Genomic DNA, 54,783 nt, shown 5'->3' on the forward strand with positions numbered 1-54,783 from the left:
GCCTACCAGCGACCCCAGATAGACCTCGGACAGCTTTTCGCCCACGCCGATGATCAGGCCGCCCAGGATGGCGCCCGGCACCGAAGTCAGGCCGCCCAGGATCACCACCGGCAGCGCCCGCAGCGCCGCGGTGGACAGCGTGAACTGCACGCCGAATTTCGAGCCCCAGATGATCCCGGCCACCAGCGCCACCAGCCCCGCCACGCTCCAGACGATCACCCAGATGCGGTTCAACGGAATGCCGATGGACTGCGCGGCCTGGTGGTCGTCGGCCACCGCGCGCAGGGCGCGGCCGGTCGAGGTGTACTGGAAGAACAGGGCCAGCGCGGCCACCAGCAGGGCGGCGATCACCGCTGCCGTCAGGTCTTCCAGGTTGATCAGCAACCCTCCCTCGAAGACCGAGTCCAGGATCATCAGGGGATCCTTGGGCATGCCGACGTTGATGGAGTACACCGAGCTGCCGAAGGTGATCTGGCCCAGGCCGTCCAGGAAGTAGCTGATGCCCAGCGTGGCCATCAGCAAGGTGGTGGCCTCCTGGTTGACCAGGTGGCGCAGCACGAAGCGTTCGATGGCGACCGCCAGCAGGAACATCACGATGGCGCTGACGATGAAGGCCAGCACGTTGGCCAGGATCATGTTGTCAAAGCCGAACCAGCGCGGCAGCCACTCCGAGAAGCGGGCCATGGACAGCGCGGCGACCAGCACCATCGCGCCCTGCGCGAAGTTGAAGACGCCGGATGCCTTGAAGATCAGCACGAAGCCCAGGCCGATCAGCGCGTACAGCATGCCGCTCATCAGGCCGCCGAGTAAGGTCTCTAGAAAAAATCCCATGTCTGTCCGCCTTAGTGCGATACGCCGAGGTAGGCTCGGATCACGTCTTCGTTGGCACGGACCTCGTCCGGCTTGCCGTCGCCGATCTTCTTGCCGTAGTCCAGCACCACGACGCGGTCCGAGATGTCCATGACCACGCCCATGTCGTGCTCGATCAGCACGATGGTGGTGCCGAACTCGTCGTTCACATCCAGGATGAAGCGGCTCATGTCCTGCTTCTCTTCGATGTTCATGCCGGCCATGGGTTCGTCCAACAGCAGCAGGCGCGGCTCCATCGCCAGCGCGCGGCCCAGGTCCACGCGCTTTTGCAGGCCGTAGGGCAGGCGGCCCACGGGCGTCTTGCGGTAGGCCTGGATTTCCAGGAAGTCGACAATGTTCTCGACGAACTCGCGGTGCTTGATTTCTTCGCGCTCGGCCGGGCCCAGGCGGAAGGCCTGGGCCAGCAGTCCGCACTTCATGCGCAGGTTGCGGCCGGTCATGATGTTGTCCAGCACGCTCATGCCCTTGAACAGGGCCAGGTTCTGGAACGTGCGCGCGATGCCCATTTCAGCGGCGCGGCGCGGATTCATGCGCGAGAAGCGCTCGCCGCGGAATTCGATGCCGCCTTGCTGCGGTGTGTAGACGCCGTTGATGACGTTGAGCATCGAGCTCTTGCCGGCGCCGTTGGGGCCGATGATGGCGCGGATCTCGTGTTCGCGCACGTTGAACGAAATGTCCGTCAGCGCTTTCACGCCGCCGAAGGACAGCGAGATGTTCTGCATGTCCAGCATGACGTCGCCAATACGCTGGTCGCGGTCGTTGTTGCTCATGATCTCTACGCGGCCTTGGCGGTGATGGCGGGGAAGGTCTTGACCGGGCGGATCTTCAGGTCCGCCGAGATCTTGCCGGTGCGTCCGTCTTCGAATTTCACTTCGGTCTCGATGAACTGCGATTGCTTGCCGCCAAAGAGCGCGTCAATCAGCACGCCATACTTCTGCGCGATGAAGGCGCGGCGCACCTTGCGCGTGCGGGTCAGTTCGTCGTCGTCCGGATCCAGTTCCTTGTGCAGGATGAGGAAACGGCTGATCTGCGAGGCCGACAGCTTGGGATCGGTGGCCAGGTCGGCGTTGACCTGCTCCACGCATTCGGCGATCAGCTGGTAGACCTCGTCCTTGGAAGCCAGGTCGGTGTAGCCGGCATAGGGCATGCCGCGGCGCTCGGCCCAGTTGCCCACGGCTTCCAGGTCGATGTTGATGAAGGCGCACACATCGTCGCGGTTGGCGCCGAAGGCGACCGCTTCCTTGATGTGCTGGAAGAACTTGAGCTTGTTCTCGATGTACTTGGGCGCGAACAGGGCGCCATTGGCAAGCTTGCCCACGTCCTTGGCGCGGTCGATGATCTTCAGCTGGCCGTCAGTGTCCAGATAGCCCGCGTCGCCCGTATGGAACCAGCCGTCGGCGCTGCGCGCTTCAGCGGTGGCTTCGGGGTTGCGGTAGTACTCCTTGAAGAGCCCGGGGCTCTTGACCAGGATCTCGCCGTTGTCGGCCACGCGGATCTCCACGCCCTCGACGGGCGGGCCTACCGTGTCGTCGCGCACCTGGCCGTCGGGCTGCACGCAGACGAAGACCGAGGTTTCGGTGGAGCCGTAGAGCTGCTTGAGGTTGATGCCGATGGAGCGGTAGAACACGAACAGGTCGGGGCCGATGGCCTCGCCCGCGGTGTAGGCCACGCGCACGCGGCTCATGCCCAGCGCATTGCGCAGCGGACCGTAGATCATCATGTTGCCCAGCGCGTAGCGCAGACGGTCCCAGGCGCCGACCTGCTCGCCGTCCAGGATCTTGGCGCCCACGCGGCGGGCGAGCTTCATGCAGGCCGCGAACAGCTTGCGCTTGATCAGCCCCGCGTCTTCCATGCGGATCATCACATGCGTCAGCAGGCCTTCCAGCACGCGCGGCGGCGCGAAGTAATAGGTGGGGCCGATGTCGCGCATGTCGATTGACACGGTGTCGGGCGATTCAGGATGGTTCACGGTAAAGCCCGTGACCAGCAGTTGCGTGTACGAGAACATGTTCTGGCCGATCCAGGCGGGCGGCAGATAGGCCAGCACGTCTTCCTGGTCGGTCAGCTTTTCCATATCGGACACGGCGCGCGCACGGTCGATCAGCGCATGGTGCGTGAGCACCACGCCCTTGGGCTTGCCCGTGGTGCCGGAGGTATAGAACATGGCGGCCGGGTCATGCGGCTGCACGGCGGCGACGGCCTGCTCGAAGAAGCCGGGATGCTGCTTGGCGTATTCGCGGCCCAGCTCTTCCAGCTGTTCATACGAGCGCAGCATCGGGTCGGTGTAATGCCGCAGGCCGCGCGGATCGTCGTACACCACATGCTTGAGCGCGGGGCATTGCTCGTGGACTTCGAGCATCTTGTCGACCTGTTCCTGGTCTTCGACGATGGCCACGCTGATCTCGGCGTCCTGCAGCACGTAGACCATTTCCTGCGCCACGGCATCCTGGTAGAGCGGCACCGGTATCGCGCCCAGCGACTGCGCAGCCATCATGGCCATGTACAGGCGCGGACGGTTTTCACCGATCACGGCCACGTGCATGCCGGGTTTGATGCCCAATGCAGCCAAGCCATGCGCAACGTGCCGGACATGCTCCGCCACGTCGGACCACGTTAGGGTTTGCCAGATCCCCAGATCTTTTTCGCGTATGGCGGGCCGCGACCCGCGAACGCTGGCATGCGTGAACAGCAGCGCCGGAAAGGTATCCAGCGCCGCCGGCATCTGTGCAGATGCGGGCGGTGTATGTGCCACGATGTCTCCTCCGGTTTGGGCGCATCGGGCCGGGAGTCCGCGAGAGCGGTGGCGGCGATGAGGCGCTTGACCAGTTGGTTTTAGATTTACGGCAGGAGTTAAGGTATAAGGTTGGGTTGCTACCAACTGTCACCATCGCGACATTCAAGGAACTTTTAGGGTATTCCCGATGCAGCTATCCGACTCCCTGCAACTCGCCGCCGCCTGGTTTCGCGTGCTCAGCCGCGATCAGCAAGAGCGCGTCGAGAGGGACCTTACCGTGCAGCAGGTGGTTGCCGGGTCGATCATAGAGCGCAAAGGTGAACTCGCCCAGGCTTGGATAGGGGTGCTGGCGGGGCTGGTGAAGGTTTCGGTGGGCAACGCCGAAGGCAAGGTGGCGTCGCTGACCGGCGTGCCTGCCGGCGGCTGGATCGGCGAGGGCTCGCTGCTCAAGCGCGAGATCCGCAAGTACGACATCGTTGCACTGCGGGATTCGGTGGTGGCGCGCCTGCCGGCCGCTACCTTCGATTGGTTGCTGGATAACAGCATCCCGTTCAACCGCTATCTGCTCCACCAATTGAACGAGCGCGTGGCGCAGTTCATCGGCAAGGCGGAGTACGACCGTTTGCTGGATCCGGATGCGCGCGTGGCCCGCTGCCTGGCCGAACTCTTCAACCCTTTGCTGTATCCCGGCATGGGCATGCGCCTGGCGATTACCCAGGAAGAAGTCGGCTATCTGGCCCGGGTGTCGCGCCAGCGCGCCAACCAGGCGCTGCGCAAGCTGGAAGAGGCGGGCTTGCTGAATGTGGAATACGGCGCGGTCAGGGTGCTGGACCTGGACGGCTTGAAACAATACGGGTCGGACCGCGCCGCGGCCGAGGGCGAGCCGGCCTAGGCGCTGGCCGCTCTTGTTCAAAATAGTTGTTGACGATAGATCGCGCGCTATTTAATATTGCGCAATGAAATCCAGATCCAAAGCCAAGGCCGCATTCAACCCGCTGCTGCTGGACAGCCAGCTGTGCTTCGCCCTGTACTCGACCTCGCTGGCGATGAACAAGGTGTACCGCAAGCTGCTGCGCGGTCTGGACCTGACCTATCCGCAGTACCTGGTGATGCTGGTGCTGTGGGAAGGCGACGAGATTACAGTGACGGATATCGGCGAGCGCCTGTTCCTGGATTCGGCCACGCTGACGCCGCTGCTGAAGCGCCTGGAAGCGGCAGGCCTGGTAACGCGCAAGCGCGCCGTGGAAGACGAGCGCCAGGTGATCGTCGGACTGACCCGCCAGGGCCGCGAACTGCGCGCGCAAGCCGAGGCCGTGCCGCACTCGATCGCGGGCGCCGCGCAGTGTTCGCTGGAAGAGGCGCAAGGTATGATGAAAACGCTGCATGCGCTGCGGGAGAAGCTCAGCGCAAGTCTTTGAAGCGGCGGGCCAGGCCCGCTATCGTTAGATCAAATAAATAGTGCGCTATTTAATATTGCACTATTTAAATAGTAAGGGTCGCGGCGGGATGTTCCCGCCAGGCCTGGCAGTCCAACCTCCACTTCCCTACAAGGAAACGCATCATGTCTATCGAAAAAGTGCTGTACCGCGCCCATGCGCACGTCACCGGCGGCCGTGAAGGCACGGGCGCCACGGACGACGGCAACCTGAACGTCAAGCTGACCACGCCGAAGGAACTGGGCGGCGCGGGCGCGGCCGGCACCAATCCGGAACAACTGTTCGCCGTGGGCTACTCGGCCTGCTTCATGGGCGCCATGAAATTCGTCGCCGGCCGCGACAAGATCGCCATGCCGTCGAATGCGACGATCGACGGTGCTGTTGGGATTGGTCCTATTCCTACGGGGTTCGGGATCGAAGTCGAACTGAAGATTTCGTTGCCGGGGATGGAGCGGGCTGAGGCGGAGAAGCTGGTCGCTGCGGCGCATATCGTTTGCCCTTACTCGAATGCTACGCGGGGCAATATTGATGTGACGTTGACGATTGTTTGATCGTTGATGGGTTGTTGATGTTCTGTTGGCGGGCGGCCTTGTTCTTAGGCCGCCCGTCGTCGCGTGCGGCGTGGCGGCTCGCGCCCACGATTGCGGTCCGGAGCGAAGGCTCCGGGCCGCAATCGTTGCCCCGCGCAGCGCGAGGCCCCGACGTGGCAGGCGTCAAAAGAACGCCAACAACGCCATCCCTCTAATGCGACCCACCCAAGTAAGCCGCCACAACAGCCGGATCATGCTTCAACTTCTCCGCACTCCCATGCACCGAGATCCGCCCGTTCTCCAACACATACCCATAATCCGCCACATTCAATGCAGCAGCAGCAAACTGCTCCACCAGCAGCATCGTCACCCCTTCATCCTTGAGCCGCGCAATGATCCGGAACACTTCTTCCACCAGGATCGGCGCCAGCCCCATTGAAGGCTCGTCCAGCAACACCAGTTCCGGATTCAGCATCACCGCTCTAGCCATGGCCAGCATCTGCTGTTCGCCGCCCGACAAGGTGCCGGCCAGCTGATCGCGCCGTTCCTTCAGGCGCGGAAACAGATCCATGGCCCGGCCCAGGTCGGACTGCACGTCGCCCTTGGGACGGCTGCCTGTCAGGCGCGGGAAAGCGCCCAGCAGCAGGTTGTCGGTGACCGACAGCGTTGGAAATACTCGCCGGCCCTCGGGCGAATGCGCCAGGCCCAGCCGCGCGATGCGGTGAGACTCCAGGCCGTCGATGCGCTTGCCGCTCAGCGTGACCTCGCCCGCGGTGGGACGGATCATGCCGGACAGCGCCCGCATCGTGGTGGTCTTGCCGGCGCCGTTGGAGCCGATCAGCGTCACCACCTTGGCCTTAGGCACTTCCATGCTGATGCCGTGCAGCACCTTCACCTTGCCGTAGCCCGCTTCCAGATTCTTGATCGATAGCATCTTGTTGTCCCCTTGGCGTCAGGCGGGCGCGCCGCCCAGATACGCCTCGATGACCTTGGCGTTGCTTTGCACTTCGTTGGGCAGGCCCTCGGCGATCTTCTGGCCGAAGTCCAGCACCGACACGGTGTCGCACACCCCCATCACCACGTCCATGTGGTGTTCGATGAGGATCAGCGTGATGCCGTGGTCGCGCACCTTGCGGATGATGGCCAGCAGTTCGACGATGTCGGGCGCGGTCAGGCCGGCCGCGGGTTCGTCCAGCAGCAGGAGTTGCGGATCCAGGGCCAGCGCGCGGGCGATTTCCAGCAGGCGTTGCTTGCCGTAGGGCAGGTTGCGCGCTTCCTCGCTGGCCAGGGATTCCAGGCCCACGAATTCCAGCAGCGCCATGGCGCGGGCGCGGGCGCCCTGTTCCTCGCCTTTCCACTTGGACGTGCGCAGCGCGATGCCGGCCAGCCCAGTGGTGAAGGTGTGGTGCAGGCCGACCAGCACGTTTTCCAGCGCGGTCATTTCGCCGAAGAGCTGCACGTTCTGGAAGGTGCGCGCAATGCCGGTTTCGGCAATGTCGGCCGGTGTCATGCCAACCAGCGACTTGCCCGAGAACTCCACGGCGCCGGAAGTCGGCACGTAGATGCCCGTCAGCACGTTCATCATGGTGCTCTTGCCGGAGCCGTTGGGACCGATCAGGCCATGGATGGTGCCGCGCTTGACGGTCAGGTCGACCTGGTTCAGCGCCTTCAGGCCGCCGAACTGCATCAGCACGCCCTTGGCTGCCAGCAGCGTGTCGCCCTTGCCCTTGGCCGCATCGGGCACGGCGTCCTGGGCCTTCACCAGATCCGACTTGACCGAGAGCGCGGCGCGGCGGTTGGAGAAGAACAGGTTGCGCACGAAGCCCACGATGCCGTCGGGCAGGTAGTACACGACGAACAGGATCATGGCGCCGAAGATCGTCAGGCGCCAGTCGGTGACCGCTTCCAGCCAGTACGAGAACACCGCCAGCAGGATGGTGCCGACGACCGGCACGACGACGCGGCGCGGTTCGGTGCGGCCCTTGGATATTGCGATGGCGCTGCCGACGGTGACCAGGATGGCCACGGCCAGCGCGATCAGCCTGAAGGTCGAGATGTCATCCAGCATCTTGGGCAGCAGCACGATGATGGACGCGCCCAGCAGCGCGCCCGTGCGGCTCTTGCGCCCGCCCATGATGATGGCCAGCAGGAACAGGATGGTCAGTTCGAAGTTGTAGGTGTTGGGCGAGATGTACTGTTCGGAATACGAGTACAGCGCGCCGGCCAGGCCGGCGAAGCCGGCGCTGATGACGAAGGCGAACACCTTGTGCCGGTAGACCGACACGCCCATGCAGTCGGACGCGATGGGGCTGTCCCGCAGGGCCTCGAACGAGCGGCCCAGGTGAGACTTCAGGATGCGGTGCACCACGATCAGCGACAGCACCAGCAGCGCCGCGACCAGCCAGAAGTACTCGCTCTTGGTCAGCACATGTCCGGCGATGGCGGGCTTGGAGATCTTGATGCCCAGGGGGCCTTCGGTGAGGAAGGTCATTTCGTTGATCAGGATCTGGATGATGGTGCCAAACGCCAGCGTCACCATGGCCAGGTACGGCCCCGTGACGCGCAGCGCCGGCAGCGCCAGCACCGCGCCGAAGGCGGCCGCGATCAGGATGGCGGCGGGCAGGATCACCCAGATGGGCATCTGCAGATGGAAGAACAGCACGCCCGCCACATACGAGCCGATGCCGAACAGGCCGGCGTGGCCCAGCGACACCTGGCCGGTATAGCCCACCACGATATCGAGCCCGAACAGCAGGATCGAATAGATCATGATGGTTTCGATGAGGTGCAGGTAGTACGTGTTGGTCACGCCCAGCGGCACGGCGGCCAGGCAGGCCACGGCCACGATGGATAGCAAAAGGTGCAAGGGTTTCATCGCTTACACCTTCTTGATCGCGGTCTTGCCGAACAGGCCGGCGGGCTTGAAGGTCAGTACGAGCAGCAGCAACACCAATCCCGGCACGTCTTTGTACCCCGTCGAAAGATAGAAACCGGTGGTCGTTTCGGCGATCCCCAGGATCAGCCCGCCCACCACCACGCCCATGCCGCTGGACAGGCCGCCGATGATGGCGACGGCGAAGGCTTTGAGGCCCAGCACCGCGCCCATGGTGGCGCCGGTCAGGGTCAGGGGCGCGACCAGCACGCCCGCGAACGCGGCAGTCAGCGAGGACAGCGCGTAGGAAAAGGTGATCACCATGCCCGTGTTGATCCCCATCAGGCCAGCGGCGTCGCGGTCATTGGACGTGGCGACGAAGGCCTTGCCGTAGATGGATTTGCGGTTGAATATCTCCACCAGCAGCATCATCGCCAGGGCGCCGAACACCACCAGCAGCTCCATGGGCAGCACGTTGGCGCCCAGCACCTGGATGGGCGCTTCCGGCAGCGGCGAGGGGAAGCGCAGGTCGTCGCGGCCCCAGATGTTCTCGGCGACGTTCTTGAAGATGATGCCCAGCGCGATGGTGGCCATGATCCAGCCGAACTCCGAGCGGGTCTTGATGGCGGGCCTGACGCCCACGCGCTCGACCAGCGCGCCTTGCGCGAATCCGAAGATGCAGACGATGGGTATCATCACCCAGTAGTTCACGCCCAGGCCGACCAGTGTCAGGCCGACCAGCGCGCCCAGCATCAGGGCTTCGCCCTGGCCGAAGTTCAGGGTGCCCGACGTGGCGAACGTGAGCTGGTATCCGAACGCGATGACGGCATAGATCATGCCCAGCGCGATACCGCTATAGATGAGCTGTAGAAGAATCATGGTGTGTGTCGTGTAGCGCTGTGGTTCCGTCCCAACCCCCTTGGGCAGAACGCGGTTTTCAGGCGGCGGCAAGCCCGCGCCCTGGGCGACAGGGCGCGGCTGGCGGCGGCCGGGCAGCCGCCGCCGGGATGCGCTGCGGGACCTTAGTTGGCCTTGACGACGCGGCCGCCCTTGACCTCGCCGATGACCACTTCCTTGACGGTGATCGCGTCGTGGTTGTCTGCGCTGAAGGGCTTGTTGTAGGTCATGACCACGCCCTCGACGGGCGTCTGCAGGTTTTCGAGGGCCTCGCGGACCTTCGGGCCGTCGGTGGAGTTGGCCTGCTTGAAGGCCGCGGCCAGCAGATAGATGGAGTCATAGCCCTGGGCGGCCGACACCGGGGAATCGATGCGGTTGTTCTTGGGCTTGAACTTGGCCAGGTAGGCGTCGATGAAGGCCTTGCGCTTGGGCGTGTCCGGGTCCTGGATGAAGGTCTGCGGCATGCGCGCGCCTTCGCCGTTGGCGCCGGAGTTGTCGATGTAGTTGGCCATGGACAGGGTCCAGCTGCCGATGATCGGCACCTTCCAGCCCAGCTTGGTCATGCCGTTGGCGACCTGGGCCAGTTCGGGGCCGATGCCGTAGGTCAGCACGGCTTCGGCGCCGGCGGCCTTGGCCTTCAGCAGCTGGGCCGTCATGTCGACGTCCTTGATGTTGAACTTCTCCACGGCCACGGGCTTGATGCCCTTGGCGTCCAGGGCCTTTTCCAGGTCCTCGCGGCCGAGCTGGCCGTAGTTGGTGGAGTCGGCCAGGATCGCGACCTTCTTGAAGCCGCGGCGGGTCACCGCCTCTTCGACGATCATCGGGGCCTGGATGCTGTCATGCGCCGCGTTGCGGAACACGTAGTTGTTCGGGTATTCCGGCGCCTTGAACTGGTGCGTGATCACGCTGCCCGTGGCCACGTTGTTGAACACGGGGATCTTGGCGTCCTGGTAGAAGCGCTGGGAGGCCAGGGCCACGCCCGTGTTGATGTAGCCGACGGTGGCGGCGACCTGTTCCTTGTTGATCAGCTCTTGGGCGATCTGTACGCCGCGCTCGTTCTTGGCTTCGTCGTCGCGTTCGACGGCGACCAGCTGGCGTCCCATGACGCCGCCGTTCTTGTTGATTTCTTCAATGGCCAGGCGCACGCCGTCGCGCATGCTGACGCCCATGGAGGACGAGCCGCCGGTGTAGGGGCCGGCCACGCCGATCTTGATGGGGTCGGCGGCGTGGGACGCGGCCGTTGCGGCAAGTGCAAGGGTTCCTGCTAGCAGCTTCAAACGAAAATCCATTGATGTCTCCGTTGTAATTGGTAGAACTGCGTGGAAAACCGTGTGCCGGCGCCAGACGGCGAAAATCGTTGCTGCGGCGCTCTCCTGTGTGGCGTGTCGTGACTGTCTGCCTAATCACTTACGCGAAACTGACCCGGCGGGGTTTTTCCGCGTAAATACCTAGTACGGACGCACGAGGGTTCCTGTCATGCGCCATGGCGCTGCCTGCTGTGGGGAAGGGAATGGAAGGCGGCGTGCCGTGGCGGGCATGGGCGGGACATTGCATTGGCGGCATCCTAGCCAGCGCGGCGGCGGGCTGCGCGGAATTTCATTCCGCCCCGGCCTGGAAATTTATTCCTTACCGGCCCGCAGGCCTTGCGGCCATTGAGAAACCTGTTTGCACACGTCATCCAGCCATAGGGAAAACGCTTGGACCGCTCTGCCCGGCGGGCGCGAGGTTTCGGTGCACAGGTAATACTGGCATTCGCCGGGAATTTCGATGTCCAGGACGCGCACCAGCTTGCCCTCGTCCAGCCATTCGGCCGCCAGCGCGCGCCGCGTGAGCGCCAGGCCCTGGCCGGCGCGCGCGGCTGCCAACATGATGCCCAGGTCCACCAGCCACACCCCGCGCGCGGGCTCGGGCCAGTCCAGCCCGGCGGCGGCCAGCCAGGGCCGCCACGGTTCCATCGGGCAGCGCAGCAGTTGCGCCCGGGCCAGGTCGGCGGGCCGCTCGAAGGGGCCGTGCCGGTCGCGGTATTCGGGCGCGCAGACCGCGAACACCGGATCCGCCGTCAACTGGTGCGCGTTCAGGCCGGGATATTTTCCGCTGCCGAAGCGCACCCAGACGTCGGCATTGGGCGGCATGATGTCCAGGTAGGGGATGGACAGCATGATTTCCAGCTCCACCTCGGGATGCGCGGCGGTGAAGCCGGGCAGGGCGGGGATCAGCACCTGGCGGGCGAACGTGGGGGTGGAGACGACGCGCAGCGGTTCGAGCTTGGGTTCGCCGCGCTTGTGCAGGGAGGCGTCGGACAGCAGGTCCAGCGCGGTGCGGACCTGGTCCAGGTACTCGCGTCCGGCCGAGCTCAGCGTGGCGCCGCGGCTGCTGCGGATGAAGAGTGTGACGTCCAGCATGGCCTCGAGCGCGGCGATGCGCTTGCCGATGGCGCTGGCAGTGACGAAGAGTTCCTCGCTGGCGCGTTCGAAGGAGCCCAGGCGGGCGGCTGCCTCGAAGGCCTGGATGGCTGCCAGGGGGGGCAGGCGCACATCTTTGGAAGGGCTGGGACCGCGCATGATCGTCTGGCGGGCCGGTGTTGCGCCCGACGAAAGATTGGCTACCGGGCGATTATAAGGACGGCGGCGCCAGCCCTGCGCCGTAGCGCCGGAGCACCTGGGAGATTTCCACGCGATAGCCGTCCAGCCAGCGCGCTTGTGCGGCCTTGGCCTGCTGGTGCGCAGGGTGGCGGATGAGTTGTTCCAACGCTTCCAGCGATTCCCAGTAGTAGACGTTGGAGATCAGGCCGCGCGCGGCGTCTGCCCAGCTCTCTTCGCCCAGATAGCCCGGAATGGCGCGCGCGGCAGCGGCGATGGCTTGATCCAGGCGGTGAAAATCATCGTCGAACTGCTTGGTGGCGAAGATGAAGGTGGAGCTGTACATGTGGGACTCCGGACGCGGCGGGTGCGGCAAGCAGGAAAACCGGCCGCCGGGAGGTCCGGGCGGCCGATCGGGGGAACTGCTGGAAACGTAGCTTAAACGCGTCTACACGCCCTTCAGTGCCAGGCTGACCGCCAGCGCGGCCATGACCACGGCGATGATGCCGTCCAGCACGCGCCAGGCCGACGCGCTGGCGAAGAACGGGGCGAACAGGCGGGAGCCTATGCCGAGCACGGCGAGCCACAGCAGGCTGGCGGTGAAGGCGCCGGCGGCGAATGCCATGCGCGCTTCCTCGAAGCCGTGCGCCAGCGAGCCGACCACCACCATGTCGAGCCAGAAATGCGGATTCAGCAACGAAAAGCCCAGCGCGCCCAGCATGGCGGCGCGGCGCGATGGCACCACGTCGCGGGCGGCGGCCAGGCCGCCGGTGGCGGTCCAGGCGCGGCGCGCAGATTGCAGTGCGTACCAGGACAGGAAGGCCACGCCGAACCACAGCACGGCGGTTGTCAGCCAGGGGAACCAGGCGGTGAGCGCCTGCAGGCCGGACACGCTGGCGAAGATGAAGACGGCGTCTATCAGCGCGCAGATGGCGACCACGCTCAAGAGGTGGGCGCGCATCAGCCCCTGTCGCAGGATGAACGCGCTTTGCGCGCCCACGACCGCGAACAGGCCCAGCCCGGTGGCCGTACCGCTGGCCCAGGCAGTGAAGAAGAGGGGGGATGACAACGTGGCGAACATGACCTGCACCTGTGCTGCTACGCCTGTGGCGGCGTTTGGATGACAACGCCGGGCGCTATCGGCGCTCCGGTAATAAGGCATTTTCGCTTGCGGTGAATGTGAAATAAAGCTAATTTTCCTTCACTATCTTAAGTAAAACTAATCTTATGAAAATCGATCACGGCAACCTGCGCGCCCTGGCCGCGGTAGTGCGGGAAGGCAGTTTCGAGCGGGCGGCGCTGTCGCTCAGCGTCACGCCATCCGCGGTGTCGCAGCGGATCAAGGCGCTGGAGGACCGCATGGGCCGCCTGCTGGTCCAGCGCACCGTGCCGGCGGTAGCCACGGCGGACGGGCAGGTGCTGGTGCGGCTGGCCGAGCAGACGGCGTTGCTGGAGCATGACGCGCTCGACCGCCTGGGCGTGGCGGACGACGATGTGCCGTATGCCAGCATCCCCGTCGCGGTCAATCATGACAGCCTGGAGACCTGGTTCGTCGATGCGGCGGTGCAGTTCTCCGCGCGCACCCGCGCCACGCTGGACATGCAGTCCGAAGACCAGGACCACACCGCGGCGCTGCTGCGCAACGGTTCGGTGCTGGGCGCGGTGACCGCCCTGGCCGAGCCGGTCCAGGGCTGCCGCATCCATGCGCTGGGCAGCATGCGCTACGTGGCCACCTGCACGCCGGAATTCCACAAGCGCTACTTTTCGCAGGGCGTCAACGCCCAGACGCTGGCGCAGGCGCCAGTGCTGGTGTTCAACCGCAAGGACGCGCTGCAGGCGCGCTTCGCGCACAAGATCGCCGATCCCGCACCCTGGCAGCCGCCGGTCTGGTGGGTGCCGTCGACACGCGCGTTCGTGCAGGCCACGCTGGGCGGCCTGGGCTGGACCATGAATCCGCTGCCCTTGGTGCAGGAACACCTTGATGCAGGTCAGCTGATGCTGCTTCGAGGCCGCGCCTGGGAGGATGTACCGCTGTATTGGCAGCATTGGCGGGTAAACTCCGAAGCGATGGAAGCCCTGACGGATTCGGTCCTGTCAGCTGCCCGCAGCCTGGTCAGGCGGCGTTAACCCACTAGGAGAACAACCCATGAACATCCGCAAGTTCGCTGTCATTGCCGCACTGGGCCTGTGCACGGCCGGCTCGGCCTGGGCGAAGGACTACAAGGTTGGCCAGATCGAGGTCGACGACCTCTGGGTGCGTGCGTCGGCGCCTGGCCAGTCCAATGGCGCGGGGTATATGGACATCGATAACGACGCCAAGGCTGCTGACCGCCTGCTGTCGGTGTCGTCCGACGCGGCGGAACGCGTCGAACTGCACACGGTGCAAACCGAGAACGGCGTCTCGAAGATGCGTCAGGTGGAAGGCGGCATCGCGTTGCCGGCGGACACCGAGGTCAAGCTCAGCCCGGGCGGCTACCACGTCATGTTCATCAAGCTGAAGGCCCCGTTCGCCGAAGGCGGCACGGTCCCGGCCACGCTGAAGTTCGAAAAAGCCGGCGAAGTCGCCGTGCAATTCAAGGTCAAGCCGGCCTCGCACAACCCCGGCATGAACCACGGCAGCATGAACCACGGCACGATGAAGCATTAAGCGCCAGGCGCCGCCCGCGCCTGACGGCGCGGGTGTAGTCGCATGAAAGACTAAGCCGGCCCAGGGGCCGGCTCAGGCAGATCCTCGCTATTGGGGCAGGTCCGTCGTCAGACCAGAGGCAGACCCGCCCGCATCAAGCCGGTCTCCCCCAATCGGGGCCGCGCGGAGCCGGGCTCCGCCGGTCCGCAGCGGCGCCCCCCTGGGGGGGAAGCGCGCAGCGCTTCGGGGGGGGGATTAATACAAGCCTTGCTGACGCATCGCGTCAGCCACCTTCACGAAGCCGGCAATGTTGGCGCCATCCAGGTAGTTCACGTATTCGCGCTCGCTATGGCCGTGGCGCACGCAGTTCTCGTGGATGTCGCGCATGATGGCGTGCAGGCGCGCGTCGACTTCCTCGCGCGTCCAGGACAGGCGGGCCGAATTCTGGGCCATTTCCAGGCCGGACACGGCCACGCCGCCGGCGTTGCTGGCCTTGCCCGGGGCGTACAGCACGCGGGCGGCGATGAAGGCCTTGGCGGCTTCCAGCGTGGCCGGCATGTTGGCGCCTTCGGCGACGCACAGCACGCCGTTCTTGATCAGCGTTTGCGCATCGGCCAATTCCAGTTCGTTCTGGGTGGCGCAGGGCAGGGCCACGTCCACCGGCACGTGCCACGGACGCTTGCCGGACTCATAGGTCAGGCCGAATTGGCGGGCATAGGTGTCCAGGCGGCCGCGCAAGTCGTTCTTGATGTGCATCAGCGCCACCAGCTTCTCGTGCGTGAAGCCGGCTTCGTCCACCACGGTGCCGTTGGAGTCGGAAACGGTCACCACCTTGGCGCCGAGCGCCATGGCTTTTTCGATTGCGTACTGGGCGACGTTGCCCGAGCCCGACACGGACACGCGCAGGCCGTCGAAGGACTTGCCCACGCGCTTGAGCATTTCTTCAGCGAAGTACACGGTGCCGTAGCCGGTGGCTTCGGGGCGGATCAGGCTGCCGCCGAAGGTCAGGCCCTTGCCGGTGAACACGCTGGCGGTCGAGTTGGACAGCTTTTTCATCATGCCGGCCATGAAGCCGACTTCGCGCGCGCCCACGCCGATGTCGCCGGCCGGCACGTCAGTGTCCGGACCCAGGTGGCGGTACAGCTCGATCATCAGAGCCTGGCAGAAGCGCATGACTTCGGCGTCGGACTTGCCCTTGGGATCGAAGTCGGAGCCGCCCTTGCCGCCGCCCATGGGCAGCGTGGTGAGCGAGTTCTTCAGGGTCTGCTCGAAGGCCAGGAACTTCAGGATGGACAGGTTCACCGAGGGGTGAAAGCGCATGCCGCCCTTGAAGGGGCCGATGGCCGAGCTGTGCTGGATGCGGAAAGCGCGGTTGACCTGGGCCTGGCCGCGGTCATCGGTCCAGCACACGCGGAACTGGATCACGCGTTCCGGTTCCACCAGACGCTCGAGTACGGCATGCTCGGCGTAGTGGGGGTGCTTCTCGATGAAAGGCCAGAGACTCAGCATCACCTCCTGGACGGCTTGCATGAACTCAGGCTGCTGCGGGTCGCGCGCGGCGACGCCACGCAGGAAGTCGTCCAGACTCTGCACTTTCAACATGATCTCCTTGGGGGTGCTTCGAATAGGTGCGGACTGCGCCGGATTGGGGCGCGAAAATTCTTTTTGGTGCACGGCTGCACCTGTATGGTGCGGGAATTGTAGGGGCAAAATGTTGCCCTGCGCAAAGCCGAAAAATAGTGCCATCACCTTGATATCAAAGCACTTTTTCTTTTATTTTAATAGGGACGTATTGATGGCTGGATTCGGGTGGATGACGTGTTTGTGAGGGAGATTTGGGCAGAAATGCTTGAATTCCCTAGGGAAATAAATATGTCCCCGTTTATTTAACCCAAGAAGTATTGCGCCCTTGCGACTTCCGCAGAGGGAAGGAACGCTGGTCTGAGGCATGTTTGGGCTGGCACGAAGGGTGTTGCCTGCTTAATGCGTCCCCGTTATTTATTTGAGCGAAATCATTCCCCGGGGGCAGGATTACAACTGCGCGGCAGCCAGCCCCGCGCCCAAGGCCATCAAGACCGCTCCCACCACCCGATCGGCCGCAAGCTGATGATCCAGCAGCAGCCGCCGCAGGAAAGGCGAGGACACCGACCACGCCACCACGCCGAACCAGATCCAGTGCGCCAGCGACATGAACAGGCCATAGCCGAACTGCCACGACAACGGCGTGCCGGGCGACACGACCTGGGTATAGGTGCTGACCACGAACAGCGTGGTCTTGGGATTGAGCGCGTTGGTCAGAAAGCCGCTGTATAGCGCCTGCCAACTCGAGATCGGCGGGCGGGCCGACAAGTCGCGGCTGACCTGGGTGCGGTTGAAGAAAGTCTTCCAGCCCATGTAGACCAGGTAGCAGGCGCCCGCGAGTTTGATGCCCTGCAGCACGGGCTGCGCGTAATGCGCCAGCAGGCTGACACCGAACATCGTATAGAACACGTGCACTTGCACGCCCAGCGCGATGCCCAGCGCGCAGATCAGGCCGGTGCGGCGGCCGAACAGATAACTGTTGCGCGTGACCATGGCGAAGTCCGGCCCGGGGCTGATGACGGCAAGAATGGTGATGAGGGCGACGGCGATCAGTTCGGTCATGGCAATAGGGCGGCAGGTTGCGAAATGGAGCCGGCATTGTGGGACGCTGGCGCGCGCCGGAAAAACGATTTCTAATGCCGCTTATCCGTGAGAAAAAATCACCTTTCGCCATGAAACTGCCACCGCTCAATACGTTGCGGGTGTTCGATGCCGCGGCCCGTCATCAGGCTTTCGGCAAGGCGGCCGAAGCGTTGCACGTGACGCATGGCGCCGTCAGCCGGCAGATCCGGCTGCTCGAGGATGCGCTGGGCGTGGCGCTGTTCGAGCGCCGCAATCGAGCTGTTTTCCTGACCGATGCCGGCAGGCAGCTGTTCGAGGTGACGAGCGCGCTGTTCGAGCAGCTGACAACCGGCCTGGCCAAGCTGCGCCAGCCGGCGGCGGACGCGCCGCTGGTGCTGTCCTGCGAGCCCACCGTCGCCATGATGTGGTTGATCCCGCGGCTGCCGGACTTCCAGCACGCCCATCCCGGCGTGCAGGTGCATCTGTACGCTGCGGGCGGACCGGTCGATTTCGGCGTCCAGGGTGTGGACGTAGCCCTGCGCCGCAATGACTTCGATTGGGACCCGGCCCTGTATGCCGAGCATGTCTGCGAGGAGTGGACGGGACCGGTGTGCCGGCCGGGATTGGTCGGCGCCGCAGGCGCGGATCCGGCTGAAGCGGATTGGGGCGGGGCGCCAGCGCTCAGCAGCGCGACGCGTCCGCTAGCCTGGCGGCAATGGTCGCGGGCAGCGGGCATGAAACCCCCGCGCCGGACCGGGCCGGCCTACGAGCATTTCTATCTGAGTTTGCAGGCCGCCGCCGCCGGTTTGGGGGTGGCGATAGGTTCGGCGCTGATGGTGTGCGACGCCTTGCGCGACCGTCGGCTGCAGGCGCCTTGCGGCTTTGCCCGTGACGGCTCGGCCTATGTACTGCTGTCGCCGCGGCCTTGTACAGAAGATCCGCGGGCGGCAGCGTTTCTGGAATGGTTGCGCCGGGAAGCCGCCGCAACGCTAGGGGAAGCGGCGGGTCAGAGCGTGGCGTCGTAGTCGATCGTCAGGGGAGCGTGGTCCGAGAAACGCTCGTCCTTGTAGATGGCCACATTGCGGGCGCGGGCGGCGATGCCCGGCGTGGCGATCTGGTAGTCGATGCGCCACCCCACGTTCTTGGCCCAGGCCTGGCCGCGGTTGCTCCACCAGGTGTATTGGTCCGGGCGGTCATCGATGGTGCGGAACACGTCGACGAAGCCGCGCTTGTCGAACACGTCGGTCAGCCAGGCGCGCTCTTCGGGCAGGAAGCCCGAGTTCTTCATGTTGCCCTTCCAGTTCTTCAGGTCGATTTCCTTGTGCGCGATGTTCCAGTCGCCGCAGATGATGAACTCGCGGCCGGTGGTTTTGTGTTCGTGCATCAGGGCGTCGATCCAGGGGCCGAAGCGGTCCAGGAAGCGGTACTTGGCCTGCTGGCGCTCGTCGCCGCTGGAGCCCGAGGGCAGGTAGGCGCTGATGACCGACAGGTTCTTCCAGTCAGCGCGGATGATGCGGCCTTCGGGATCGAATTCCTCGCATTCCAGGCCGGCGTTCACCCGCTCGGCCGCGTCGCGCAGATAGATGCCCACGCCGCTATAGCCCTTCTTCACGGCATGGTGGAAGTGGCCGGTATAGCCGGGCGGGTGGCGCAGGTCGTCGGTCAGGTCTTCGTCGGATATCTTGATTTCCTGAAGGCACAGCACGTCGGCGGCGTGCTTTTCCATCCAGGGTTGCAGGCCCTTGCGGAAGGCGGACCGGATACCGTTGAGATTGATCGACGTGATGCGCAGCAAAGCGAAACTCCTGTTGAGCGGCCGCCAGGGCCGGGGCAATGGCAGCAATTTAACCGACTCCGCGCCGCCGCCCGGGAATAGCCCCGACAGCGGATAAAATGCTGGCGTTTGCCATCTACCGGACCTTTACGCATGCCCGCCGCCCAATCTTCCGCCACCGCCCTGGATTTCGTCCGCTTCGCCCTGAACGAGGGCGTGCTGCGTTTCGGCAGCTTCAAGGTCAAATCGGGTCGGATCAGTCCCTATTTCTTCAATGCGGGCCTGTTCAATAGCGGACGCTCGGTCGGCAAGCTGGCGCAGTTCTACGCCCAGGCGCTGCTGGATTCGGGCGTGGAATTCGACATGCTGTTCGGTCCGGCCTACAAGGGCATCCCGCTGTCCACGGCTACCGCCGTGGCGCTGGCCGGCCACCCGGACATGAAGGGCGGCGACGTGCCTTTCGCGTACAACCGCAAGGAAGCCAAGGACCACGGCGAGGGCGGCACCCTGGTCGGCGCGCCGCTCAAGGGCAAGGTCGTCATCATTGACGACGTGATCACCGCGGGCACCTCGGTGCGCGAATCGGTCGAGATCATCCGCGCGGCCGGTGCCGAGCCTGCCGCCGTGCTGATCGCCATGGACCGCATGGAACGCGCGGGTCCGGACGACGCGCTGTCGGCGCATTCTGCCGTGCAGGACGTGGCCAAGACTTACGGCATGCCGGTGGTGTCGATTGCGTCGCTGGCGGACATTCTGGCCTTGCTGCAGGATGATGCGTCGTTCGCCGAACACCGTGAGGCGGTGTTGGCTTATCGGACGAAGTACGGGGTGAAGTAAACCTCGTCCTTGGCGAGTAGAAAGGGGCGGCCAGGTGCTGCCCTTTTTTTAACCGTAGCTTGCCGCTGGCTCGGCGACGCCGTGGGGTTGGCCAAAGACGGCAACACCGCTCGCCCGGGCGGCATCCGCCAGCTTGCGATCAAAGGTGGCCAGATAGCCGTTGGTTCTTTGGGCCAGTTCGAGATAGCTGGCATCGTAGACGGTCAAGCCGTGCGTTCGAGCCAGCAGATAGCTGCGGGCCACGCTGGAAGATGGGGCGGCCGGATCCGGAAGTATGGGCAGGCGTTCGAGTAGCTGTCTGAACGAGAACAGCTGACCCGCCGACGCCCGTTGGCTACGTTCGGCGCGCAACATGCCGTTCGCGACTTCCGTGTGCCAGATGAGGGGCACCGTGTTTTCAAATTCGTGGGCCGTTTCCAGCAGATGCCGGGCCATCAGCGCTTCGTGGGCGTCCGCGCGGTCGACCAGCCACGCCAGCGCAAGCGAGGCGTCCGGTATCAAGTGGATCGGATTCATTCCCGGCCCTCTTCGACCCAGGAACGGATGACTTCGTGGGGGACGGCCGGTGCTGGCTTGAAGCTTTTCATTGCCTCAAGCGCATCATGGGCATCCAGCGACGTGCTGGGTAGGACCGGGGTCAACCTGGCGCAGAACACGCCGTCCAGTGAAATGATGAAATGCTGGCCTTCGCGGACCGCCTGCAGGTGGTCGGAAAAGCTGTGCAGTAGTTCGCTGGTGCTGATTTCCAGGTAGTTCATGTCCAAGCCTCCGGGCAAAAGTCGACCGGATCATTCTTGGATAAACGAAGGGCCACGGCAATATGCCGCGGCCCTTCGTTTCGTCTGATACGTCAGGAATGCGCCCGTTGCCGGGGCGTCCTGCGCGGTCAGCTATCCAGCTTCTGCTTCAACAGATCATTCACCTGCTGCGGATTCGCCTTGCCGCGGGCGGCCTTCATGATCTGGCCCACCAGCGAATTGAACGCCTTCTGCTTGCCGGCCCGGTACTCTTCCACGATGGCCGGGTTGGCGGCCAGCACCTCGTCGATCATGGCGCCGATGGCGCCGGTGTCGCTGATCTGCTTGAGCCCGCGCGCCTCGATGATGGCGTCAGGCTGACCGCCGTTCTCGCCGGCCCACATGGCGCCGAAGACTTCGCGGGCGATCTTGTTGGAGATGGTGCCGTCGATGATGCGGCCGATCAGGGCGGCCAGCGCCGGCGCCTGGACCGGAGAGTCGGCGATGCTCTTTTCGTCCTTGTTCAGGGCGGCGGAGACTTCGCCCATGACCCAGTTGGCGGCCAGCTTGGCCTGGCCGGCCGGCAGCGCGTTCGCCACCGCCTGGAAGTAGGCGGCCAGGTCGCGGCTGACGGTCAGCTGGGCGGCGTCGTAGGCGGGCAGGCCGTACTCGGATTCGAAACGGGCGCGCTGGGCGGCCGGCAGTTCGGGCATGGCGGCGCGGACCTCGTCGACCCAGGCGCTGGAGATCACCAGCGTGGGCAGGTCGGGGTCGGGGAAGTAGCGGTAGTCGTGCGCGTCTTCCTTGCTGCGCATGCTGCGCGTTTCGTCGCGGTCGGCATCGTACAGGCGGGTTTCCTGGACCACCGTGCCGCCATCCTCGATCAGCTCGATCTGGCGCCGCGCTTCATAGACGATGGCGCGTTCCAGGAAGCGGAACGAGTTGACGTTCTTGATCTCGGTGCGGGTGCCGAATTCCTTCTGGCCCACGGGACGCACGGACACGTTGGCGTCGCAGCGGAACGAACCTTCCTGCATGTTGCCGTCGCAAATGCCCAGCCACACGACCAGGCTGTGCAGGGCGCGGGCGTAGGCCACGGCCTCGGCGGCCGAGCGCATTTCGGGTTCCGTCACGATTTCCAGGAGCGGCGTGCCGGCGCGGTTCAGGTCGATGCCGCTGCCGGGGGCGCCGTTGGCCAGGCTGAAGTCGTCGTGCAGGGACTTGCCCGCGTCTTCTTCCAGGTGGGCGCGCGTCAGATTGACGGTTTTCTCTTCCTCGCCGACGAAGAAGGACAGCGAGCCGCCCACCACCACCGGCAGCTCGTATTGGCTGATCTGGTAGCCCTTGGGCAGGTCGGGGTAGAAGTAGTTCTTGCGCGCGAACACCGAGCGCGGCGCGATGGTGGCGCCCACGGCCAGACCGAAGCGGATGGCGCGTTCGGCGGCGCCGCGGTTCATGACCGGCAGGCTGCCCGGCAGCGCCAGGTCGACCACGTTGGCGTGGGTGTTGGGCGCGGCGCCGAATTCGGTGCTGCTACCCGAAAAAATCTTGGAGTCCGTGGAAAGCTGGGTGTGCGTTTCCAGGCCGATGACGATTTCCCAGTTCATGTTCTCAGCCTTGCTGGACCGGGGCACGCGTGTGCCAGTCCGTCACTTGTTGGTAGCGGTCGGCGATGGCCAGCAGGCGGCCTTCGTCGAAATAGTTGCCGATGATCTGGAGACCCACCGGGCGCTGGTTGCCAGCGCCACCGAAGCCGCAGGGGATCGACATCGCAGGCAGGCCGGCCAGGCTCACGCCCAGCGTGTAGACGTCGGCCAGCCAGTCGGCCGTGGGATCGTCGCGGTTGTCGCCGATGTTCTTGGCCACCGTGGGCGTCACCGGCCCCATGATCACGTCGCACTGGTCGGCGTAGGCGCGCTGGAAGTCTTGCGCGATCATGCGGCGCAGGCGCTGCGCCTGCAGGTAGTAGGCGTCGTAGTAGCCGTGGGACAGCACGTAGGTGCCGATCAGGATGCGGCGCTTGACCTCGTCGCCGAAGCCTTCGGCGCGCGAGCGGCTGATCATTTCGTTCAGGTCGCCGTACTGGGCGGCGCGGTGGCCGTAGCGCACGCCGTCGTAGCGCGCGAGGTTGCTGGACGCTTCGGCGGGGGCGATGACGTAGTAGGCGGGAATGGCGAGTTCGGTGCGCGGCAGCGACACCGGCACGCGCACGGCGCCCAGGGCTTCGAACTGGACCAGCGCGGCCTCGACCGCGGCGGCCACGTCGGGCGCCAGGCCGGCGCCGAAGTACTCGGCGGGCACGCCGATGCGCAGGCCCTTCAACGGCTGGCTGCCGGCGGCGTCGAAACGGCCCTGGGCCGCCTCGAAGTCGCGCCGGACGCGGCCGGGCGCGTTGGCGGCGGCGTCGCATTTTTCCAGGCTGGTGGCGTCGCGCGGATCGAAGCCGCTGATGACGTCCAGCAGTTCGAGCAGGTCCCGGGCGCTTTCGGCCAGCGGGCCGGCCTGGTCCAGGCTGGAGCCGAAGGCCACCATGCCAAAGCGGGATACGGTGCCGTAGGTGGGCTTGATGCCGCTGACGCCGCACAGGGCGGCGGGCTGGCGCACCGAGCCGCCGGTGTCGGTGCCGGTGGCGGCCGCCACCAGGCGGGCGGCCACGGCGGCGGCCGAGCCGCCCGAGGAGCCGCCGGGCACGGCGGCGTGGTCCCAGGGGTTCTGGACCGCGCCGTAGGCGGAGTTCTCGTTGCCGGAACCCATGGCGAATTCGTCGCAGTTCAGCTTGCCGAGCGACACGGCGCCCGCTTCGCCCAGGCGTTCGACGACGGTGGCGTCGAACGGGCTGACGTAGCCTTCGAGCATCTTGCTGCCGGCGGTGGTGCGCCAGCCGCGGGTGACGAAGGCGTCCTTGTGGGCGATCGGGATGCCCGCCAGCGGGCCGGCCGAGCCGGACGCCAGCGCGGCGTCGGCGGCGCGGGCCTGGGCCAGCGTCAATTCGGCGTCAATATGTAAAAAGCAATTCAGGCCGCTGGCCGCTTCGGCGGCCGCCAGGCCGCTTTGGGCGAGCTCGACGGCGCTGATCTGGCGTTGCGCAAGGGCCGCGCGCAGGGCGGCGATCCCCTTGAATTGGGTGTGCAGAGCGGGTTTCGTCATGACTTAATCCAGGACCTTGGGAACCAGGAACAGGCCTTCCTGGGCGTCGGGGGCGTTGGCCAGCAGCTCCTCGCGGCGGGCCTCCGAGCTGGGTTCGGTCACGACATCTTCACGCAGGCGCAGCACGATGTCCTCATGGGCGGACAGCGGGTGAGCCAGCGGTTCGACCCCCTGGGTATCGACGGACTGGAGCCGTTCGATCAGGTGGAGGATGCCGTTGAGTTCGGCCTGCGCGACGGTGCGCTGGTCGGGGGTCAGTTCGATTCTGGCCAGCCGGGCAATGCGGGCCACATCTGTGTCATTGAGCGCCATGGGGGATTGCAAATCGATAAGCGAAGGCCGAGGGGCGGGACAGGGCAGTATGCATACGCCGAACCCGTTACAAAGCTTGAATAGCCTGCATTTATGCGCTATTTCCGGGGAAATTATAAGTTATGATTCACGGTTTAATCGCCGTGATGACAGGCGGACCCGTTGTTTTACGGGCCCTACGCCCCGCGGCATGTACCTCATTCCCCCCAGAATTTAGCTGAGCTCCCATGTTCGGATTCCTGCGCAGTTATTTTTCCAGCGATATGGCGATCGACCTCGGTACCGCCAACACGCTGATCTACGTCCGCGGCAAGGGCATCGTGCTCGATGAACCGTCCGTGGTCGCAATCCGTCATGAAGGCGGTCCCCACGGCAAGAAGATCATTCAAGCCGTCGGCCATGAAGCCAAGCAGATGCTTGGCCGCGTTCCCGGCAATATAGAAGCCATCCGGCCCATGAAGGACGGCGTCATCGCCGACTTCACGGTCACCGAGCAGATGCTCAAGCAGTTCATCCGCATGGTGCACCCCCGCAACATGCTGGCGCCCAGCCCGCGCATCATCGTTTGCGTGCCCTGCGGCTCCACCCAGGTCGAACGCCGCGCCATCCGTGAATCGGCCCTGGGCGCGGGCGCGTCCCACGTCTTCCTGATCGAAGAACCCATGGCCGCGGCCATCGGCGCCGGCCTGGCCGTGTCCGACGCCAGCGGCTCCATGGTGGTCGACATCGGCGGCGGCACCACGGAAGTGGCGGTCATCTCGCTGGGCGGCATGGTCTACAAGGGCTCCGTGCGCGTGGGCGGCGACAAGTTCGACGAAGCCATCGTCAACTACATCCGCCGCAACTACGGCATGTTGATCGGCGAACCCACCGCCGAACTGATCAAGAAGGAAATCGGCTCGGCGTTCCCGGGATCCGAAGTCCGCGAGATCGAGGTCAAGGGCCGCAACCTGGCCGAAGGCGTGCCGCGCAGCTTCACGGTCTCGTCCAACGAGATCCTGGAATCGCTGACCGACCCGCTGAACCAGATCGTCTCGGCCGTGAAGATCGCGCTGGAACAGACCCCGCCCGAACTGGGCGCCGACATCACCGACAAGGGCATCGCCCTGACCGGCGGCGGCGCGCTGCTGCGCGACCTGGACCGCCTGCTGCAGGAAGAGACCGGCCTGCCCGTCGTGGTCGCGGACGATCCGCTGACCTGCGTCGTGCGCGGTTGCGGCGAGGCGCTGGAACACCTTGAGAAACTGGGCGCCATCTTCATCAACGACTAATTTTGCCCGCCAGCCCGGAGCCCCGCTTTTTCACGGCTCCGGCCGCTGCCGGAGCGACGGACGCGGGCGTCCGGGCTGATATTCATGCAACGACAAGGGACTCCTCCCCTATTCAGGCGCGGCCCACCTGCGGAGGTGCGGCTGGTCGTTCTGGTCGTCCTTGCGTTGGCCCTGATCGTCATGGATTCGCAATGGCGCATGCTGGAACCGGCGCGCCGCGCAATGTCCGTCGCGCTGTATCCCTTCCAACGCGCCGTCATGGCGCCGCGAGACCTCGTCCAGCAAGTGAACGAATGGGTCAACGCGGCCAATCTCATCCGTAGCGAAAACGAAGCCTTGCAGCGCCAGCGCATCGAGCTGGCCCAGGTGACCACGCATGGCGCCCAGCTGGCTGCCGAGAACTCGCAGTTGCGCCGGCTGCTCGGGGTGACCGATACCGTGGCGCAATCCGCGGTGGTGGTCGAGGTCATGTATGAACCCACCAACGCATTCACGCAGCGCCTGGTGTTCAACAAGGGCAGCAAGGCGGGGCTGGCCCCGGGCATGCCGGTAATCGACGAAGGCGGCGTGGTCGGGCAGATCGTGCGCGTCACGCCCATGACCGCCGAGGCGGCGCTGGTCACCGACGAACAGGTCTCCATCCCCGTGCAGCTGCTGCGCAACGGCCTGCGCCTGATTGCGTTCGGCGGCAACTCGCCCGGCAAGATGGAAGTTCGTTACCTTGCCGCCAACGCCGACATCAAGGAAGGCGATACCATCGTCACCAGCGGCGTCGGCGGGCTGTTCCCGGCAGGCCTGCCGGTGGCCAAGGTGACCTCGGTCGAACGCGACACCGCCTCCGGCTTCGCGCGCGCCGTATGCGAACCGCTGGCCCATCCCGAACGCTACCGCCACTTCCTGGTCTTGCAGGTCGATGTGGAGCGCGCCGAGTCCAACCGTCAGGAGGTCGATTCCGGTGGATCGGACTAATCAATCCTCGGGGCAGGCCGCGCGCCGCCTCGGCACCCCCAGCAACGTGCAGCCCGACCGGCTCTCCGGCCCGGCGCACGGCTTGTTCGTCTGGGCCACGGTGCTGGTGGCGTGGCTGGTGTCGCTGCTGCCCTGGCGCCTGTGGCAGGGCGCGCCCGACATCCTGCTGCTGATCATCGCCTTCTGGTGCGTGCATGAGCCGCGCCGCGTCGGCTTGTTCACCGCCTTCTTCTTTGGGCTGCTGATGGACGTGCACGACGCCGGCCTCTTGGGCGAGCACGCGCTGTCGTACACGCTGGTCGCCTACGGCGCGGTGGTGTTGCACCGCCGGCTGCAGCGCTTCGACCTCTGGAGCCAGGCCATGCACATGCTGCCTGTGTTCTTCATTGCCCGCTTCGTGACCCAGATCATCCATGCGTGGCTGGCCGGCAAATGGCCGGGTTGGGACTGGGGCATCAGCGTGCTCCTGACCACCGCCTTGTGGCCGCTGGCGGGCTGGGTTCTGCACTTGCCGCAGCGCGGTGTCGACGACGCTGAATCCTCCTCCGCCTGACGGCGGCGCCGCGTCATGTTCGAATTCAAGAAAACCGGCCAGCAGCAGAAGCAGCGTTTCCGCCTGCGCGCCTGGGTGGGCGGGCTGTTCGCGTTGGCCTGCTTCGGCGTGCTGATCGGCCGCTTCTGGTACCTGCAGGTCGACCGCTACGAGGGCCTGTCCGAGCGCGCCGACCGCAACCGCATCGCGGTCGTACCCATCCCGCCGCGACGCGGCGAGATCCTGGACCGCAACGGCGAGGTGCTGGCGCGCAACTACCGCACCTATACGCTGGAGGTCGTGCCGGCACAGGCAGGGAACCTCAGCGCGCTGTTCGAACGCCTGACCGAAGTCGTGTACATCAGCCCGGCCGACCAGCGCCGCTTCAAGCGCCGCGCCGCCGAGTCCAGCCGCTACGCCAGCCTGCAGCTGCGCAATAACCTCAACGAAACCGAAGCCGCCTGGTTCGCCGCGCATTCGTTCCAGTTCCCGGGCGTGGAGCTGCGCGCGCGCTGGGTGCGCGAGTATCCGCAGGGCGTGTCGGCGGCCCACGTGGTCGGCTACATCGGCCGCATCGCCGAAGGCGATATCGAAGAACTGGACCGCGCCGGCCAGCTGGGCAACTATCGCGGCACCGACGTCATCGGCAAGAAGGGCATCGAAAAGACCTGGGAGGAGCAGCTGCACGGCCGCACCGGGCTGGAAGAAGTCGAAGTCACTGCAGGCGGACGCCCCATGCGCACGCTGCGCCGGATCGACCCGGTGCCGGGCTCCGACATCATGCTGTCCATCGACCTGGGGCTGCAGAAGGTGGCCGAAGCCGCATTCGAGGGGCAGCGCGGGGCGCTGGTCGCCATCGACCCCGATACCGGCGAGGTACTGGCCTTTGTCTCGCAGCCTTCCTACGACCCGAACCTGTTCGTGGACGGCATCGACGTGGACAATTGGCGCATGCTGAACGAATCGCCGGACCATCCCCTTATCAACCGGCCGCTGTACGGCACCTATCCCATCGGTTCCACCTACAAGCCCTTTGTGGGCCTGGCCGCGCTGGAACTGGGCAAGCGCCGCGCCACCGATCGCATCTCCGACCCCGGCTATTACGAATTCGGCGGCCAGAAATTCCGCAACGCCGGCGGCGCGGCCTATGGCATGACCGACATGCACAAGGCGATCGTGGTGTCGTCCGACACCTATTTCTATTCGCTGGGTCCGGAAATCGGCGTGAACGCGCTGCATGATTTCGCCAAGCAGTTCGGCTTCGGCCAGATCACCGGCATCGACCTGGAAGGCGAAAAGCGCGGCGTGCTGCCTTCGACCGACTGGAAACGCTCGGCCTACAAGGACAAGGACCGCCAGCGCTGGTACGCGGGCGAAACGATTTCGGTGGCGGTGGGTCAGGGCTACAACGCATTCACGCTGTTGCAGCTGGCGCAGGGCACGTCCACCCTGGCCAACAACGGCCTGTACCGCCGCCCGCACCTGGTGCACGCGGTGCGCGATCCGCGCAGCGGCGTGGCCAAGGCCACCGAGTCCGCGCCCGACTACCGCATTCCCCTCAAGCAGGCCAACGTGGATGTGATCAAGAACGCCATGGCGGATGTGGTGCGCGCCGGTACGGCGCGGCGCGCGTTCGCCAATACGGCCTACCAGGCGGCCGGCAAGACTGGCACCGCGCAGGTGTTCAGCCTGCGCGGCGGCCATTACCGCGCCAGCGCCATCGACGAACGCCTGCGCGACCACGCCTTGTTCATGGGCTTTGCGCCGCTTGAGCATCCGCGCATCGCGGTGGCGCTGATCGTCGAGAACGCCGGCTGGGGCGCGAGCGTCGCCGCTCCGGTCGCGCGCAAGGTGTTCGACTATTGGCTGGCCAAGGACCGTCAGGACAAGATCGTGCGGCCCGAGCGCGCCGACCCCCTGGCCTCGGTCGAGGAAATCGCTTCCGACGTGGTGCGCCGATAATGAAACGCCTGGGCCTTATCCTGCTACGTGTGTTCACGGCCTTCGATTGGCCGCTGCTGGCGATCCTGCTGATGTTCGCCGCGCTGGGCATGACGGTCATGCATTCCGCGGTGGGCGGCACGGACTGGCGCTTCGCCGAACAGTCGCGCAATTTCATCATCGCCTTCTTTGCCATGTGGACCATGGCCCTGATTCCGCCGAAGTGGCTGATGAAGCTGGCCTTGCCCTTCTACGTGGTGGGGGTGGTGCTGCTGCTGGGCGTGGAGTTCTTCGGCGAAACCAGCAAGGGCGCGACCCGCTGGCTGAACCTGGGCGTGACCCGCATCCAGCCTTCCGAGATGATGAAGATCGCCGTGCCCATGATGCTGGCCTGGTACTTCCAGCGCCACGAAGGCGCCGTCCGCATCCGCGACTTCCTGGCCGCCGCCGCCATGCTGGCCGCGCCTTTCGCTCTGATTGTGCTGCAGCCCGACCTGGGGACGGCGCTGCTGGTGTTTGGCGCCGGCTTCTTCGTGATCTATTTCGCGGGCCTGTCTTTCAAGCTGCTGGTGCCGGTAATGCTGGCGGGCATCATCGGCATAGGCACGCTGATCTACTACGAAGACCAGTTATGCGAGCCCGACGTGGACTGGGTGGTGCTGCACGACTACCAGAAGCACCGGGTGTGCACGCTGCTCAACCCCAGTTCCGATCCGCTGGGCAAGGGCTTCCATACGATCCAGTCGATGATCGCGGTGGGTTCGGGCGGTGTGTACGGCAAGGGCTACATGAAGGGCACGCAGACGCACCTGGACTTCATCCCCGAACGCACCACCGACTTCATCTTCGCGGTGTACGCGGAAGAATTCGGACTCTACGGCGGCATCGCCATGCTGGTGCTGTATGGGCTGATGATGGCGCGAGGACTGACGATCGCGTCACGGGCATCGTCGCAGTTCGGCAGGTTGCTGGTGGGGGCGCTGACGATGATGCTGTTCATCTATGTATTCGTGAACGTGGGGATGGTGACGGGGATTCTGCCTGTGGTGGGGGTGCCGTTGCCGTTCATGAGCTATGGGGGGACGGCTTTGTTCACCATGGGGATTGCGTTTGGGATCATGATGAGTGTTAGTCGGCATCGGTCGGTCAAGACTTGATCTTTTTGGCGGCTGCGCGTTCTTCGTAGGTCGCCCGTAGGCGCGGGCGGCGTGGCGGCTCGCGCCCACGATTGCGGTCCGGAGCGAAGGCTCCGGACCGCAATCGTTGCCCCGCGCATGGCGGGCCGCCGATGCGACGGGCGTCTTAAGAACCCAAAACGCCCGAAAGCAAGCAAATAAACGTTACCCGCAAGAACCGCCTACAACCTCAAGCAGGCAACGCCTCAGGCACCCCAAGGTCGACCGCCAGCTTGGTAAGACCATCCCAAATCCGGCTATCGAACGTCAGCGTATCCTCGTTAAGCGCCCGGTTGCGAGCTTCGTACTCGCCCGGATACTGCACGCCTTCGACGCCCGGTTGCGGCTTGCAGGCGTGCAGGTAGTCGATGAACGCGCCCACCTCCATCGACCGCCAATCCGTATTGAAGTCCACCTGCGGATCCAGCAGCAGCGCGAACATGTTGTTCGTCGCTACGCCGGTGCGTGGATGCTGCGGCTGGATCGTGCCGCCGCCAGACAGCACGCCGGCCAGCAGTTCGGCCACCAGACCCAGGGCATAGCCCTTGTGGCCGCCGAACGGCAGCAGCGCGCCGGGCGGGTCGGTGAACAGCGCGTTGGGATCCGTGGTCGGATTGCCCTGGGCGTCGATCAGCGAGCCCGCGGGCGCTTCCTCGCCCTTGGCGGCCAGCACCCGCGCCTTGTTGACGGCGATCGAGCTGGTGGCCATGTCCACCAGGAACGGCGGACGGCCGCCCGGCAGCGGGCCGGCGAAGCACAGCGGGTTGGTGGTCAGGCAGGCCTGCGCGCCGCCGAAAGGCGCCACGGTCGGCGAGCGGTTGATCACGTTGGTGAAAGCCAGCAGGATCAGGCCCTTGGCCGCCACCATTTCCCCGTAGTGGCCCATGCGGCCCAGGTGATGGCTGTGACGCAGGGTCAGGATGCACTGGCCGTGCTCCTGCGTGCGCTCGATGGCCTTCTCGATGACGACCTTGCCGACATACTGGCCCAGCCCGTGGTGGCCGTCGTAGGCCAGCATTGCGCCGCGGTCGTTGACCAGTTCGGGCCGGCCGTCGGCCTGGGCCAGGCCCTCGGACAGCACGCGCCGGTAGTTCGTCAGGATGGACAGGCCGTGGCTGGTGTAGCCCACCCGGTCGGACTCGACCAGGTGCTCGGCCACGTCGCGGGCGATGTCCTCGGGCACGCCTTGGGCCATCAGCACGCGGCGGCCGTATTCATTGGCTTGGGCGATCGAAATCTTCATGACGCGCCCTCCTTACAGCCAGCCCAGCCAGCGCCAGTAGGTCATGCCCATCAGCAGCATCAGCAGGTAGCCGACGATGGTGACGATGATGCCGACCTTGGCGAACTGCTTGGCGTTGAAGGTCTCCGTTCCCAGGCACACCATGTTCTGCGGCGCGTTGATGGGCAGGATGAAACCGTAGCTGACGACAAAGCCCAGCAGCATGGTCATGCCCAGGCGGCTGAATTCGCCCGGCAGCGTGGCCAGCACCGAGATCAGGATCGGCAGCATGGCCGAGGTCAGCGCGGTGGCGCTGGCGAAACCCAGGTGGATGACAATGAGGAAGGCGGCCAGGATCGCGAAGATCGCCAGCGGTCCGAGGTGGTCCAGTCCGGTGTGCGCCACGACCTGGTTGCCCAGCCATTGGCCAGCCTGGGTCGTCAGCAGGGCGGTGCCCAGGCTGATACCGACGCCGAACACGATCACGGTGCCCCATGGGATGCGCGATTGCACGTCTTTCCACGTCATCACGCCAAAGCGCGGCAGCAGCAGCAGGACCAGGCCGAAGTAGGTGGTGGAAGTGGTGTCGAACTTGTGCAGCTTGCCTTCGGTCGACCAGAACAGCAGCAGCATCAGCGACACGGCCATCAGGCGTTTTTGCGCGCCGGTCATGGGGCCCAGTTCAAGCAGCGACTTCTCGACGGCTTCCTTGCCTCCCGCGATGCTGTCGCTTTCCGGCGGCAGCAGCTTGAGCACGATGATGATCAGCACGGCCGACATGATCAGCGACCAGGGGGCGCCAGCGATCAGCCAGTCCGACCATGCCACGCGTTCGCCCAGCATCTTTTCCATGAAGCCGACGGTCAGCAGGTTCTGCGCGGCGGCGGTCTGGATGCCGACGTTCCAGATGCTGGTGGCCTGCGCCACGATGATCATGATGCCGGCGGCGATGTTGGAACGCTTGTCCACGCCGAAGGCTGCGATGACGCCCATCATGATGGGCACCACGGCCGCGCTGCGCGCGGTGGCGCTGGGCACCACGAGGCTCAGCACGATGGTCACGGCGATACATCCGATCAGGATGCGGCGCGTGCTGGTGCCCACCTTGGCCAGCGTCACCAGGGCGATGCGCCGGTCCAGCCCGGTGAAGGTCATGGCGGCCGCAATGAACAAGGCGCCGGTGACCAGCGCCAGCGCCGAGTTCGCGAAGCCGGTCAGCGCCATGCTGATCGCGGCCGAGGTGCCATAAACCACTTGCGGGTCTTTGATTGTCGGAGCCGTGCCCAGCAGGAAGGCCATCAGCGTCGTGATCATGATCGCGCTGGCTTCGTAGGACACGGCTTCGGTAATCCAGACCACCACTGCGAATGCCAGGATGGCGAGCATCCGGTGACCCGCGACGGGCAGGTCGGCGGGCAAAGGCATCATCAGCACGCCGATCATCACTAGGACGCCGGCGATGAGTCCGATTGGAATTTTGGTTTTCTTTGGGGCTTGCGAGGCAGGGACGGCGGCTTGCGCGGTCATATCCATCTCCGGTTGAGGTCAAACTGCCGACACACCGCCCCGCGAGCAACGGGATAGGTCAAATCGGTGTGTCGACGCTACAGCATGATCGTGACGGCATTGCGGAAAACCCGTATTGATACTGATCAAGCCTGTGGAGATTTGGGCTTGTGGAAAACCTCTGACGGGCATTATGCTCGTCGCCCCGCGCCGCCGGCAAGCGGAGATTGTTGCATGGAACAATGCAAATGGGCAGAAATAGAGACGGATGGGAAATTAATTAGATCGTTTCACGATACTAATTCGCGCCAGGGCCGGCAGGCAGCCCCGGCCGCTCAGCCCAGTGCCAGGCGCAGCTGCTCGTCCAGATGCAGCGTGGGCGCGATACGCCAGCCGCTTTGCGCGTAACGTAGCCAGCGGCCCAGCACCAGATGCGTCAGCAGGCTGGCATGCGCCGCGACATTGGCCTGCGGCGGCAGGCCGCCATCGGTGACCGCGATGCGCAGCGATTGCTTCAACGACGCCTCGATGCGGTCGTTGATGTGGTTGATGCGTTCCTGCAGGCGGTTGTCTTCCGTGACCAGCGCATCGCCGGTCAGCACGCGCGTCATGCCCTTGTTGCGTTCCGAGAAGGTCAGCAGCATGGAGACGGTCTGGTGGGCCTGGGTCAGGCCTTGGGGCTCGGCGATGGCGATCTGGTTCACCAGCGTGAAGATGCTGGTTTCGATGAATTCGATCAGCCCTTCGAACATCTGCGCCTTGCTGGCGAAGTGCCGGTACAACGCGGCTTCAGAGACTTCCAGGCGCGCGGCGAGGGCCGCCGTGGTGATGCGGGAGGCGTGCGGCTGCTCCAGCATCTCGGCCAGGGTTTGCAGAATCTGGGTCTTGCGCTCGCCGGGTTTGCTCGCCATGGAAGGGTCTGCTCTCGCGCAGGCTTGACGGTGAAGGGGAGGGGAGGAGCGCGCCGCTATCCCCGCAAGGGGCGTCGGCGTAACAGCAAATCACTGACGGAGTTTACCCGCAAGTCGACATAGGCCGGCCGCTGCGAACGGCCGCGGGCGAACGGCGTGCCGGGGTGATACACATGCACCGTGCGCAGCCCTGCCTGGCGCGCGCCGCGCAGATTGGCCAAGGTGTCTTCCACCAGCACCGCGTTGCGCGCCTGCACGCCTTCGCGGGCCAGCACGTGGCGCAGCAGAGTGGGCGAAGGCTTGGGCCGGAACTCGCCGTGCAGCCGCATGTGCTCGATGGCCCAGAGGCTGTCGAACTGGCGCAGGATGCCCAGGCGCGCGAGCACCGCACGCGCATAGTGCAGCGGCGCGTTGGTCAGCAGCACCTTGCGGCCCGGCAGTCGGCTCAGCTTGTAGGCCAGCGCCTTTTCCGCGCGCACCAGGGGGCCGACGTCGAAGTCATGGCTGCGGTGCAGGAAATCATGGGGGTCCACGCCGTGATGGCGCACCATGCCTATCATGGTGGCGCCGTAGCGTTTCCAGTACTGCGAGCGCAGGTGGTTGGCAGTGTCGATGTCGACGTTCAGCGCCTCGACCACGGCCATGGTCATGCCGTGGTCGATCTTCGGGAAGATGGCGTGCGAGGTGTCGTGGAGCGTGTTGTCCAGGTCGAACAGCCACAGGCGTTCGGAATCGCCCGTGGCCGCGCGGCGCGAGCGGCGCACGCGCACCGCCGGCCGCAACAGGTAACGCTGTGCCCGCATCAGTGCGAGCTGATCATCGTGCCCACGCCCTGGTCGGTCAGGATTTCCAGCAGCAGGCAGTGCGGCACGCGGCCGTCGACGATGTGCACGGAGTTCACGCCGTTCTTGGCGGCGTCCAGCGCGGACGAGATCTTGGGCAGCATGCCGCCGGAGATCGTGCCGTCGGCGAAAAGTTCGTCGATGGTCTGGGCCGACAGGCTGCGCAAGAGCTTGCCGCCCTTGTCCAGCACCCCCGGGGTGTTGGTCAGCATCAGCAGCTTTTCAGCGCCCAGCACTTCCGCCATCTTGCCGGCGACGACGTCGGCGTTGATGTTGTAGGCCGTGCCGTCCTCGCCATAGCCGATGGGCGAGATGACGGGGATGAACTGGTCGTCCTGCAGCGCCTTGACCACGGCCGGCTCGACCATGGTGATGTCGCCGACGAAACCGATGTCGATGGGTTCGGACGGATTGTCCTTGTTGGCCATCAGCTTCTTCTGGGCCTGGATCAGTCCGCCGTCCTTGCCGGTCAGGCCGACGGCCTTGCCGCCGACCTCGTTGATCATCATGACGATGTCCTGCTGGACCTGGCCGCCCAGCACCCATTCGACCACTTCCATGGTCTCGGCGTCGGTGACGCGCATGCCCTGGATGAAGGTGCCTTGCTTGCCGATGCGGCGCAGCGCGTCGTCGATCTGGGGACCGCCGCCGTGCACCACCACCGGATTCAGACCCACCAGCTTCAGCAGCACGACGTCATGCGCGAAGCTGCGCTGCAGACGCTCTTCCGTCATGGCGTTGCCGCCGTACTTGACCACGATGGTCTTGCCGTGAAATCGTCGGATATACGGCAGTGCTTCAGACAGCACAGCGGCTTTGACAGCAGGAGACGAAACGGCAGCAGGGTCGGGGGTGTCGGTCATGGCAGCTAAGTCGGCAAATATACGTATGAGTGGTTAGAAAAAATGCCTGCACAAAAACGCGTTCGGGACGCGGTAGCGCAAGCATACGACGGATTGTAGTACCCACAGGTTTCTTATGCTTTAAACCCATGTTCATATGCCCGACAAATAACCGGCATTCAGGTAAATTGGGGGCGATTTCGCAACGGCCGGCCCCGCAAAAGGGGGCCGGGCCACACCGGCAGGGGCATCGGCCCCGATTTTTTACCCATAAAAGAGGCAACACATGCGTTTGAACTTTGTCCGGTCCGCTCTGGCGGCGTCGGTGTTCCTGGTGGCGGCGAACGCCGCCCATGCCGAAAAAGTGGTGGTGGGCGCGACCCAGGTCCCCCATGCCGAGATCCTGGAAGTGGTGAAGCCGCAACTGGCCAAGGAAGGCGTGGAGCTCGACATCAAGGTGTTCAGCGACTACGTGCAGCCCAACCTGCAACTGGCGGATAAGCAGCTGGATGCCAACTTCTTCCAGCACAAGCCCTATCTGGATTCCTTCAACAAGGACCGCAAGGCCACGCTGGTGCCGGTGGCGCTGGTGCACGTCGAGCCCTTCGGCGGCTATTCCAAGAAGATCAAGAGCCTGTCCGAGCTCAAGGACGGCGCGACCGTCGCGATCCCGAACGATCCCTCCAACGGCGGCCGCGCGCTGGTGTTGCTGCAGAAGCAGGGCGTGATCAAGCTGAAGGATCCGTCCAACATCCTGGCGACGGCCGCGGACGTGGTCGAGAACCCCAAGAAGCTGAAGTTCCGCGAACTGGAAGCCGCCATGCTGCCGCGCTCGCTGGACGACGTGGACCTGGCGCTGATCAACACCAACTACGCGCTGGAGGCCGGCCTTGTCCCGACCAAGGACGCCCTCTTCATCGAAGGCTCGGATTCGCCCTACGCCAACATCCTGGTGACCCGCGCGGACAACAAGGACGCGCCCGGCATCAAGAAGCTGGTGCAGGCCCTGCACACGCCCGAGGTGAAGAAGTTCATCCAGGACAAGTACAAGGGCGCCGTGGTTCCGGCGTTCTGATTCCGGCCCGCCGTGGCCTGATCTGGAAACCGCCCATCGGGCGGTTTTTCTTTTGGGCGCCGTCGCGAAGGGGCCGGTTGCCGGGCGAAAAAAAACCGCCCTGTCGGGGCGGTCCTTTGTGGGGCTGCGGCGCTTAGCCCGCCGCCAGGGCCTTTTCCACGGTGGCATGGAATTCCGCCACGTCGTATTCGCCCAGGTAGCGCTTGATGATGCGGCCTTGCTTGTCGATCAGGAAGGCCGTGGGCGTGAGGCGGATGTCGCCGAAGGCCCGGGCAATGTCGCCCTTGGTGTCCAGGGCCACCGGGAAGGGCAGCTTGCGCGTTTCGGCGAAGTTCAGCACGAAGTTGGGCGGGTCGTAGTTCATGGCGACCGCGACCGCCTGGTAGCCCTTGGCGGCGTACTCGTTGTAGGCCGAGATGGTTTCCGGCATCTGCTTCACACAGGTCACGCAGCTGGTCGCCCAGAACTTGACCAGCACGACCTTGCCGCGCAGATCCTGCATCGAGAAGGTCTTGCCTTCCAGCGTGGTGAAGGTGACGTCGGGCGCGGTCTGGGCGGGGCGCATGACGAACCAGGCGCCGATGCCGACCGCCACCAGGACGGCCAACGCGATGATGGCTTTCTTCATTTGATGGGCATGGCCTCTACGCCGCTGCTGGTGCCGGCCGCGTTATCGCTGCTTGCGCCGGCGCCGCTTTCGATGGGCGCTTTGGTTTCCGTGGAAGTGTTGGACTTGGAACCGGTATTCGACAGCCGGATGGCTTCCTCGCGGCTGATCGTCTCGAACAGTTTAACCACCTTGGCCACGCCGCCGACGTCGGCGGTGGCGTTGGCGGCATATTCGCCTTCGGCCTGCGTCACCTTGCCCATCAGGTAGACCACGCTGTGGTCGGTGGTGACCGCGATGGTGCCGGACGGCACGTACTTGGTGTTGAGCAGGGCGGTCTTGACCTTGGAGGTCAGCCAGGTGTCGTTGGAGCGGGTGCCGAACGAGGCGATGGGGCCGACGTTCAACTGGTTGATGACCTGTTTGACGTTTTCCACGCCCTGGGCGATGGCGGTGGCCTGGTTCTTGGCTTCTTCGGTGGGCACGTCACCGGTCAGCAGCAGGTGGCCGCCGTAGGCCATGGCATTGACGCGGGCGGTGTCGCCCAGCTTCTGCGAGATCTGGCTCTGCGCCTTGAACGCCATGTTCTGGTCTTCGAGCTGGATGCCGGAGGTGCGGCGGTCCGTCACGACGACCGCGGTGGTGGCGGCCGCGCCGCCCACGATCAGGGGCGCGCAGGCCGACAGCGAGAGCGCGGCGGTGGAGAGCGCCGCGGCGAGCATCAACGGGCGGACTGCGGTACGGACGTCAGAAATCATTCGGTGTCTCCAAGCAGAAGAGCGTCAATGCCGTCGCACAGCGCGTGCAGCAGCAGAATATGGACTTCCTGGATGCGCATCGTGCGATCGCTGGGAACACATAGATGGACGTCCATCGGCGTAATGAGTTCCCCCATCACGCCACCGCCCTTGCCCGTCAGGGCAAGCACGTGCATTTCGCGGGCGCTGGCGGCTTCCATGGCGCGCACCACGTTGGGGGAATTGCCGCTGGTGGATATGGCTACCAGCACGTCGCCTGCCTGGCCGAAGGCGTTGACCTGGCGTTCGAAGATCTCGTCGAAGCCGTAATCGTTGCCCACCGCGGTGAGGATCGAGGTGTCGGTGTTGAGGGCGATGCCGGCCAGGGGCAGGCGTTCGCGTTCGAAGCGGCCCACCAGTTCGGCGATGAAATGTTGCGCATCGGCGGCCGAGCCGCCATTGCCGCAAGCCAGAATCTTGCCGTTGTTTGCCAGGGCGCCGAACAACACGTCCACCGCCACTGCCAGCGGCTCGGCCAGGACGTTCATGCTTTGTTCGCACGCAGCCATGGCGTCGCGAAAGTGCGACGTCATACGAGAGGTCATATCCATGGGCGCGATTATCTCACGGGGCCGAGGCGTGGTTCTGTCCAGGCGTAACGACTGTTAGGCAGGTCGTTACCGGGGGAGGGGCGGACTTCAGGCCTGCCAGAATGCGCCGCGCAGCCACTGGGGATCGCCGGCGTCGAAGACGACCGCGTCAAAGCGCGCCGCCGGCAGTCTGCCGCGCCAGTGGCGCCGGGCCAGCTCCGGCAGCCAGTGGGCCGCGGCGCGGGCCAGCCGGGCCTGCTTGTCCGGCCCGATGCTGGCCGCGGCGCCACCGTAGCGGCTGGGCCCACGCGATCGGACCTCGACGAACACCAGCGTGTCGCCGTCGCGCATGGCCAGGTCGATCTCGCCGGCGCGGGTCTGCAGATTGCGCGCCAGCAGGACCAGGCCGCGCGACTGCAGCAGGCGCAAGGCGGCGTCCTCGTGGTGGTCGCCCTTGCGCTGGGCGGGTGAGCGCCGCGGCGGCGGACGATCCGCGGGCGCTGCGCGGGAGGAACGGCGCCGGCGCCTGGCGGCGCGGCGGCGGGCCGCCAGGGCCAGTTCGCAGGCCAGCCGCAAGGTGTCGTCCGTCATGGGCGCTCCGGAAGTGGCGGGCATAGGCGGCTACACTGACATGGTTTCCCGTGTCTGTAGGCTGCAATGAATCAAAATGTCTCACCTCCCCCTGCCGGAGATGCCTGGTCCCGCGTTTCTGAACGCGTGGCGGGGCAGCATTGGCCTGCCTCGACGCTGTATGTCGTGGCCACGCCGATCGGCAACCTGGGCGACCTGGGGCTGCGCGCCTGGCACGCTTTGCAGCGGGCCGACGTGATCGCCGCCGAAGACACGCGCGCCAGCCGCGCCCTGCTGGACGCCTGGGGCGTGGGCACGCCGCTCATGGCCGCCCACCGCCACAATGAAGCCGCCGCGGCCCAGGCCATCTGCGAACGGTTGGCCCAGGGCCAGCGCGTGGCGCTGGTATCGGACGCCGGCGCACCCGCCGTCAGCGATCCGGGCGCACGCATCGTGCGTGCCGTGCGTGAAGCCGGCTTCGGCGTGGTGCCAGTGCCGGGTCCCAGCGCGGTCATCGCCGCGCTGATGGGTAGCGGCGTCACCACCGACGAAAACCCGGGCTATGCCTTTGCCGGATTTCCGCCGCCCAAGGCGGCAGCGCGCCAGCGCTGGCTGCGCACCTGGTGCGCCTTGCCCGCGCCGGTCGTCATGTTCGAATCGCCGCATCGGCTCGCGGCTACGCTGGCCGACCTGCTGGAAGTGTGCGGTCCGGACCGGCTCCTGACCGTGGCGCGCGAACTGACCAAGCGCTTCGAAGAAATCGCGACCTTCCCGATGGGCGAGGGCGCAGCCTGGCTGGCCGCGGATACGCACCGCGAGCAGGGTGAATTCGTGCTGATCGCGCACGCGCCCGCTGAACAGGAAGCGGATGAAGAAGCCGATCCGCGCACCGATGCGCTGCTGGACGCCTTGCTGGAGTCGCTGTCGCTGCGCGATGCCGCGCGCGTGGCCGCCAAGGTTTCCGGCCTGCCGCGGGACGTGCTGTACAACCGGGCGCTGGCCCGCAAGAAATCGGCGGAGTAAGGCATGGTGTATTCGACTATCGTGTCCAACAAGCCCGCGGATCCCGACGAACGCCTGGTCTATCGCGACATTCCTACGCCGCTGGGCGACATGCGCCTGGTCGCCAGTCCCAAGGGCCTGCGCGGCGCCTGGTTCACCGACCAGGAACTGCTGCCCGCGGCGGATGGCTGGATTCTCACGGACTCGGATCCCATCCTGGAGCAGGCGCGCTGCGAACTGGAAGAATGGTTCGCGGGCCAGCGCCGCGTCTTCGACGTGGCGCTGGACCCCGTCGGCACCACTTTCCAGCACCAGGTCTGGCATGCCCTGTGCGATCTGGAGTTCGGGGTGCTGGCCAGCTACGGCGATCTGGCGCGCACCGTGGGGCGGCCCAAGGGCGCGCAGGCGGTCGGCGGCGCCGTCGGGCGCAATCCGATCAGCATCATCATTCCCTGCCATCGTGTGATCGGGGCCGACACCTCGCTGACCGGCTTCGGCGGCGGCCTGCCGCGCAAGCAGGCCTTGCTGGCGCATGAAGGCAATCGCTACCGCAGCCGCAGCGCTAGCGCGCGCCGCGTGTGCGACGGGCAGGCCGAACTGCCTTGGTAGGCGGGCAGCCTCGATAGGTCTAGAGGCTGACTTTTGAGGCTTGCTACTGCCAAGGCTTGCTACTGCGAGGCGATGCTGGGCAGGATGCCGATGCGGTCCGACACGATCTGCACGGCGTCCAAGGCGCTCTGCCGGTCGGGGTAGGGGCCGATCTTGACCCGATAGAGGTTATTTGACTGCTCGACCGACGCGGGCGGCGCGCCTGCGGCGCCCAGCTGCGTGTTGATGCGGCTGACCAGCGATTGCGCGTTGGCCGGCTGGCTGAACGCGCCCACTTGCAGGTAGACGCTGCCGATGCCGCCTGCGGCCGGCTGGCGCACCGGCGCTGAACCGGGTGCGGGCCCGGGCAGGGGTTCAGCCGCCAGCGCCACCGGCACGGCGGCGATGGGCGCGGCCACGGGCGAGGAGCCCGTCGCCGATGCGGGTTCGGGCGCGGCCGTGGCGGGCGCGCCTTGCGAGGCCAGCCGCCGGATCTCGTCCTGGGGGATGGCTTCCACGATCACCTGGCCGCTGCCGGGGCCGATGATGCCCAGCTTGTACGCCGCGACATAGGACAGGTCCATGATGCGGTCGCTGTGGAACGGGCCGCGGTCGTTCACCCGCACGATGATGGTCTTGCCGTTGACCATGCTGGTGACGCGGGCGTAGCTGGGCAGCGGCAGCGTGGTGTGGGCGGCCGTCATGGCGTACATGTCGTAGGACTCGCCGATGGACGTGGAATTGCCGTGGAACTTCTTGCCATACCACGAGGCGGTGCCGCGCTTTTTGTAGGGCTGGCCGCTGGTGTCCGGCACGTAGCGCTGGCCGAACACCACATACGGCCGGTTCGCGCCGCTGGCGTAGGGTTCGATCCTGGGCACCGCGTCGGGCACCTGGTCCAGGTTCGAGGGCGGATTCGCGTCCGGCCCGTCGTCCTTGTAATACCCGCCGCCCTTCTTGCGTCCGCCGGTGGAAGAACAGCCAGCCACGGCAATGGCCAGCAGCAGCATCACGAACAGGCGGGTCGGGCGGGACAGGGTCATGCGGATTCGTCAGGCAGTTGGGTGCGATGGCGCACCAGCAGCGGGTCGTGGTCGGCAAAGCGCAGCGCCAGCTGTTCGACCACATAGACCGAACGGTGCTGGCCGCCGGTGCAGCCGATGGCGACCGTGAGGTAATTGCGGGTGTCTTGCGTGTATTGCGGCAGCCAGCGGTTCAGGAAACCGGCGATGTCGTCGATCATCTGCCCCACCAGGTCAAAGCCCGCCAGCCAGGCGGCCACGGGCTCGTCGCGGCCGGTCAGCGGCCGCAGGTCGCGGTCGTAGTAGGGATTGGGCAGGCAGCGCACGTCGAACACCAGGTCCGCGTCGCGCGGCACGCCGCGCTTGTAGGCAAAGGATTCGAAGGTCAGCACCAGCGGCGCGCGGTCGGCCTTGATCAGGTCGCGGATCCAGACTCGCAACTGGCCCGGCGTCAGGTCCGAGGTGTCGATGACGTGTTCCTGCTCGCGCAGCGGCGCGAGCAGTTCGCGTTCCAGGGCGATGCACTCGGACAGCGTCGGGGTCTTGCCGCCATGCTGCAGACGGTCGGTCAGCGGGTGGCGGCGGCGCGATTCGGAATAGCGCTGCACCAGCGTTTCCGTGCTGGCGTCCAGGAAGACCACGCGCAGGCTGGTGCCCATGGCGCGCAGCGCGGTGACTACGTCGGGCAATTCGGCCAGTTCGCCGGGGGAGCGGACGTCGATGGCGACGGCTACGCGCTCCATGCCGTCATCCCGGGCGTTGGCGATGAACTCGGTCAGGAACCGCACCGGCAGGTTGTCGACGCAGGTATAGCTTGCGTCCTCAAGCATGCGCAGGGCGACGGACTTGCCTGAGCCTGAGATGCCGGTGACGAGGACGACTTTCAACATGGACATGATTGTGGCACGCTTTTCGAGGACGATGCCGGCGGGATGACATCTGATATGGCCGTAAACTGCCAATCTGCGCCTGTACCGCTTTGGTCCCCCTGGCGTAAGCTGGGGGCCGGATACTCTACAGATTCACATACGCGCCCCGCCGTCATGCGTTTCGGGGGAATGGAATTCGACCTAGATGTTAGCCTTCATTTCCTTTCGTAGTGTTTCACTGCTGCGTTTTTGGGCAATTTCCTTATTTGGGGTGGCTGCCGCCTTCCTCGCAGCGCCCGCGCCGGCCCAGCCCGCGCCCCAGGAAATCCTGCGTCCGGACACCATGGACGCCCGGGTTGCCGCCTGTACGGCCTGTCATGGCGCGCAGGGCAAGGCCGGCGCCGATGGCTACTATCCGCGCCTGGCCGGCAAGCCGCAGGAGTACCTGTACCACCAGTTGCTCAATTTCCGCGACGACCGGCGTCAGTACCGGCCCATGACGCACCTGCTGACCGGGCTGCCCGACGACTACCTGCGCGAGATCGCCGCGTATTTCTCTTCGCAGCATGTGCCGTATCCGGCGCCGACGCGCGCCGAGGTCTCCGCCGCCACGCTGGAAGCCGGGCGCAAGCTGGCCTTGAGCGGCGATGCTGCGCGCGGCCTGCCCGCCTGTGCCGCCTGTCACGGCGCCGCCCTGGGCGGCGTGCTGCCCGCCATTCCCGGCTTGCTTGGGCTGCCGCGCGACTACATCGGTTCGCAGATCGGCAGCTGGAAGAACGGCCTGCGCCGTGCGGCCGAACCGGACTGCATGGCCGACATCTCCAACAAACTCACTCCCCAGGACATCGGCGCGCTGGCCGCGTGGCTGTCCTCGCAACCCGTCGTGGAACCCTACGCGCCAGAGGCCGCGGGTTCGATACGCCTGCCCGCGGAATGCGGCAGCCAGGCGCAACGGTAAGGGAGAGGCCGGATGTCGATCATGAAGAAAGTCCTGTCCCTCCTGTTGCTGCTCGCGGTCGTCGCCCTCGGCGGCCTCTACTGGTTCGGTACGCGCGACGACGCCAGCACCGGTCCCGCCGCGGCCGCGGCCGATACCGCGACGCTGGTGGAGCGCGGCCGCTACCTTGCGCTTGCCGGCAATTGCATGGCCTGCCACACCAGCCGCGGCGGCAAGGCGCTGGCGGGCGGCACGCCCATCCCCACGCCGTTCGGCACGGTCTACGGCCCGAACCTCACGCCCGACGAAAAAACCGGCATAGGCGCGTGGACCGCGGATGATTTCTGGCAGGCGCTGCACAACGGCAAATCGCGCGACGGCACGCTGCTGTATCCCGCTTTCCCCTACACCGAATACACGCGCGTGACGCGCGCCGATTCCGACGCGTTGTACGCCTATCTGCGTACCGTGGCGCCCGTGGACCAGCCCAACCGGCCGCCCGAGATGGAATTCCCCTATGACCAGCGGGCGCTGCTGGCCGCCTGGCGCGCGCTGTACTTCAAGCCGGGCGTGCAGGAGGCCGACGCGGGGCAATCGGTGCAGTGGAACCGCGGCCGCTATCTGGTCGAAGGGCTGGGGCATTGCGCCGCCTGCCATACGCCGCGCAATAGCCTGGGGGCGTTGCGTTCGGCCGACCCGTTGGCCGGCGGTGTGATTCCGGTGCTGGATTGGTACGCTCCGCCGCTCACCAACGACATGGAAACCGGCATGGGCAGATGGTCCGCCGAAGACATTGCAGCCTTGCTCAAGACTGGCATTTCGAAGCATTCCAGCGCCAGCGGGCCCATGGCCGAAGTGGTGCTGGGCAGCACACAGCACCTGACCGACGCTGACGCGCTGGCCATCGGCGTCTACATCAAATCCCTGCCCGCCACGGCGGCCTCAACGGAACGCACGCGGACGGCTGTCGCGCCGGCGGCCATGGAGCTGGGCGGCAAGATCTACCGCCAGCAATGTGTCCAATGCCATCAATCCGCGGGCGAAGGCAGCGGCACGGCGTGGCCCGCGCTGGCCGGCAATCCGACCGTGACGGCGCCGTCGCCCGTCAACGCGATCCGCATGGTGCTCGATGGCGGCTACGCGCCGGCCACGGCGGCGAATCCGCGGCCGCACGGCATGCCGCCCTTCGGACAACTGCTCAACGACGGCGACATCGCGATGCTGGTGACGTACATCCGCAATAGCTGGGGCAATGAGGCGGGCGGCGTGACACCGCTGGAAGTCAAGCGGGCGCGCGCCGCATCGACGCTGAACTGACGCGGAATCAGCGCGCCCTGATGGCCTGCGCGCAGGCCTCGCGCGCCAACTCCCCCAGCACGCGGATGGCCGCCTGCGCAGCGGCGTCCCAAGGATGCCCGTAGTTCAGGCGCAGCGCGCTGCCGAACTGGCCGCTGGCCGAAAAGATCGGTCCCGGCGCCACGCTGATGCCGCGCGCCAGCGCCTGGCGATGCAGCGTCAGCGCATCCACCGCGGCCGGCAGTTCCAGCCACAGGAAGAACCCGCCTTGCGGACGCGTCACGCGCGTACCGGCCGGGAATTCCTGGGCGATCGCCTCGGCCATGCGCTGCTGCTGTGTCTGCAGCGTTTCGCGCAGGCGGCGCAGGTGGCGGTCATAGCCGCCCTGCTCCAGGTATTCGGCGATGGCGCCCTGGGCGGGGCCGGACGCCGATAGCGTCGACGACAGTTTCAGGCGCTGCACGCGTTGCGTGTAGCGGCCGGCCGAGGTCCAGCCGATGCGGTAGCCCGGCGCCAGGCACTTCGAAAACGACGAGCAATGCAGCACCAGCCCCTGGGTGTCATAGGCCTTGGCGGGTACCGGGCGCACCGATCCGAAATACAGCTCGCCGTATACATCGTCTTCGATCAACGGAATGTCGTGGCGTGCAAGCAGCTGGACCAGTTGCCGCTTTTTCTCATCGGGCATCAGGCTGCCCAGCGGGTTCTGGAATTGCGTCATCAGCCAGCAGGCGCGCGGCGCATGACGCTCGATGGCGGCCTGCATCGCGTCCAGGTCGATGCCGGTGCGCGGATGCGTCGGTATTTCCAGCGCCTTCAGTCCATGGCGCTCAAGCGCCTGCAAGGCGCCATAGAACGTGGGGGCCTCGACCATGACCGTGTCGCCGGGCTGCGTGACCGCCTGCAGGCAGAGATTCAGCGCTTCCAGCGCGCCGTTGGTGACGACGATGTCGCTGGCCGGCACGTTGATGCCGCCGATCAGGTAGCGCAGCGCGATCTGGCGGCGCAGGCCGGGATTTCCCGGCGCCAGGTCTTCCACCGTGTCCAGCGGATCCTGGCGCTTGAGGTGCACGGCCATGGCCTGGGCCAGCCGCGGCAGCGGAAACAGCAGCGGGGAAGGGAAGGCGGAGCCCAGCGGTGTCACGTCGCGGTTGCGCACCGAGCCGAGGATGTCGAAGATGCGTTCGCTGATCGCGAGCTCCGTCGATTCTCCGTCCGGACTGGAGGCGCCGGGTTCGGGCGGCAGGGATGCGGCAGGGGCGTTGACGTAATAGCCGGAGCGCGGCTGCGCCCGGATCAGGCCGCGCGCTTCCAGCAGATAGTAGGCCTGGAACACCGTCGACGGACTGAGGCCGCGCGCCGCGCACGCGTCCCGCACGGAGGGCAGCTTGTCGCCCGCGCGCAATACGCCGTCGCGGATCGACTTGGCGATCTCGGCGGCCAGAGTTTCATACAGGCTCAAGGTGCCGCCGGCCGATGTGCGCCTACTTGCTGCTTTGCAGGATCGCCATGGCCTGGCGTTCCATGAATTCGCCCAGCGTGTCGATGCCGCGCAGCTTCAGGATGGTGTTGCGCACGGCGGCCTCGACCAGCACCGCCAGGTTGCGGCCCGCGGCCACTTGCAGCATGACCTTGCGCACCGGCAGGCCCAGCATGTCCTGCGTGATGTCCTGCAGCGGCAGGCGCTCGAACTTGTCCTGTGCGGTGGCGCGCACCAGGTGCACGATGAGCTTGAGGCGCATCTTGCGGCGCACGGAGGTCTCGCCGAAGATGGTGCGGATATCGAGCAGGCCCAGGCCGCGCACTTCCAGCAGGTTCTGCAGCAGCTGCGGACAGTGGCCTTCGATCATGTTGGGGGCCGTGCGCGAGAACTCCACGGCATCGTCGGCCACCAGGCCGTGTCCGCGCGAGATCAGTTCCAGCGCCAGTTCGCTCTTGCCCAGGCCGGATTCGCCGGTGATCAGCACGCCCAGTCCCAGCACGTCCAGGAACACGCCGTGCACGGTGGTGGTGGGCGCCAGCTTCTTGCCCAGGTAGATGCGCAGCAGGTCGATCAACTGCGCGGCCGCTACCGGCGTGGAGAGCAGCGGCACCTGATGCTGGTCGCACTGGTCGATGAGGTCTTGCGGCGGGGTCAGGCCGTCGGCCAGCAGGATCGCGGGCACGCCGCCGATCAGCAGCTCGTCCATGTGATGCATGCGGCGGCGCAGGTCGAAGCGGGTGTAGTACGCCAGCTCTTCCTGTCCGAACACCTGGATGCGGGACGGATGGATCAGGTTCAAGTGGCCGACGAGGTCCGCGGCCGACATGCCGTCGTCGGGAATTGCGCGGTCCGCGGCGCCTTGGCCGGAAATCCAGTTAAAGGGGATTTTGTCGGCGTTGTCGTCGACGAGTTCCTGCACCGTGAGCATGGCTGCGCTTCCGCGTGGAGTTCAGAGTTGGCCGGTCGTGAGCATCTTGTGGACGACAGCGGGATCGGGCTCTGTGGCCAGGGCCTCGCGCAAGGCCTTGTTCGACATGAGCTGCGCCAGTTCGGCCAGGATGTCCAGGTGCTGCTGCGTGGCCGTTTCCGGCACCAGCAGGCAAAGCAGCATCGACACGGGCTGCCCGTCAGGCGCATCAAAAGTGATGGGCTGGGCCAGGCGGATGAAGGCCGCCAGGGCCTGTTCCAGGCCCTTCACCCGGCCATGCGGCACCGCCACGCCCTGCCCGAGCGCGGTGGAGCCCAGGCGTTCCCGGGCGAACAGGCTGTCGAAGACGAGCGCGCGCGCCAGGCCATGGTTGTTTTCAAAGAGAAGGCCGGCCTGTTCGAACGCACGTTTCTTGCTCGTTGCGAGCATATCGAGCACGACGTTGCCGGCGGGTAGGATGCGCGACAAATGATTCATCGGGTCATTATATGGTTATATGACGCACTGCAATAATCGGCCTCTGAGATGCGTCCTCGGCTCGGTCGCATCATGGGGCGGCAAGAGCGACAGCATAGACCGATAGCGGCGGATTGTGGGCATTCTTGCGCCCGGCGGCGGGGCTGGCCCTGGGGAAAGCGTCGGAAACCTGGAAAAACGGAATCGCCGGCGGAACCGGGAATGGGGGACAAATAAGGGGGGTACTGCGGGAGGTACTACAAGGAGGGGAAGTTTGCCGATGCCCCAGCTGGACGTTGCGTCTAGCGGGACACCGGGACTCAGGCAGGATTTCTAGAATCGCTGTTTAGCTAGTCTCGCAGTGCGAGTGCTCATGAAGCGCGTTACTGCTGGGGTGGCGTTAGATTTGCCGCTTGCCGCTTCACGGACTCCGCCGTGTGACTTCGTACCTTGTCCTTGTGCTTGATGACCTGACGGTCGACTTTGTCAGCAAGAAGGTCTATGGCTGCATAGAGGTTTTCATCGGTTGCTTCACAATGAATGTCCTTACCGCTTAGACGCATGGTGATTTCGGCTCTATGCCGCAGGGGCTCTACCGAGAGCATGACCTGGGTATCGATGACGTGATCGAAATGCCGCAGCACTCGCGCCAGTTTGTTCATGACATATTCCCGGATGGCCGGGGTGACGTCGAGGTGACGACCGCAGATGCTCAGGTTCATAGTGTGCTCTCCTTCTAAAAGAGGAAAAAAGGGTGCGCAAAAAGCGCGGCTGATTCGTTAGGCGTTCTCCTTGATTGAGCGGGTTCGTTTAGTACTAGTGTATAGACTCGGGCCGATAAAACAAGCTGACCTAGCGCAAGTTCATGGCATTTTTATGGCTGAGGCCCCAGGGTGCATGCGGCTTTGCGCAGGCGGCGCCTAGGGGTCTTCCCCAGGGCCGCATTACATGCGGAAATGCTCTCCCAGATAGACCCGGCGCACGGCGGGATCGCCCACGATTTCATCGGGATGGCCGTCGGTCAGAACCTTGCCTTCGCTGATGATGTAGGCGCGGTCGCAGATGCCCAGGGTTTCGCGCACGTTGTGGTCGGTGATCAGCACGCCGATGCCGCGGCCCTTCAGGAAGCGCACGATACGCTGAATCTCGATCACGGCGATGGGGTCCACGCCGGCGAAGGGCTCGTCCAGCAGGATGAAGCGCGGGCTGGTGGCCAGCGCGCGCGCGATTTCCACGCGGCGGCGTTCGCCGCCCGACAGGGAGATCGCGGCGTTGCTGCGGATGTGCCCGATCTGCAGTTCTTCCAGCAGCGATTCCATCTGCTCGTTGATCTTGGGCGTGGACAGCGGACGTCCATCCGGCCCCAATTGCAGTTCCAGCACGGCGCGGATGTTCTGTTCCACCGTCAGGCGGCGGAACACGGAAGCATCCTGGGGCAGGTACGACAGGCCCATGTGCGCGCGCTTGTGGATCGGCATCGAAGTGATGACGGAACCGTCGATCTCGATGCGGCCCGCATCCGCGGGCACCAGGCCCACGATCATGTAGAAGCTGGTGGTTTTGCCAGCCCCGTTGGGGCCGAGCAGGCCCACCACTTCGCCGCTGACCACGGACAGGGATACGTCCTGCACCACGGTCCGGCCGTTATAGGTCTTGCGCAAACCAGTTGCGCGCAGGCTGCCCTGCTTGACGCCCGAGGGCGCGGAGGTTACCGGAGTCGGCACTGAAGGTTGGTTCATCGTGGCTGCGAGTGGTGTTGCATGGGAGGCGTTCAACGCCCCTTCTTGGCTGCCTGCTGCTTGCGGCATTCGGCGATGGCTGCGTCCGACTTGGCGCGCGGTTCAGCCACCGAACGGACCCGGCCGCCAGCCGCGGCGGAGTTGGGGCCGCCATGGGCTTCGTAGGTGCCGGTCTTCTCGTTGTAGCGTACCCGCTCGCCGCGAATGGTATCGAACGGTTTCCCACAGACGTAGCGGATCACGACCGCCTGGCCGATCAGGTCGAAGGTGCTCTTGGTGCCGTCGTATTCGGCGCGCAGGCCGGTGCCTTCGATGAGCTCGAAGGTTTCCGGGCGCTCCTGGCGGATGGTCACGATCTTGCCCTTGTTGGCGGTGGCCGTGCCGTACTGGTTGCCTTGCGCGTCTTCGTTCATTTCCAGCACGTCGGACGTCAGGGTCATGAGGCCGCGCGTCATGTTGACGTTGCCGGTGAAGACGCTCTTCTTCTTCACGTCGTCGTAGTGCAGGGTGTCCGACAGGATCAGCGTGCTGGGCTCTTCCGCCGGCGTCGCTGCCTTGGGCGCCGGATCCGCGGCATGGGCCGGGGCCAGTGCCGAGGCCGTCAGCAGGATGGCGCCGAGCAAGCGGGTCGTCGGGGCAAGGAGAATCCGGAGGTCGGTCATGGTTTTTTCTGGTCAGTGTTGTTGGCGGGAATTTCGGTCCGGCGTTGCTGCCTGCCTTCGGAACCGGCAATTTCCACATCGGTCGATGCCGAAACCTGCAGTTGGCGCGTTTTGTTGTTGTAGTGCATGCCCGTGCCGTTCATGCGCGAACGGCCTTTGATGACTTCCGCCGGCAGGTCGGTGTAGACCACGTCGTCGTCGGGCAGGATGATCAATTGCTGGCTGCGCACGTCCAGCAGGTCGTTATTGGCGTCCGGCTGGCGGCGCACGTGGGCGTCGCCGTTCATGACGATGCGCTTGCCGCCTTGCTCCATCACGGCGGTCTTGGAAACGGCCACGGTGATGGGGTTGTCCTCGCGCTGGCCCACGGCGCGCGGCGAGGTCACATGGTAGGAATCGTCATCCGGGAAATGTTCGGCGTAGTCGCCTTCCAGCCGGTTGATGGGCTTGCCGTTCGGGTCGGTGCGCAGCATGACGAAGTCGCGCGACCAGGCGTCCATTTCATGGGTGACGCGGCGCGGCGGATCCGTCTGGATGGCCCGCTGCGCGTAATCCGCCGCCCACCACGAGCTGGCGACCAGCACCAGCAGCAGGAACAGCGCGATCAGGGAGGGAAAACGTTCTTTCATCGGGTCTGCCGCAAGGGCGTATGGGTTGTCCTGGCGGTCATTGGATGGCGCCCGGGCCAAGCAGGCCAGGCGCCGCCAGGAAGGCGCCCAGGCGTCCCTGGGCCGCCAGCAGCAGGTCGCAGCATTCGCGCACGGCGCCGTTGCCGCCGGTGTGCGTGGAGACCCAGTGGGCGGCCTGGCTGACGTAGCCCGGCGCGTTCGGCACGCTGGCGGCGAAGCCGGCGCGCTGCAGGGCCGGCAGGTCGATGACGTCATCGCCCATGTAGCCGGTCTGGTTCAGTTGGACACCGCTGCGCTGCGCAAGTTCGGCCAGGGCGCCGCCTTTGTCCCGTACGCCCTGGATGACCTCGGCGATACCCAGCTCGGCGGCGCGGCGCGCCACGATGGGGCCGGAGCGCCCGGTCATCAGCGCAACCTTCAGGCCGCCTTCCATCAGCAGGCGCAGTCCGTGGCCGTCCAGCGCGTTGAAGCGCTTCTGGAGTTCGCCGTTGTCGCCGTAATAGAGGCTGCCGTCGGTCAGCACGCCGTCCACGTCGAACACCATCAGGCGCACTGCGGCGGCGCGTTCGCGCACGCCGGCGGGGATGCGGGCCAGGACCAGCGCTTCGGCCGGATGCGTCACGGGTACAGAAAGAGTCATATTCATACCACTTTGGCGGCCATCAGATCATGCATGTGCAGGGCGCCGAGCAGAACGCCGTCGCTGTCCAGCACGAGCATGTGGTTGAGCCGTAGTTTGTCCATTTGCTGGGCCGCCTCGACGGCCAGCGCGTCGGGAGTGATGCTGCGGGGCGAGCGCGTCATGCCGGATTCGACGGTCAGGCTGCGGATGTCGCCCTGCCGGGCGATCAGGCGGCGCAGGTCGCCGTCGGTGAAGATGCCTAGGGGGCGACGCTGCGCGTCGGTTACGACGGTCATGCCCATGCCCTTGGCGGACATGACTTCCAGCGCCTGGGATACCGGGGTGCCGGCCATTACGATGGGCAGGGCGTCGCCCTGGCGCATGACGTCGCGCACATGGGTCAGCAGGCGGCGGCCGAGCGCGCCGCCCGGGTGCGAACGGGCGAAATCCTGCGGGCCGAAGCCGCGGGCCTCCAGGCAGGCGACGGCCAGGGCATCGCCCAGGGCCAGCGCAGCGGTGGTGCTGGCCGTGGGCGCCAGATTCAGCGGGCAGGCTTCCTGCGCCACGCTGGCGTCCAGGTGGATGTCGGCCAGCCGGGCCAGTTCGGACTGCGGATTGCCGGTGATGGCGACCAGCTTGGCGCCCATGCGGCGGGCGACAGGCAGGATCGTCAGCAGTTCCTGACCGGAGCCGGAATAGGAAATCGCGATGAGGACGTCATCCTGGGTGATCATGCCCAGATCGCCGTGGACGGCCTCGGCGGCGTGCACGAAAAAGGCCGGCGTGCCGGTCGAGGCGAGGGTCGCCGCGATCTTGCGGGCCACGTGGCCGGTCTTGCCGATGCCGCTGACGACCACCCGGCCGCGGCAGGCCAGCAGCATCGCGACGGTCTGCGTGAAGCTGTCGTCCAGCCGGGCGGACAGGTCCATCAGGCCCTGGCATTCGATCTGCAGCGTTCTGCGCGCAGATGCCAGCGCGGTCTCGGACGATGTTGTGGGATGGTCAGTCATACGTGGATTTTAATATCAGTATGCGGGTTTGCCCCCGGAAAGGGCGTATGGCATGCTGGCGGGTCATTTCAACGGCTTTCCAACTTTTTTCCAGGCCCGCTCCATGTCCAGCATTTCCAGCCCCGTCCTTGGCACGCCCTTGTCCCCCTTGGCCACCCGCGTCATGCTGCTCGGGTCCGGCGAATTGGGCAAAGAGGTCATCATTGCCCTGCAGCGGCTGGGCGTGGAAGTCATTGCCGTGGATCGGTATGCCGACGCCCCGGGCCACCAGGTGGCGCACCGGGCGCATGTGGTCTCGATGACGGACCCGCAGGCCCTGCGCAAGGTCATCGAACAGGAACGGCCCCACGTTATTGTCCCCGAAATCGAAGCCATTGCCACCAATTTGCTGGTGGAGCTGGAAGAGGCGGGCGTGGCCCGGGTGACGCCGACCGCGCGCGCGGCCCAGCTGACCATGAACCGCGAGGGCATCCGCCGGCTGGCGGCTGAAACCCTGGGGCTGCCGACCTCGCCGTACCGATTTGTCGACACCGAAGAAGAACTGCGCGCGGCCATCGACGGCGGCATCGGCTATCCCTGCGTCATCAAGCCGGTCATGTCCTCCTCGGGCAAGGGCCAATCCGTCATCAAGAGCGCTGACGACGTCGAATCCGCCTGGCGCTACGCCCAGGAGGGCGGCCGGGTGGGCGGCGGGCGCGCCATTGTCGAGGGCTTCATCCGCTTCGACTACGAAATCACCCTGCTGACCGTGCGCGCCCGCGGCGCCGACGGCCAGGTCGAGACCCGCTACTGCGAACCCATCGGCCACAAGCAGGTCGACGGCGATTACGTGGAAAGCTGGCAGCCGCACCCGATGTCTCCCGCCGCGCTGCAACGTTCGCGGGACATCGCACTGGCGGTCACCTCCAACCTGGGAGGCCTGGGCATCTTCGGCGTGGAGCTGTTCGTGGCGGGCGACCAGGTCTGGTTCTCGGAAGTCAGCCCGCGTCCCCACGACACCGGCATGGTCACCATGATCACCCAGGTCCAGAACGAATTCGAACTCCACGCCCGGGCATTCCTGGGACTGCCGGTGGATACCAGCCTGCGCCAGCCCGGCGCCAGCAGCGTCATCTACGGCGGGGTCGAGGCCGCGGCGGTCTCGTTCCACAACGTGGCCGAAGCGCTGGCCGAACCCGGCACCGACCTCCGTCTCTTCGGCAAGCCCGAATCCTTCGTCAAGCGCCGCATGGGCGTGGGCCTGGCCGTGGCCGAGGACGTGGCGGCGGCTCGCGCCAAGGCCAAGCGGGTGTCGGCGGCGGTGTCCGTCAAGGCCGGCTAACGCTTCTTTTTCCCCTTTTCCAGCGGCCACCAGCTCACCGGCTGGTGGCCGCTTGCGCTTGTCCGCGGCTTTTGCCAAACCCGCGGAAGCCGTCTGTCACTGCCGCGACATCATGTCTTGCGATCATCCCCCTGCCGTCGGTGTGGTTTGCGCTTTCGCATGGATTGTTTGATAATTTCGGAAATTCCAGAATTTTCTGAAATCGGTGTAACTGTTTTTATCGGCCAGGGCGACGCGTCCTGGCCTTGCCGGCGTAGCGCAACCCATGGCCCTGTCTCCCCAAAACGAACGATTCGTCCTGCATTTCGGCGAAATGGGCAGCCGGTGGGGCGTGAACCGCACGGTCGGCCAGATCTACGCCCTCCTGTTCCTGTCGCCCAAGCCGCTGAACGCCGATGACATTGCCGAAACCCTCGGCTTCTCGCGCTCCAACGTCAGCCTTGGGCTGAAGGAGCTGCAGTCCTGGCGGCTGGTCAAGCTCATGCATCAGGTCGGCGACCGCCGCGACTACTTCGAAACTCCCAAGGACGTCTGGGAGATCTTCCGCATCCTGATGGAAGAAAAGCGCAAGCGCGAAATCGATCCCACGCTGACCCTGCTGCGGGACACCTTGCTGGAACCCCCGTCGGGTCCGGATGAGGCATACGCGCAACAACGCATGAACGACATGCTGGAGCTCATCGAACTGTCCACCGGATGGTTCGATGAGGTTCAACGACTGCCGCCAGAAACCCTGCAGAACCTGATGAAGCTCGGTTCGAAAGTGCAGAAGGTGCTGGGTTTCGCCGGCAAATTGCGGGGCAAGGGCTAAGCCTGATCCGCCCCGATTTTTCAGGAAACCTCTATGAAGTTGTATGCAACGCCCGTAACATGGCGCGAGAGACGGCCTGGGAACCATGCCGGTTGCCGCGGCACCTCAACTGCTTGGGAGCGACCCAATGATTGATCTCGACGTCGTAAATCTGTCGCGATTCCAGTTTGCCGCGACCGCGCTCTACCACTTCCTCTTTGTCCCCCTCACGCTAGGCCTGTCGTTCATCCTGGCCATCATGGAAAGCGTGTACGTCATGACCGGCCGCGCCATCTGGAAGCGGATGACGATGTTCTGGGGCACGCTCTTCGGCATCAACTTCGCATTGGGCGTCGCCACCGGCGTCGTGATGGAGTTCCAGTTCGGCATGAACTGGTCCTACTACAGCCATTACGTAGGCGACATCTTCGGCGCGCCGCTGGCGCTCGAAGGGCTGATGGCCTTCTTCCTGGAAGCGACCTTCGTCGGCCTGTTCTTCTTCGGCTGGAACCGCATGTCCAAGGTCAGCCACCTGATCGTGACCTGGCTGGTGGCGTTCGGCACCAATTTTTCGGCGCTGTGGATCCTGATCGCCAACGGCTGGATGCAGAATCCGGTCGGTTCGATCTTCAATCCCGACACCAT

General features: G+C 65.5%; 58 protein-coding genes (2 of these 58 running past the window's edge). 20 read left to right on the plus strand and 38 right to left on the minus strand.

What is annotated here, in order from left to right; genetic code table 11:
• The 3 genes in view from DXK93_RS12090 to DXK93_RS12100 are tightly spaced (at most 11 nt apart) and all read right to left on the minus strand, a layout consistent with a single transcriptional unit that may run on beyond the window.
• On the minus strand, positions 1–831 hold the 5' portion of the coding sequence (locus DXK93_RS12090; protein WP_042796065.1) for a branched-chain amino acid ABC transporter permease. The gene continues 99 nt to the left of window position 1, outside the view; 831 of the gene's 930 nt are visible here — the first part of the coding sequence; the start codon lies at positions 829–831; the stop codon falls past the left edge of the window.
• A gap of 11 nt (positions 832–842) precedes the next feature.
• Positions 843–1,640 (minus strand): ABC transporter ATP-binding protein, encoded by a 798-nt coding sequence (locus tag DXK93_RS12095; protein WP_054456930.1) that lies wholly within the window; start codon positions 1,638–1,640, stop codon positions 843–845.
• A 5-nt stretch (positions 1,641–1,645) separates the two neighbouring features.
• Positions 1,646–3,622 carry a long-chain fatty acid--CoA ligase gene (locus tag DXK93_RS12100; RefSeq protein WP_119450176.1) on the minus strand — a complete coding sequence of 659 codons (1,977 nt, stop codon included), beginning with the start codon at positions 3,620–3,622 and terminating at the stop codon, positions 1,646–1,648.
• Between the two features lie 169 nt (positions 3,623–3,791).
• On the opposite strand from DXK93_RS12100, the gene DXK93_RS12105 reads away from it, so the two are divergent.
• The 3 genes from DXK93_RS12105 (at position 3,792) to DXK93_RS12115 (ending at position 5,591) form a co-directional block, all read left to right on the plus strand.
• Positions 3,792–4,496 carry a Crp/Fnr family transcriptional regulator gene (locus DXK93_RS12105; RefSeq protein WP_054456926.1) on the plus strand — a complete coding sequence of 235 codons (705 nt, stop codon included), beginning with the start codon at positions 3,792–3,794 and terminating at the stop codon, positions 4,494–4,496.
• Between the two features lie 64 nt (positions 4,497–4,560).
• On the plus strand, positions 4,561–5,022 hold the full coding sequence (locus DXK93_RS12110) for a MarR family winged helix-turn-helix transcriptional regulator (RefSeq protein WP_054456924.1): 462 nt from the start codon (positions 4,561–4,563) through the stop codon (positions 5,020–5,022).
• A gap of 143 nt (positions 5,023–5,165) precedes the next feature.
• A complete protein-coding gene (locus tag DXK93_RS12115; protein ID WP_013396768.1) occupies positions 5,166–5,591 on the plus strand; it encodes an organic hydroperoxide resistance protein in 426 nt (141 codons plus the stop codon).
• Between the two features lie 190 nt (positions 5,592–5,781).
• On the opposite strand, the gene DXK93_RS12120 is transcribed toward DXK93_RS12115, so the two are convergent.
• The 7 genes from DXK93_RS12120 to DXK93_RS12150 form a co-directional block, all read right to left on the minus strand.
• Positions 5,782–6,504, minus strand: a complete 723-nt coding sequence (locus DXK93_RS12120) for an ABC transporter ATP-binding protein (RefSeq protein ID WP_119450177.1) — start codon at positions 6,502–6,504, stop codon at positions 5,782–5,784.
• Between the two features lie 18 nt (positions 6,505–6,522).
• Positions 6,523–8,445, minus strand: coding sequence for an ATP-binding cassette domain-containing protein (locus DXK93_RS12125; RefSeq protein WP_119450178.1), 1,923 nt, complete (start codon positions 8,443–8,445; stop codon positions 6,523–6,525).
• Between the two features lie 3 nt (positions 8,446–8,448).
• Positions 8,449–9,321 (minus strand): branched-chain amino acid ABC transporter permease, encoded by an 873-nt coding sequence (locus DXK93_RS12130; protein WP_013396765.1) that lies wholly within the window; start codon positions 9,319–9,321, stop codon positions 8,449–8,451.
• Between the two features lie 143 nt (positions 9,322–9,464).
• A complete protein-coding gene (locus tag DXK93_RS12135; RefSeq protein WP_054456918.1) occupies positions 9,465–10,628 on the minus strand; it encodes an ABC transporter substrate-binding protein in 1,164 nt (387 codons plus the stop codon).
• 330 nt (positions 10,629–10,958) lie between these two features.
• Positions 10,959–11,900 carry a LysR substrate-binding domain-containing protein gene (locus DXK93_RS12140; protein ID WP_054456916.1) on the minus strand — a complete coding sequence of 314 codons (942 nt, stop codon included), beginning with the start codon at positions 11,898–11,900 and terminating at the stop codon, positions 10,959–10,961.
• A 52-nt stretch (positions 11,901–11,952) separates the two neighbouring features.
• Positions 11,953–12,264 (minus strand): antibiotic biosynthesis monooxygenase, encoded by a 312-nt coding sequence (locus tag DXK93_RS12145; protein WP_119450179.1) that lies wholly within the window; start codon positions 12,262–12,264, stop codon positions 11,953–11,955.
• A gap of 102 nt (positions 12,265–12,366) precedes the next feature.
• Complete coding sequence (locus DXK93_RS12150) at positions 12,367–12,999, minus strand: LysE/ArgO family amino acid transporter (RefSeq protein WP_054457287.1); 633 nt, start codon at positions 12,997–12,999, stop codon at positions 12,367–12,369.
• Positions 13,000–13,145: 146 nt separating this feature from the next.
• Here DXK93_RS12150 and DXK93_RS12155 point away from each other — a divergent pair, with 146 nt between their 5' ends.
• Together DXK93_RS12155 and DXK93_RS12160 are read left to right on the plus strand one after the other, a co-directional pair.
• Complete coding sequence (locus DXK93_RS12155) at positions 13,146–14,045, plus strand: LysR family transcriptional regulator ArgP (protein ID WP_059379996.1); 900 nt, start codon at positions 13,146–13,148, stop codon at positions 14,043–14,045.
• Positions 14,046–14,064: 19 nt separating this feature from the next.
• Positions 14,065–14,565: a copper chaperone PCu(A)C gene (locus tag DXK93_RS12160; protein WP_119450180.1), complete on the plus strand. Its 501-nt coding sequence runs from the start codon at positions 14,065–14,067 to the stop codon at positions 14,563–14,565.
• Between the two features lie 234 nt (positions 14,566–14,799).
• Here DXK93_RS12160 and gdhA read toward each other — a convergent pair whose 3' ends face one another.
• The gene (gene gdhA / locus DXK93_RS12165) at positions 14,800–16,146 is read right to left on the minus strand and encodes an NADP-specific glutamate dehydrogenase (RefSeq protein ID WP_054456908.1); all 1,347 of its coding nucleotides are present in this window, start codon (positions 16,144–16,146) and stop codon (positions 14,800–14,802) included.
• A 429-nt stretch (positions 16,147–16,575) separates the two neighbouring features.
• Positions 16,576–17,187 carry a LysE family translocator gene (locus tag DXK93_RS12170; protein ID WP_119450181.1) on the minus strand — a complete coding sequence of 204 codons (612 nt, stop codon included), beginning with the start codon at positions 17,185–17,187 and terminating at the stop codon, positions 16,576–16,578.
• 110 nt (positions 17,188–17,297) lie between these two features.
• Between DXK93_RS12170 and DXK93_RS12175 the strand changes: the two genes are divergently transcribed.
• On the plus strand, positions 17,298–18,212 hold the full coding sequence (locus DXK93_RS12175) for a LysR substrate-binding domain-containing protein (protein WP_119450182.1): 915 nt from the start codon (positions 17,298–17,300) through the stop codon (positions 18,210–18,212).
• Here DXK93_RS12175 and DXK93_RS12180 read toward each other — a convergent pair.
• The gene (locus DXK93_RS12180; protein ID WP_054456902.1) at positions 18,194–18,982 is read right to left on the minus strand and encodes an exodeoxyribonuclease III; all 789 of its coding nucleotides are present in this window, start codon (positions 18,980–18,982) and stop codon (positions 18,194–18,196) included. The genes DXK93_RS12175 and DXK93_RS12180 overlap by 19 nt on opposite strands.
• A gap of 132 nt (positions 18,983–19,114) precedes the next feature.
• Between DXK93_RS12180 and pyrE the strand changes: the two genes are divergently transcribed.
• Positions 19,115–19,798 carry an orotate phosphoribosyltransferase gene (gene pyrE / locus DXK93_RS12185; protein ID WP_054456901.1) on the plus strand — a complete coding sequence of 228 codons (684 nt, stop codon included), beginning with the start codon at positions 19,115–19,117 and terminating at the stop codon, positions 19,796–19,798.
• 48 nt (positions 19,799–19,846) lie between these two features.
• Here pyrE and DXK93_RS12190 read toward each other — a convergent pair whose 3' ends face one another.
• From DXK93_RS12190 to gatC, 5 genes are all read right to left on the minus strand, one after another.
• Positions 19,847–20,314 carry a type II toxin-antitoxin system VapC family toxin gene (locus DXK93_RS12190; protein WP_119450183.1) on the minus strand — a complete coding sequence of 156 codons (468 nt, stop codon included), beginning with the start codon at positions 20,312–20,314 and terminating at the stop codon, positions 19,847–19,849.
• Positions 20,311–20,556 (minus strand): type II toxin-antitoxin system Phd/YefM family antitoxin, encoded by a 246-nt coding sequence (locus DXK93_RS12195; protein ID WP_054456897.1) that lies wholly within the window; start codon positions 20,554–20,556, stop codon positions 20,311–20,313. Before DXK93_RS12195 ends, DXK93_RS12190 begins: the two co-directional genes overlap by 4 nt.
• A 128-nt stretch (positions 20,557–20,684) precedes the next feature.
• Positions 20,685–22,142 (minus strand): Asp-tRNA(Asn)/Glu-tRNA(Gln) amidotransferase subunit GatB, encoded by a 1,458-nt coding sequence (gene gatB / locus DXK93_RS12200; RefSeq protein ID WP_054456895.1) that lies wholly within the window; start codon positions 22,140–22,142, stop codon positions 20,685–20,687.
• Positions 22,143–22,146: 4 nt separating this feature from the next.
• Positions 22,147–23,682: an Asp-tRNA(Asn)/Glu-tRNA(Gln) amidotransferase subunit GatA gene (gene gatA / locus DXK93_RS12205; RefSeq protein WP_119450184.1), complete on the minus strand. Its 1,536-nt coding sequence runs from the start codon at positions 23,680–23,682 to the stop codon at positions 22,147–22,149.
• Positions 23,683–23,685: 3 nt separating this feature from the next.
• Positions 23,686–23,994, minus strand: coding sequence for an Asp-tRNA(Asn)/Glu-tRNA(Gln) amidotransferase subunit GatC (gene gatC, locus DXK93_RS12210; RefSeq protein ID WP_054456891.1), 309 nt, complete (start codon positions 23,992–23,994; stop codon positions 23,686–23,688).
• Between the two features lie 227 nt (positions 23,995–24,221).
• Here gatC and DXK93_RS12215 point away from each other — a divergent pair, with 227 nt between their 5' ends.
• From DXK93_RS12215 to rodA, 5 genes are all read left to right on the plus strand, one after another.
• Entirely contained in the window at positions 24,222–25,265 is a 1,044-nt protein-coding gene (locus tag DXK93_RS12215) for a rod shape-determining protein (protein WP_006216320.1), read from the plus strand.
• An 84-nt stretch (positions 25,266–25,349) separates the two neighbouring features.
• Positions 25,350–26,234: a rod shape-determining protein MreC gene (gene mreC / locus DXK93_RS12220; protein ID WP_042796087.1), complete on the plus strand. Its 885-nt coding sequence runs from the start codon at positions 25,350–25,352 to the stop codon at positions 26,232–26,234.
• Positions 26,221–26,787, plus strand: coding sequence for a rod shape-determining protein MreD (gene mreD / locus DXK93_RS12225; protein WP_054456889.1), 567 nt, complete (start codon positions 26,221–26,223; stop codon positions 26,785–26,787). The genes mreC and mreD overlap by 14 nt, the downstream gene beginning before the upstream one ends.
• Positions 26,788–26,802: 15 nt before the next feature.
• Complete coding sequence (gene mrdA / locus DXK93_RS12230) at positions 26,803–28,728, plus strand: penicillin-binding protein 2 (RefSeq protein ID WP_054456887.1); 1,926 nt, start codon at positions 26,803–26,805, stop codon at positions 28,726–28,728.
• Complete coding sequence (rodA, locus tag DXK93_RS12235) at positions 28,728–29,864, plus strand: rod shape-determining protein RodA (RefSeq protein ID WP_054456885.1); 1,137 nt, start codon at positions 28,728–28,730, stop codon at positions 29,862–29,864. The genes mrdA and rodA overlap by 1 nt, the downstream gene beginning before the upstream one ends.
• A gap of 208 nt (positions 29,865–30,072) precedes the next feature.
• Here rodA and DXK93_RS12240 read toward each other — a convergent pair whose 3' ends face one another.
• From DXK93_RS12240 to argB, 5 genes are all read right to left on the minus strand, one after another.
• Complete coding sequence (locus DXK93_RS12240; RefSeq protein ID WP_119450185.1) at positions 30,073–31,125, minus strand: Ldh family oxidoreductase; 1,053 nt, start codon at positions 31,123–31,125, stop codon at positions 30,073–30,075.
• 12 nt (positions 31,126–31,137) lie between these two features.
• Positions 31,138–32,631, minus strand: a complete 1,494-nt coding sequence (locus DXK93_RS12245; RefSeq protein ID WP_054457779.1) for a DASS family sodium-coupled anion symporter — start codon at positions 32,629–32,631, stop codon at positions 31,138–31,140.
• 314 nt (positions 32,632–32,945) lie between these two features.
• Positions 32,946–33,521 (minus strand): nucleoid occlusion factor SlmA, encoded by a 576-nt coding sequence (gene slmA / locus DXK93_RS12250; protein ID WP_054457778.1) that lies wholly within the window; start codon positions 33,519–33,521, stop codon positions 32,946–32,948.
• A 56-nt stretch (positions 33,522–33,577) separates the two neighbouring features.
• Positions 33,578–34,324 carry a pyrimidine 5'-nucleotidase gene (locus tag DXK93_RS12255; protein ID WP_054457777.1) on the minus strand — a complete coding sequence of 249 codons (747 nt, stop codon included), beginning with the start codon at positions 34,322–34,324 and terminating at the stop codon, positions 33,578–33,580.
• Positions 34,324–35,226: an acetylglutamate kinase gene (gene argB, locus DXK93_RS12260; RefSeq protein ID WP_013396740.1), complete on the minus strand. Its 903-nt coding sequence runs from the start codon at positions 35,224–35,226 to the stop codon at positions 34,324–34,326. Before argB ends, DXK93_RS12255 begins: the two co-directional genes overlap by 1 nt.
• Positions 35,227–35,491: 265 nt before the next feature.
• Between argB and DXK93_RS12265 the strand changes: the two genes are divergently transcribed.
• Entirely contained in the window at positions 35,492–36,280 is a 789-nt protein-coding gene (locus DXK93_RS12265; protein WP_054457776.1) for a MetQ/NlpA family ABC transporter substrate-binding protein, read from the plus strand.
• 133 nt (positions 36,281–36,413) lie between these two features.
• Here DXK93_RS12265 and DXK93_RS12270 read toward each other — a convergent pair whose 3' ends face one another.
• The 4 genes from DXK93_RS12270 to DXK93_RS12285 form a co-directional block, all read right to left on the minus strand.
• Entirely contained in the window at positions 36,414–36,908 is a 495-nt protein-coding gene (locus tag DXK93_RS12270) for a peroxiredoxin (RefSeq protein WP_054457775.1), read from the minus strand.
• On the minus strand, positions 36,905–37,645 hold the full coding sequence (locus DXK93_RS12275; RefSeq protein WP_119450186.1) for a BON domain-containing protein: 741 nt from the start codon (positions 37,643–37,645) through the stop codon (positions 36,905–36,907). Before DXK93_RS12275 ends, DXK93_RS12270 begins: the two co-directional genes overlap by 4 nt.
• Complete coding sequence (locus DXK93_RS12280) at positions 37,642–38,235, minus strand: phosphoheptose isomerase (RefSeq protein WP_054457773.1); 594 nt, start codon at positions 38,233–38,235, stop codon at positions 37,642–37,644. Before DXK93_RS12280 ends, DXK93_RS12275 begins: the two co-directional genes overlap by 4 nt.
• 87 nt (positions 38,236–38,322) lie before the next feature.
• Positions 38,323–38,805, minus strand: coding sequence for a YraN family protein (locus tag DXK93_RS12285; protein WP_119450187.1), 483 nt, complete (start codon positions 38,803–38,805; stop codon positions 38,323–38,325).
• Positions 38,806–38,871: 66 nt separating this feature from the next.
• On the opposite strand from DXK93_RS12285, the gene rsmI reads away from it, so the two are divergent.
• Both rsmI and DXK93_RS12295 read left to right on the plus strand, forming a co-directional pair.
• Positions 38,872–39,807: a 16S rRNA (cytidine(1402)-2'-O)-methyltransferase gene (gene rsmI, locus DXK93_RS12290; RefSeq protein WP_054457771.1), complete on the plus strand. Its 936-nt coding sequence runs from the start codon at positions 38,872–38,874 to the stop codon at positions 39,805–39,807.
• Between the two features lie 3 nt (positions 39,808–39,810).
• The gene (locus DXK93_RS12295) at positions 39,811–40,395 is read left to right on the plus strand and encodes a methylated-DNA--[protein]-cysteine S-methyltransferase (RefSeq protein ID WP_054457770.1); all 585 of its coding nucleotides are present in this window, start codon (positions 39,811–39,813) and stop codon (positions 40,393–40,395) included.
• Positions 40,396–40,454: 59 nt separating this feature from the next.
• Here DXK93_RS12295 and DXK93_RS12300 read toward each other — a convergent pair whose 3' ends face one another.
• Complete coding sequence (locus DXK93_RS12300; RefSeq protein ID WP_054457769.1) at positions 40,455–41,417, minus strand: septal ring lytic transglycosylase RlpA family protein; 963 nt, start codon at positions 41,415–41,417, stop codon at positions 40,455–40,457.
• The gene (gene rapZ / locus DXK93_RS12305) at positions 41,414–42,286 is read right to left on the minus strand and encodes an RNase adapter RapZ (RefSeq protein ID WP_054457793.1); all 873 of its coding nucleotides are present in this window, start codon (positions 42,284–42,286) and stop codon (positions 41,414–41,416) included. Before rapZ ends, DXK93_RS12300 begins: the two co-directional genes overlap by 4 nt.
• Positions 42,287–42,470: 184 nt before the next feature.
• Between rapZ and DXK93_RS12310 the strand changes: the two genes are divergently transcribed.
• Both DXK93_RS12310 and DXK93_RS12315 read left to right on the plus strand, forming a co-directional pair.
• Positions 42,471–43,223, plus strand: coding sequence for a c-type cytochrome (locus tag DXK93_RS12310; RefSeq protein ID WP_119450188.1), 753 nt, complete (start codon positions 42,471–42,473; stop codon positions 43,221–43,223).
• Between the two features lie 12 nt (positions 43,224–43,235).
• A complete protein-coding gene (locus tag DXK93_RS12315) occupies positions 43,236–44,519 on the plus strand; it encodes a cytochrome c (RefSeq protein WP_054457767.1) in 1,284 nt (427 codons plus the stop codon).
• A 7-nt stretch (positions 44,520–44,526) separates the two neighbouring features.
• Here the strand turns inward: DXK93_RS12315 and DXK93_RS12320 are convergent, their stop codons facing one another.
• From DXK93_RS12320 to DXK93_RS12360, 9 genes are all read right to left on the minus strand, one after another.
• Positions 44,527–45,960, minus strand: a complete 1,434-nt coding sequence (locus DXK93_RS12320) for a PLP-dependent aminotransferase family protein (RefSeq protein ID WP_119450189.1) — start codon at positions 45,958–45,960, stop codon at positions 44,527–44,529.
• A 22-nt stretch (positions 45,961–45,982) separates the two neighbouring features.
• Positions 45,983–46,909: an HPr(Ser) kinase/phosphatase gene (hprK, locus tag DXK93_RS12325; protein WP_013396727.1), complete on the minus strand. Its 927-nt coding sequence runs from the start codon at positions 46,907–46,909 to the stop codon at positions 45,983–45,985.
• Positions 46,910–46,930: 21 nt separating this feature from the next.
• Positions 46,931–47,386, minus strand: coding sequence for a PTS sugar transporter subunit IIA (locus DXK93_RS12330; RefSeq protein WP_006389881.1), 456 nt, complete (start codon positions 47,384–47,386; stop codon positions 46,931–46,933).
• 362 nt (positions 47,387–47,748) lie between these two features.
• Entirely contained in the window at positions 47,749–48,087 is a 339-nt protein-coding gene (gene hpf / locus DXK93_RS12335; protein ID WP_013396726.1) for a ribosome hibernation-promoting factor, HPF/YfiA family, read from the minus strand.
• Between the two features lie 222 nt (positions 48,088–48,309).
• Complete coding sequence (gene lptB / locus DXK93_RS12340) at positions 48,310–49,104, minus strand: LPS export ABC transporter ATP-binding protein (protein WP_054457765.1); 795 nt, start codon at positions 49,102–49,104, stop codon at positions 48,310–48,312.
• Positions 49,105–49,136: 32 nt separating this feature from the next.
• Complete coding sequence (gene lptA, locus DXK93_RS12345) at positions 49,137–49,766, minus strand: lipopolysaccharide transport periplasmic protein LptA (protein ID WP_054457764.1); 630 nt, start codon at positions 49,764–49,766, stop codon at positions 49,137–49,139.
• Positions 49,763–50,395: an LPS export ABC transporter periplasmic protein LptC gene (lptC, locus tag DXK93_RS12350; protein ID WP_054457763.1), complete on the minus strand. Its 633-nt coding sequence runs from the start codon at positions 50,393–50,395 to the stop codon at positions 49,763–49,765. Before lptC ends, lptA begins: the two co-directional genes overlap by 4 nt.
• A 37-nt stretch (positions 50,396–50,432) precedes the next feature.
• The gene (locus tag DXK93_RS12355) at positions 50,433–51,041 is read right to left on the minus strand and encodes an HAD family hydrolase (protein ID WP_082401242.1); all 609 of its coding nucleotides are present in this window, start codon (positions 51,039–51,041) and stop codon (positions 50,433–50,435) included.
• Positions 51,038–52,027 (minus strand): SIS domain-containing protein, encoded by a 990-nt coding sequence (locus tag DXK93_RS12360; RefSeq protein WP_054457761.1) that lies wholly within the window; start codon positions 52,025–52,027, stop codon positions 51,038–51,040. The genes DXK93_RS12355 and DXK93_RS12360 overlap by 4 nt, the downstream gene beginning before the upstream one ends.
• A 103-nt stretch (positions 52,028–52,130) precedes the next feature.
• Here DXK93_RS12360 and purT point away from each other — a divergent pair, with 103 nt between their 5' ends.
• From purT to DXK93_RS12375, 3 genes are all read left to right on the plus strand, one after another.
• On the plus strand, positions 52,131–53,348 hold the full coding sequence (purT, locus tag DXK93_RS12365; protein ID WP_054457792.1) for a formate-dependent phosphoribosylglycinamide formyltransferase: 1,218 nt from the start codon (positions 52,131–52,133) through the stop codon (positions 53,346–53,348).
• 265 nt (positions 53,349–53,613) lie between these two features.
• The gene (locus DXK93_RS12370; protein WP_059378283.1) at positions 53,614–54,159 is read left to right on the plus strand and encodes a GbsR/MarR family transcriptional regulator; all 546 of its coding nucleotides are present in this window, start codon (positions 53,614–53,616) and stop codon (positions 54,157–54,159) included.
• 127 nt (positions 54,160–54,286) lie between these two features.
• Positions 54,287–54,783 carry the beginning of a cytochrome ubiquinol oxidase subunit I gene (locus DXK93_RS12375; protein WP_119450190.1) on the plus strand. The gene runs 1,078 nt beyond the window's last position, so 497 of the gene's 1,575 nt are visible here — the first part of the coding sequence; it begins with the start codon at positions 54,287–54,289; its stop codon lies beyond the right edge, outside the window.

It is taken from the genome of Achromobacter sp. K91, from assembly GCF_003576205.1.
Classification (GTDB): Bacteria; Pseudomonadota; Gammaproteobacteria; order Burkholderiales; family Burkholderiaceae_B; genus Achromobacter; species Achromobacter aegrifaciens.

Bases quoted from the DNA above. Each gene is read 5' to 3' on its own strand.
- DXK93_RS12095 (WP_054456930.1), bottom strand. From the start codon at position 1,640: ATGAGCAACAACGACCGCGACCAGCGTATTGGCGACGTCATGCTGGAC.
- DXK93_RS12105 (WP_054456926.1), top strand. From the start codon at position 3,792: ATGCAGCTATCCGACTCCCTGCAACTCGCCGCCGCCTGGTTTCGCGTG.
- DXK93_RS12110 (WP_054456924.1), top strand. From the start codon at position 4,561: ATGAAATCCAGATCCAAAGCCAAGGCCGCATTCAACCCGCTGCTGCTG.
- DXK93_RS12115 (WP_013396768.1), top strand. From the start codon at position 5,166: ATGTCTATCGAAAAAGTGCTGTACCGCGCCCATGCGCACGTCACCGGC.
- DXK93_RS12120 (WP_119450177.1), bottom strand. From the start codon at position 6,504: ATGCTATCGATCAAGAATCTGGAAGCGGGCTACGGCAAGGTGAAGGTG.
- DXK93_RS12125 (WP_119450178.1), bottom strand. From the start codon at position 8,445: ATGAAACCCTTGCACCTTTTGCTATCCATCGTGGCCGTGGCCTGCCTG.
- DXK93_RS12130 (WP_013396765.1), bottom strand. From the start codon at position 9,321: ATGATTCTTCTACAGCTCATCTATAGCGGTATCGCGCTGGGCATGATC.
- DXK93_RS12135 (WP_054456918.1), bottom strand. From the start codon at position 10,628: ATGGATTTTCGTTTGAAGCTGCTAGCAGGAACCCTTGCACTTGCCGCA.
- DXK93_RS12140 (WP_054456916.1), bottom strand. From the start codon at position 11,900: ATGCGCGGTCCCAGCCCTTCCAAAGATGTGCGCCTGCCCCCCCTGGCA.
- DXK93_RS12145 (WP_119450179.1), bottom strand. From the start codon at position 12,264: ATGTACAGCTCCACCTTCATCTTCGCCACCAAGCAGTTCGACGATGAT.
- DXK93_RS12150 (WP_054457287.1), bottom strand. From the start codon at position 12,999: ATGTTCGCCACGTTGTCATCCCCCCTCTTCTTCACTGCCTGGGCCAGC.
- DXK93_RS12155 (WP_059379996.1), top strand. From the start codon at position 13,146: ATGAAAATCGATCACGGCAACCTGCGCGCCCTGGCCGCGGTAGTGCGG.
- DXK93_RS12160 (WP_119450180.1), top strand. From the start codon at position 14,065: ATGAACATCCGCAAGTTCGCTGTCATTGCCGCACTGGGCCTGTGCACG.
- gdhA (WP_054456908.1), bottom strand. From the start codon at position 16,146: ATGTTGAAAGTGCAGAGTCTGGACGACTTCCTGCGTGGCGTCGCCGCG.
- DXK93_RS12170 (WP_119450181.1), bottom strand. From the start codon at position 17,187: ATGACCGAACTGATCGCCGTCGCCCTCATCACCATTCTTGCCGTCATC.
- DXK93_RS12175 (WP_119450182.1), top strand. From the start codon at position 17,298: ATGAAACTGCCACCGCTCAATACGTTGCGGGTGTTCGATGCCGCGGCC.
- pyrE (WP_054456901.1), top strand. From the start codon at position 19,115: ATGCCCGCCGCCCAATCTTCCGCCACCGCCCTGGATTTCGTCCGCTTC.
- DXK93_RS12190 (WP_119450183.1), bottom strand. From the start codon at position 20,314: ATGAATCCGATCCACTTGATACCGGACGCCTCGCTTGCGCTGGCGTGG.
- DXK93_RS12195 (WP_054456897.1), bottom strand. From the start codon at position 20,556: ATGAACTACCTGGAAATCAGCACCAGCGAACTACTGCACAGCTTTTCC.
- gatB (WP_054456895.1), bottom strand. From the start codon at position 22,142: ATGAACTGGGAAATCGTCATCGGCCTGGAAACGCACACCCAGCTTTCC.
- gatA (WP_119450184.1), bottom strand. From the start codon at position 23,682: ATGACGAAACCCGCTCTGCACACCCAATTCAAGGGGATCGCCGCCCTG.
- gatC (WP_054456891.1), bottom strand. From the start codon at position 23,994: ATGGCGCTCAATGACACAGATGTGGCCCGCATTGCCCGGCTGGCCAGA.
- DXK93_RS12215 (WP_006216320.1), top strand. From the start codon at position 24,222: ATGTTCGGATTCCTGCGCAGTTATTTTTCCAGCGATATGGCGATCGAC.
- mreC (WP_042796087.1), top strand. From the start codon at position 25,350: ATGCAACGACAAGGGACTCCTCCCCTATTCAGGCGCGGCCCACCTGCG.
- mrdA (WP_054456887.1), top strand. From the start codon at position 26,803: ATGTTCGAATTCAAGAAAACCGGCCAGCAGCAGAAGCAGCGTTTCCGC.
- rodA (WP_054456885.1), top strand. From the start codon at position 28,728: ATGAAACGCCTGGGCCTTATCCTGCTACGTGTGTTCACGGCCTTCGAT.
- DXK93_RS12240 (WP_119450185.1), bottom strand. From the start codon at position 31,125: ATGAAGATTTCGATCGCCCAAGCCAATGAATACGGCCGCCGCGTGCTG.
- DXK93_RS12245 (WP_054457779.1), bottom strand. From the start codon at position 32,631: ATGACCGCGCAAGCCGCCGTCCCTGCCTCGCAAGCCCCAAAGAAAACC.
- slmA (WP_054457778.1), bottom strand. From the start codon at position 33,521: ATGGCGAGCAAACCCGGCGAGCGCAAGACCCAGATTCTGCAAACCCTG.
- DXK93_RS12255 (WP_054457777.1), bottom strand. From the start codon at position 34,324: ATGCGGGCACAGCGTTACCTGTTGCGGCCGGCGGTGCGCGTGCGCCGC.
- argB (WP_013396740.1), bottom strand. From the start codon at position 35,226: ATGACCGACACCCCCGACCCTGCTGCCGTTTCGTCTCCTGCTGTCAAA.
- DXK93_RS12265 (WP_054457776.1), top strand. From the start codon at position 35,492: ATGCGTTTGAACTTTGTCCGGTCCGCTCTGGCGGCGTCGGTGTTCCTG.
- DXK93_RS12270 (WP_054457775.1), bottom strand. From the start codon at position 36,908: ATGAAGAAAGCCATCATCGCGTTGGCCGTCCTGGTGGCGGTCGGCATC.
- DXK93_RS12275 (WP_119450186.1), bottom strand. From the start codon at position 37,645: ATGATTTCTGACGTCCGTACCGCAGTCCGCCCGTTGATGCTCGCCGCG.
- DXK93_RS12280 (WP_054457773.1), bottom strand. From the start codon at position 38,235: ATGGATATGACCTCTCGTATGACGTCGCACTTTCGCGACGCCATGGCT.
- DXK93_RS12285 (WP_119450187.1), bottom strand. From the start codon at position 38,805: ATGACGGACGACACCTTGCGGCTGGCCTGCGAACTGGCCCTGGCGGCC.
- rsmI (WP_054457771.1), top strand. From the start codon at position 38,872: ATGAATCAAAATGTCTCACCTCCCCCTGCCGGAGATGCCTGGTCCCGC.
- DXK93_RS12295 (WP_054457770.1), top strand. From the start codon at position 39,811: ATGGTGTATTCGACTATCGTGTCCAACAAGCCCGCGGATCCCGACGAA.
- DXK93_RS12300 (WP_054457769.1), bottom strand. From the start codon at position 41,417: ATGACCCTGTCCCGCCCGACCCGCCTGTTCGTGATGCTGCTGCTGGCC.
- rapZ (WP_054457793.1), bottom strand. From the start codon at position 42,286: ATGTTGAAAGTCGTCCTCGTCACCGGCATCTCAGGCTCAGGCAAGTCC.
- DXK93_RS12310 (WP_119450188.1), top strand. From the start codon at position 42,471: ATGTTAGCCTTCATTTCCTTTCGTAGTGTTTCACTGCTGCGTTTTTGG.
- DXK93_RS12315 (WP_054457767.1), top strand. From the start codon at position 43,236: ATGTCGATCATGAAGAAAGTCCTGTCCCTCCTGTTGCTGCTCGCGGTC.
- hprK (WP_013396727.1), bottom strand. From the start codon at position 46,909: ATGCTCACGGTGCAGGAACTCGTCGACGACAACGCCGACAAAATCCCC.
- DXK93_RS12330 (WP_006389881.1), bottom strand. From the start codon at position 47,386: ATGAATCATTTGTCGCGCATCCTACCCGCCGGCAACGTCGTGCTCGAT.
- hpf (WP_013396726.1), bottom strand. From the start codon at position 48,087: ATGAACCTGAGCATCTGCGGTCGTCACCTCGACGTCACCCCGGCCATC.
- lptB (WP_054457765.1), bottom strand. From the start codon at position 49,104: ATGAACCAACCTTCAGTGCCGACTCCGGTAACCTCCGCGCCCTCGGGC.
- lptA (WP_054457764.1), bottom strand. From the start codon at position 49,766: ATGACCGACCTCCGGATTCTCCTTGCCCCGACGACCCGCTTGCTCGGC.
- lptC (WP_054457763.1), bottom strand. From the start codon at position 50,395: ATGAAAGAACGTTTTCCCTCCCTGATCGCGCTGTTCCTGCTGCTGGTG.
- DXK93_RS12355 (WP_082401242.1), bottom strand. From the start codon at position 51,041: ATGAATATGACTCTTTCTGTACCCGTGACGCATCCGGCCGAAGCGCTG.
- DXK93_RS12360 (WP_054457761.1), bottom strand. From the start codon at position 52,027: ATGACTGACCATCCCACAACATCGTCCGAGACCGCGCTGGCATCTGCG.
- purT (WP_054457792.1), top strand. From the start codon at position 52,131: ATGTCCAGCATTTCCAGCCCCGTCCTTGGCACGCCCTTGTCCCCCTTG.
- DXK93_RS12370 (WP_059378283.1), top strand. From the start codon at position 53,614: ATGGCCCTGTCTCCCCAAAACGAACGATTCGTCCTGCATTTCGGCGAA.